This window comes from Arthrobacter livingstonensis, assembly GCF_003219815.1.
Classification (GTDB): domain Bacteria; phylum Actinomycetota; class Actinomycetes; order Actinomycetales; family Micrococcaceae; genus Specibacter; species Specibacter livingstonensis.
Genome location: NZ_QJVD01000014.1, coordinates 1 through 57,671, shown reverse-complemented (window position 1 = coordinate 57,671; position 57,671 = coordinate 1). Strand labels below are relative to the sequence as shown.

The window sequence follows — 57,671 nt, the reverse complement described above, 5'->3', positions numbered from 1 at the left end:
GCTGGCGTTCCCCGGCGTCGGCGTCGGGGTCGCGGAGTTCGGCGAGCGCCTGTCCGACGGCGAGTTCGACGTCGTCAGCCAACAGGAAGCGGCGTTGCACGAGCGATTCGGCGGCGCGTCGCAGTTCTCCGACGGTGGGTGCCTGCCGCGACGGGCGAGGGATCCGGCTGCCGAGCATGTCGTACAGGACGTCGGGCAGGCCGTCGATGTGCCGCCGCGGGTTCCAGCCTGTATAGGAAGCGATGCCAGTCTCCACCGCCGGGAGGCGGATGCCCGCCCGTTCATTACCGGTTGCGTCGACGGCCGAGACCAAGGCAAGCTGCGGTGCGCCGAACTCGATCGGCCAGGGGGCAGACCCCGGGTCGAGATCGGGCGTGTAGGGAAGGACATCCAGGTCGGGGACCGCCGCCGGGGCGAATGCCTTGAGCACTGTTTCGCGGGTGACCGCGGTCCCGTCCGAGATCCTCGGCACCGAACTCGGCTCGGGCCGGACCCCGTTGAGCGCCCACTGGACCAGCTGCTCCAGCAGGGCCCGGTGGATCGGCAGCGGGTTGAGTTCGTGTGGCGGGTTGGCCAGGGGCATCATGGCCTTGATGGCAGGCGCTGAGCCGATGTGGTCCGTGCCGCTGAGCAGGTGCACGCGGACGTCCGGGTCCTCGGGGAGGTCCGCGCCGGTCACGGGGTCCTGGTGGACCAGGGCACCGTCGCCGCGCCAGTACTCCCAGGCGCTGTTGGTGAGCATGACCTTGGGCACGGCGCCGCGTGAGCGCTGGCGTGCAAGCAAGGACGCCGAGTCGTACGGTGGGCCGTATTCGGGCATCATCGGGGCCAGGAGTCCGGGCTGGGCGTAGCGGCGGTTGAACTCCCCGCGCCGGGCACTGGCGATGTCGGCAAATACGCCATCGAACACCTTGCGGCCTTCTTCATCCACGTTGAGCCCCTGAAACAGGAATTCTCGAAGCAGGCGCCCGGACTGCGAAATGCCATGGGCCAGGACTCCCCCGTGGTCCCGCCGGAGGTGGGCGCCCATGTCACGCAGCGCAAGAAGTCCGACACCGGCCACCGGCGCATGCGTGGAGCGGTAGATGAGCTCGTACCAGTGCGAGGGCCGGAACCCGCCGCGCAGTGCCACCCTTGTGGGCGAGGTGAAGGACCACTCGGACCGTGGAACCAACTTGCCCGGGCCCATCTGTGCCACCCGGACCCTCAGGGTGGCGTTTGGGTCGTCGACGTCGGCCGCGGGGTAGCAGGCGAAGTCGACGCCGGGCATCCCCAGGCCGCCGGGGACACTGTCCCCAATCCGACGCTCGTTGACCGGCGCCTCAATCCTGAAGTCGGCGCGAAGCTGGCCCGGCGCAACGTCGAGGACCGGTGCATCGATGCCGATCAGGCCGGCGGGGACGTCCCACTGCCAGCCGGGAAGGGCCACGGTCCAGCCCCTCGCCAAGAGGTATGCGTCCCCGGCCGACGGCGGCGTTCCGGCCCCGCCGGGGATGGCGTCGACACTGAACGGCAGCTGGGTGAAGCCCCGGTTGGGCACGGACAGCAACGCCCGGCCGTTCCCGCCGGCGCGCGGGCGGAGGATGACTACGTCGCCCGTGAATCGGACCTTCCCGTCCGCGCCGGTGGGGACGAGCGAAAGGTCGGTGATGCGGGAGGTGCCGGGATCCAAAGGGTCAACGGCGTATGAGGCCGTCGCAGTGCTCCATTCATACGCACCGTCACCAAAGGTCTCCACCCGGTGCGTTTCAAGCCGCTCGATCATGGGTCCGTCTTTCGCTGTCCGGTTCCGCCGTTCAGAAGACCGGCCAGACCTTCCCTCAGTATCGCCGCAGCCTATTCCGCGAGGCAAGGGCCCGGTGCGGCCTTTCCCGGCCCGGGCGCCGTTGCACCACGGCCCAATGCCCTGACATGCTGGTGCCAATGACTAATATCGAGCACTATCTTCGAGCCTATGACGAACAACTCCGGACCGATGCGGAGACGCCCAGCGCGTTAAGCGTCACGATTTTAGGTCCGCTGCGGCTGGTGACCTTTGCCGGTGGCCGCGGTTTCATCACCTATCGGGATCTGGCTGGTGCCAATGCTTCCGAAATCGCCAGAATGGTAGTGGACGCCCTGGCCCGTTTCAGTGCGGACCAGGCCATCACCGAAATCGAATGGAAAACCCGCGGCCACGACCACGCGCCGGGCCTCCATGAGGCGTTGGTGGCGAATGGATTTGTGGCCGGTGAAACGGAATCCATCATGGTGGGCCCACTGGAGGGCCTGTGCGCGGACGTTCCCCTGCCCGACGGCGTGACGCTGCGCAAGGTGACATCCGACGCCGATGTGCGGACCATGAGCGCCATGGCGGACCAGGCTTTTGGCGAGTCTGTGAGTACGCGCACCGCGGGTGCCTTGATCGCACGTCTGTCCCGCGACGACGGCATGGAACTGTGGGTGGCGGAGTTGGACGGCCGCATGGTCAGCGCCGGCCGGCTGGAACCGGTGCCAGGCACGGACTTTGTGGGGATCTGGGGCGGCTCCACCCTGGAGGAGTTCCGCGGCCGCGGCATCTACCGGGCGCTGACGGCGGAGCGGGCGCGTTCGGCGCTGGCCATGGGCAGGAAGTATGTCCACAGCGACTCCACGGAATTCTCCCGCCCCATCCTGGAACGGTCCGGGCTCGTCAAGGTCTCCACCACCACGCCGTATGAATGGAAGCACTGACGCACGTCGTCGGCGACCGCAGCCGCCAGAACCGCCAACGGCGTGCCAAGCTGGCGGGGGCGTATGAAAATTCACACGCCGCCGCCATCATTGCACGCCGTCACCGCGTGAGACGGGGTTACAGGGCATGGGCGAGCGGGGCGAAGAACTTCCGCAACTCTGTGAACACCTGCCCAGGTGTCCCGGCCGGGCCGGGTCCGACGCCGGACAGCCCGGCATAGGCGTGTTCCTCGCCGTGGGGCGGCAGCGGCTGCGGGTTGAGGTCCGCCACCCCGTCTTCGCGGGGCCACTCGACGTCGCCGGTGGCCGTGCGGGCCGGAATGAGCCAGTAGTCGCCCGTCCGGTAGTCGCCCGGCGCTCCGCCGTCCGCGCCTTGGAAATACACCTGCACGCCATCCTCAAGGTCCAGCCACTGCGGCGCCCCGGCGGCAGATTCGACTACGGCCACCGCCCCGCCGGACGCGGGGTCGCCGTCGTGGTCCCAGCGGCGCAGGTACGGGTGCAGCCGGGGATCCAGGCCCGTTGCGGGGTCCGCGAGCCCTTCCAGCACCACGCTGAAGTCGTCGCGGTCGATCGAATGGACGCGCAGCAGTGGCGCGGCGGCATGCCGGAGCGTGGAGTTGTCATCAACAAGTTCCACCCAGCCGCCCACCACCAGGCCCAGGTCGGTGTCCCGGCCCAGTGTGGTCAGCGTGACCGCAGTGGTGTTGGAGACCGTGTCCACGGCGGGTGATCCGGCCAGCGGCATGGTCACCGAGCCGTTGTCCCGCGACCACTTGAAGGTTGCTCCCGATCCCGGGGCGCCGGCCGGGCCGGGGGCGTGGATTTCCACACGGTACAGCTGGTTTTCCAGGCCCCGGTAGCGGGCCGCCGGATCCACCGAACAGGGGTCGTTGTTCGTGGCGGGCGGCTCGGCCTGCGCGGCCAGCAACGGCACGGCACGCACAAAGTGCCCCGCCACATCCGTTCCGCCGTCGGCCAGCCCGCCGGGCAGCGCACGCACCTGCCAGGTGAGCTGGGCCCGGGTGGCGGTGTCCGGCCCGCCAAGGGCCGGTTCCAGGAGGCCGGGATCCTCCACGGCGTTGATGTGCCGCTCCCAGACGTCGAGGTAGATGGTGTAGTTGGGCAGATCGGCCAGGCTGTCCGTGGTGGTCGCGTCGTCGAACGGGTAGCCGGGCTGCTCGCTGTACAGCAGGGCGGCCGGGTTTTGGCACACGGCCCCGTTGACGTAGTAGCGTCCGGCTCCGATCAAAAAGTCCCCCGGCACCAGCTTCTTGCCCAGCGGCTTCGCGACGGCCTGGTCCGTGATGACGGCAAAGCCGGCGTTGTCCCGCGGCCCTCCCTCCGGGCCAATCACATCGCGCGCCAGGAGCCGCTGGTAGTGCACGCCGATGGCTGCCTGCTCGTTGAAGTCGGCATCGAGGTGGACACGCCCCTGTTGCAGGAGGACGCGGGTGTAATGGTTGCGCGGATCAAAGGTGTCCCGGCTGAAGTCGCCCTTCATGATGTGCCCCTATCTGGTGTAAAAGATGCCCGCGGAATAGCTGGCGACGGTATATTCATCCAGCCGTGCGCGCAGGTTCGCGGCACGCTGGGGTTGGAACAGTTCGTGGAGGACGCCCATCTCGGATTCGTCGGAGGCTCCCCGCACGATTTCCGCGGCCGTCCCCGGCGCCAGGCGCCCATGCACCGGGTTGCCGTAACGCCTGCTGGCCAGGGCGGGGCGGACCCGCAACGCCTCCCGGTCGGCGGCCAGGGTGGCCGCGGCGGGGTCATCCGGTGTCAATGCCGCGGCGGCTTCCCGGACCATGTCCGGCTGGCAGTTGTAGCGGCGCGGCGTCCGGGAGCCGTCGGAGACGTAGCAGAAGCGCAAACAGCCGAGCTGCCGGCGGGCCGCCACGAGCGCACCGAGGAAGATGCTGTCCTCGCCCAGCGTGACGGCGTGGGCCAGCACGTCGCCGATGACCGTGCAGCGTTGCACGCACAGGGCACTGAACGCCGTGCCGCCCACCTCGTCGCCGAGCGCAATGTTGCACGGATCGGTGGCGTCCCACAGGGAATCGGCGAGCGCCAGCAGCGGCGCGTTTCCGTTGTCAGGGTCGCGGCGCACCTGCACGGGGCCCAGGATGCTGCGCGTGATCCGCACGGCGGCCCGTGTCCCGTCCAGCACGATGGACGGCTCCTCGGGGCGCTGCGGTTCGCAGTCGCAGTCCAGGTTCCAGCCGGGCACCAGGGTGCAGTGGCGGATGGCGACCTCGCACAAATCACCGCCGCCGGTGGGGTCCTCGCCGTCGCCGGCGCCGCGGCGGGCGGCCGGGCCGTTGACCACCAGTCCGCGGCCCACCACCAGCAGCCCGTCCAGCACGAAGCGGCCGGCCGCCCCGCCCGTGACGCTGAGCGGGTCGGGCTGGTCCACGCGGTAGTCCAGGAGCCGGAGGACGGGCCGGGCCCCGCTGGCCGCGCGCAGCTGCAGGTATTCACCGGGAATCAAGGTGAATTCCAGGCGTTCCTCGTAGGCGCGGCTGTCCATGATCTCCAGGACGGCCGAGGTGGTGCCGGACGCCGGGTCCGCGGTGTCGCGGTCCGTGCACCACTGGGCGTAGGCGGCGGACACCGTGGCGTACTCGCCGGGCAGCCGGGCGGTCTTGCGCACCCGGTAGACGCTCGCACCGGAGGGCTGGGACGTCTGGCGCGGGTATTCCCCGCCGCCCAACTCCATGCTGAAGCCGTAGTGGTAGTCCACGGTGACGCCGCGGGGCAGCTGCCCGGCCGGGAACACGAGCCGGCCGCGTTCGGGATCCACCAGGACCTTGTTGCGCGGCGCCTTGTAGGCGTGCCAGTCGGCCAGGTTGGCCGGGATGACCTCGTTGGGCGCCAGAGCAACCTTGGCCTGCCCGCGCCAGCCCCACGCCGTCACGGAGACGCTGCGGCCAGGCCCAAAGTACGACGCCGACGCCCTCGCCTTGGGCGGGCGGCGGCTTTCGACGTGCTCGAACGCCCGGTGGCCGATGGCCTCCGGCAGGCGCAGTTCGGGGCGGAGGGAGTCGGCCGAGCCCTGTTCCACGGGCTGGGTGAACAAGGGGGTGTCGTGTCCCAGCACGCTGAAGGTGAAGCACTGGCTGCCCTCTTTTTCCACACAGCAGGCGGGGGCATCCGAAAGTCCGTAGGACCGCAGGGGTGCGGCGAAGAGACCGACCGAAGGAATGTTGTAGCGCCCGCGGGTCCGGTGGGAGCCGGGACGGCGGACATCGATTGTATGGGCCGCCCGGTCCTCGGGTCCGCCCGGCAGGGCCAGGGCCCTGCCGGCGCGCAGTGACAGGGCGCCTCCGCGGTCCAAATGCTGGTGGTTCAGGTGCTGGTTCCAGCCCAGCAGGGTGAAGAACTCCACGGCGTGGGCCTGCCACCCGGAGGTTTCCAGCGCGAGCTGTTCCAGCACGGCCAGGGTCCCCTTGCGCCGCCTGAAGTTCACGGTGTGGGCGGCCTCGCGCCGGGGTGCCAGGATCCTGTTGCGTGCGGCGCTGCCGGGACCCGTGCCGGGGAGCCCGGCGTCGTGTACGGGTTCGTAGCCCACCAGCTCGCCCAGGTAGGGGACGGCCCAGTCCTCGGCCGTTTCGATGAAGAAGTTCCCGTAGAGCGTGTCCATGTTTTGCTCGATCAGGGAGCCCTGTTCATCCATGACGGCCAGCAGCCCGCGCAGCGGGTATCCCTGTTCGGCGTCCCGGATCCGGTAGATGACGGGCAGGAGGTTGTACAGGTAGTCTGCCGGCCGGTTCATGGGCGCACCTCGTTCAGGATCAGGCTGTCCGGGACAGCGGCTTGGAACCAGGCGAGTTGGGCCGGGAGCGGCACGCCGCCCTCCACCCTGTCCGGCGCGACGGCAATGCGCCGCGGGGGCAGCCCGGACATTCCGTTTCCGGTTTGCGGTGCCAGGTTGGACGGCGGCCCCCCGGCGAGGTCGGCCACGCCGGCTGTCAGCTCTGCCGCCTCGAGCGTGCGGAAGATGTCCAGGTCAACGTAGTCGACGCCGGGGACGGCCGCCATGACGGCGATGACGGCACTGGTGGGCACGTCAGCACCCAGCGCCATGGCGTCAAAGCCGCAGGCGCCGAGGAGGGCGGCCCGCACGGCCGGTTCCACGAGGGTCCAGTCGTAGTCCGCGGACACCTTCACGTTGGCGCTGAGCACCAGAGCCAACGCCTCGCGTGCCACCAGGTTGACGCGCAGCTGGGGGTCGCCGTAGATCACCAGGGCCCTGCGGAGGTTGCGGAACAGGTCCGATCCGGCGTCGATGGGCACGTCGTCCACGCCGGCGATGGTGAGCTGGAGCAGTGCCGACCCGCCGGCGTACAGGAGCGCGGAGCTGGCCTTGCCGATCCCGGCGAAGGTGGCGGCAAAGTCCGCATAGTCCCCCACGGACACGAGCCGGTCCAGGGCCGTGACGGAGCGTGGGGCGTTGCTGCGGGTCAGTTCAGCGGATTCGGCACCGGCCCCGCCGGAGGTCCGCAAGGGGTTGGTGACGGCCGTGACACCCAGCGGGCGGGTGGCCAGCTGGCTGATTTGTCCGGCCCGGACATTGCCCGGCGCCCCGATGCCGCTGCGGTACCCGGCCCGCACGTTGTCCGTTCCCGTGGGGAGGCGCTGCCCGTGGGGCGGATTGCCGAAGGTGATGGTGGTGGTGCCCGTGGGCGTATCGCTCGTGAAGAATCCGCGCTGCGGGCCGGCCAGGTAGCCCAGGGACGGCACCTCCGGCCACTGCACCCCGTTCACGCGCACCACCAGGGTGCTCGCGGCGCCGGCGGGCGTGGGCGCCGCCAAATATGTCAGGGGTGCCTGCTTGAGGGTGAACTGCTGCAGGGCCAGCGCAGCGTTGCCGGCGCCAAGGACTTCCTGCCGCGTTTCCCCGTGCGTGGCGTGGGCCACGTTGCCGAAGACGCTGACGGTATCCCGCTGGTAGGTGTAGGCCAGCGGCTGGGCGAACGTCAGGAAGGTGTGCCGGTCCTCCCCCGCAAGTATCCCGCCGTCGCCGCTTTGGCCCGTATGGACGACGGCGGCCAGCATGAGCAGCTCGGCGCCCTGGACGCCGGCCGCGGCCAGGTCCGTGCGCACCCCCGTGACCACCACCCAGCGGCCGGCTGTGAGGCCGTCGTAGAGCCCGTCCAGTTCGAGTTCCCTGCCGGCGACGTCGGCGGTGACCGGTTCCCGGGCCAGCTCCAGGGGTTCCTGCCGGACATGGGCAGTGGATGCCCGCAAGGTGCCCATGGTGTCGGGTCCGTCGGGGAAGTCACGCCCCTGCGGCTGCCACCAGGGGTCCGAGAGGACCATCGTGGTGGCCGGTGCCGCCAGCCCGTAGGCGCGGCGGGACCCGGTGCGGACGGTCTTGATCAGTGTCAGCTCGGGCTTGAAGTCGCCAGGGTCCGTGTCGGAGCCGTGTTCCAGCACCACATATTGGCCGTTTTGGAGGAGATCCTGTGCACCGTCAAGGTAGGCCACATTCGCGTGTTCGTCGAGGGCCAGCGGCCAGTCGGAGGTGGGTGGGACGTAGATGCCGCCCTTGAAGGAGCCGGGTACCGGGGCGTTGTGGCCAAACAACGGGCAGTGTTGGCGCAGCACGGACACGGACAAGGTGGTGGAACTGCTGATGCGTTCCGCGGCCAGGGCCGGGAACAGGGTTGGTGCCAGGTTTGTGTATAGGCCGGACAGCAGCTGCGGGTACACCTCGCCGGCGCCCGAGAACGTGGCCTTGTAGGAGTGTTCGAGTTTCTGCGCGTTGGCGGGCGGCACGGAGGCCGGGCGGAGCAGGCCGTCCACCAGGATGTCCACGGGGTTCTCCTCCCTGCCGGCGGCGCGAAATGCCGGCCGCGCGGCCGTCTGCCCAGCCACCCATTCCCTGGATGTCCGTCCGGCGGCCGCCCGGGGTCCGGCCTGAACGGGGGCCGCGATGGAGGACAGGATTGCGTGGGCCGCCGCCAGGGCGGGGATCAGCCGGGCGTAGCCCCGCTCCCGTGCGGCGGCCAGTTCCCGGCGCAGTGCGGGCACGGCCTTTGCACCGGCTTGGCGGGCCAGCTCTGCCGGCACGGCACCCTCGAGCTCTTCCACGCCGTCAAGTATGATGCCCACGCGGTGGGCCGTGGCGGTCCCCGCGGCGGGCGCCATGGCCTCCCTGGCTGCGGCGATGGCCTGCCGCTGGACGGACGCCCCAAAGTTTCCGCCCTGCCAGTCCGCCAGCTCAACGCGGGTCAGCTGGGCGGCGGGGTCCTCGGTGACGGCCTTGACCCGCACGGCCTGCACGGTCCCGGTGCCCAGGTCCAACACGAGTGCGTCGTTGGGTGCCAGATTGGTGGAAGTGCCGGCCAGGTACAGGCCGTCGGCGATGACGGAGGCCGCCGTCTGGTCGCGGGCCATGCGGGGGCGCAGCTGGTTCCAGGCCGCCCGGGCGGGCAGTTCGTCGCTGCTTTCAAAGGCCTGCATGGTCTCTCCCGGCGCTGGGATGCTGTTGGCTCGGGACCCCGCGGGAATGAGCACCTCCGCTGTGTTGGGGTCCACCGTGTACGCCAGGTAGGCGGTGGCCGCGACGCCGGGCCGCGGGCGCCAACCCACCAGCGCGGCCAGTTCATGCAGGGAGCGTTGTTCGATGGCGGTGCGCAGGTAGCCTTCGTTGCAGAGCCTTTCCTGGTAGAAGGTGAGCACGTCCCCGGCTGTTGCCCAGGCGTCCAGCAGCGCCATGGACGCGTCACTGCCGTCCCGGGTGCGCAGCGCCGCAAGCGGGGCGTGGTCGGCGCTGGAGAGCCGGGCCGTCATGGCCGCCAGGAAGGCGGTCCGGGTGCCCACCCGGCAGGCCAGGGCGGAGAGTCCCGGCGGGTTGGACGTGGCTGCCGGGGTGGACGCCGCCGCGCCGGCGCCGCATGCGCCACCGCAACCGCCACAGCCGCCACCACCACCACACGCTCCGGTACACACGCCGACGCCCGCGGTTCCCGCTGCCGGATTGTTCATAGCCCGCCTCCCAAGGTCAGTGTGAGCCGGCCGTGGTCCGGAAAGTCCGGGGAGTTGTCCAACCGGACGATTTCCAGCGGCCCCACGGTCAGGACGCCGTTTTCCAGCTCCTGGTTGGGGTCCTGCCCCTGCCGCTGGAGCCGCGTCACCACGACGCTTTCGACGCCGGGCACGGCTTGCGCGGCCGCCACGAGGGCCGAGACGTACACGCCGCCGCCAAAGGTCAGCCGGTCCGGGTGGAAGAAGCCCAATGTCCCGGACCCGGCGGTGCCGCTGCCCAGCACGCGCAGCAGCCGTCCCCGGACGTCGCCGCGGACGTAGTGCGCCAACACGCAAACGGAGAGCTCCACGTCGACGGGCACGTAGTCCGCCACGGTGACGGCGAGGTCGTGTCCCATGCGCCGGTAGGGGGCCAGCCCGGTCCTGGTCGCGGCAAGCAGTTGTGCGGCGGGTTGTTCGCTCCCCCACGGATCAATGCCCACCCGGGCCTCGTACCAGCTGCCCGTCCACGCCAGTTGGGCGGCTGCCCGTTGCAGGCCCGGCTGCGTTCCGGCCAGGGTGGCGTAGTCGTCGGCCGTGATGGCCCGGAGCAGGCTGCGCCGGAACTCATCCGGTGCCAGCAGCCTGGCCTCGGCCACGGTTTCGGGGTCCAGACCTCCCGCGGCGGGCAGCGGATTCCGCGGCCTGACGTTGGCCCCGCTCCAGGCCGCGTTCCGCAACACCATGAAGGCGATGCTGTCCCGCCCCACCTTGCCCACGGTCCCGTTGCCCACCCGGTACCGCGCCGTCCCCACCAGCCCGGCGGCCGGTTGTTTACCCAGGGCGCCGTCGCCAAAGCGCAGCCGGGCGCGGCCGTCGTCGTCGATCTCCGCCACAAAAACCCGGTCCAGGGGTCCGCTGTCCAGCAGGGTCCGCCGCGGCTCCCACAGCGTGGCTACTCCCGTGGCGGGGTCCGTGAAGGAAAGTTCGACGACGGGCAGTGCCTGCCGCGGGTCGCGCACCAGGAAATCGGCGGCCGGGCAGGCGGAGGCGCCCGGCAGCACCGCTTCGGTGTGGGTGAGCGGGCCCCTGGCGAGCGTTGGCGTGAGTGCTGCGGCGGTGCGTGTTTCCTCCACGGCGGCGTCCTCGCAGGAGCATTCGCCAGCCACTGTCAGGGTCGGGACGGGGTCCCAGGGCGGGTCCGCCACACGCTGGCCGTGGTCCACCAGCAGCACGTTGCCGCGGGCCACGGAAATGCCCTCCACCGGCAAGCAGCCGGGGGCCGGGGTGCGGGTGGACAGGCACAGGGTGAAGGTGAGCGCGTCGGCACTGTCCCAGGCCACGTCCACGAGCCAGCCGCCGTCCGCCGGAGGCGTCACGGCGGTCAGCCGCACGGCCTGCCGGTGACGGGGGTCGGCGTCGGCGGAGTCACCCGTGGCGGGTCCGCGGACCTCCTCGAGGACCAGCACGTCCCCCACGGCCAGGACCAGCGGTTGAACGGGGATGTCGGTGCCCCAGCGGGCGGGAAGCTCTGATTCCGGATTGGCTTGGCGCCACAGGGCCTTGTCCACGAGGGTGGCGCGGGTGGACCCCCGGGGCAGGGCACACTCCGGTTCACCGCCCGTGTCCAGCGCAATTTCGCTGTGCGCGGCCCGGAACACCAGAACCGTGGCGGCGGGGTCCACGGGTTCAAACACCGTGTAGCCGCCGGTGGGCAGCTGGGCCAAAAGATGGTCCGTCAGCACGGTGCCGAGTGAGGCGGACAGTTCCGGGAAGCCCGTGATGAAGTAGACGTCGGCGGCGTCCACGGGAGGGGTGTCCCGGTCCGTCCACACGGTCAGCCAGGCGCGCGCGTTCAAGCCTTCGTGGAGGTAGTAGTCCACCAGGCGCACGTGCCGGCGCACGGAAATTCTCCGGCGGGCCGTGCGCAGGTATGCCTCGGTGCCGACGGCGTCCTGGTAGTAGCTCAGCTCGTCCGCGGCATAGGCCATGGCCTCCACAAGCGCGATCCCGACGTCGGCCGCGTGCCGTTCCTGCCACCCCGGCATGGTGGTGGCGAGCCGGTCCAGCAGCAGCGTGCGGAAGCTTTCGTAGTCCTTGGCAAGGTAGTCGATGGAGGGGTCCGGTGGAGCGGGGGCCGGGGCGTCGCAGGGTTGTACGCAGTCGATGCCGGTGGGGCAGGCGGCCTTGAAGCTGAAGCAGGCGGCGGAGAAGGCTGGGTCGAAGCCGGGCAGGGCGGCCCACCCGCCGTCCTGGCCGGGGACGCCCAGGCTGAGGGTGTAGCTGGAGAAGTCCCCGCGCCGGTCCACCGTGACGGCCAGCGCTGTGCCGGCCGGGTCGTCCTCGGAATCGTCGCCCGGGGCGGCGCCGTCATCCGATTCAAGTACGGCCAGGCCGGTCACCACGATGCCCGTCACGGCGTCGCCGCCGGTGACGCGCACGTTGGCGCTCCGCAGGCCATCCGGCTCAGAACCGCCCGCGACGGCGGGCACGGCACCCATGAAATACACGTACACGGTCAGCTGGTCCTCGGAGACCTCCACATAGTCGATCGCGTTGCGCTGCGCACGGTTGGCATAGGCGGCCGCCCGGGTCACGTCCGTGCCGCAACAGCCGCCGCCAGTGCACACGACGCCGCAGGGCGTCCCGGCAGTCCCGGCACTCATGGCGTACCACCTGAAGTAAACGTTTCCGTCTGGACGTCGCTGCCGCCGGCCAGCACGTAGCTGATGTCCACGCTGATGGTGGAATCGATGCTGTCCACCGTAAGCGACTGCACGCTCAGGACATCGCCGAGCCAGCGCTGCAGCCCGGCCTGGACCGTGAACTGCAGGGCGGCGGCCAGTTCAGGGCTGTTGGGGCCGAAGATGAGCTGTTGCAGTCCGCTGCCAAAATCGGGGCGGTTGACCCGTTCCCCGGGGTTGGTGAACAGGAACGCCTCAATCATGTCGCGCACGTGGTCGGCGTCGTCGGTGGAGGCCGTGCGGCCCCGCTGGTCGAAGTGCCACGGGTAGTCGATGTTCATGGCGTCCCTCAGATCCCGGTGGCCCGCAGTTGAAAGGCGACGGGCAGCAGCGGTGTGGCCGTTGGCGTGCACAACGCCTGGCTGTCCGCCAGCAGCAGGGGCTGGCCGCCGGACGTGAGCCGGGTGGCCGACGTTGTCCAGGTGGCGGTGACGCAGGGGCCGTTTCCGGCCGACGGCGGCGGCATGGGGCAGCCGGCCACGGCCCACGGCGGAGACACCGTCACGGTGGGCTGGCCGCCCACGGAGACGCGCGGGTTGGGCGTGGTAGGTTGCGCCTGGCCGCCGTGCGCGCACAGCACCGTGGCGCCCACGTGGAGCAGTGGTCCCGGCATGGTGTTCCCCTTTCGTTGCGGCCCTCAGGTGACGGCCAGCGCCCCGTTGTTGATGGTGACCGTGGGCCCGGCCAGCACAATGGTGGCCGCCCCGTTGGTGATGGTGATGCCCGTTTCGTTGACCAGGATGGAGGCCCCTCCGGCGCTCTTGATTTGGATGCCGCCGGCAGGGCCCGGCAGGTCGCTGATGGTGATGGAGTTCCCGAGCCCGCTTTGGAGCACGATGCTGGGGCTGAGCGGGTTGCCGGCGAGCGCAATCGCGGGCACCTCGGCTGCGCTGCCCCAGAATCCACCCGTCCAGATGGGGTAGTCCAGGTCCCCCTGCTCGTATTCGATCCAGACGGCCGATCCAATGGCCGGCACCACAAACACGCCGGACTGCTTGCCCGTGAACGGCGCACAGGGCATGGCCCAGGTGGCGGGGATGACGTTGGTGACGCTGGGGACGATCGCCTGGATGCGCCCCATCTGCTGCGGGTCCACGTTTTGCACCACTGTGCCGCGGAACTTGCCAAAATAGTCACCGCTCATGCCGCCACCGCCGATACCGTCGAGATGAGCCCGTTGCGGCTCAGCGTGAACTTTTGGGTGAACTCGCCGCGCTTGATCGTGTGCCGGACCTCGGCCACGTAGTACAGGCCGTCGAAGGCCAGCCCGGCCCCGCGCACGCCCACGAGCTGGCGCGGGGCGAGCAGCCTCCCGTAGCGCAGCACGTCCAGGGAGCCGATGCCCTCCACCGTGTCCGCCGTGTTCGCGGCCGTGGCGATGCCCACCATGATGGCTTCGGCCGGCGTGTATTTGGCCGTGTCCTTCAGCGGCAGGGTGTTCGACGGCGGCGGGTTCACGAGCCCCAGCGGCGGGTTGAGCGGGGTGATGGGCGGGATGGGAATGACGAGGGGGATGTGGGTTTGTATATTTTGGATGTAGACCAGCGGCAGCACGGCCTTTTGCGGCTTGTAGGTGAAGGTGATGGAGACCGCGTTCGTGAAGGAGTCCATGTCCAGGTTCAGCGCCGGTTGCGGCACCCCCACCTTGATCCGCGGGCCCCAGTACGCCGTGCTGGTGCCGGGCAGCGGCCCGGGTGCCAGGTAGAAGACGTAGCCCACCTTCCTGGCCAGCGCCGTGATGTATTTCAGGTCGGTGCCCTGCTGGGTGGGGATCTTCTCCGTGGGGATGGGCACGTCAAGCATGATGCTCGGCACGATCAGCGGCAGCACGCCCAGCGCAAGGTACTTGGCCAGCACCAGGGCCACGGCTGCTTCGGCGGGCATGGCCGGGAAGGGCAGCCCGGTCAGGTCCAGCTTGTCCATGAGCTTGGTCAGGTCCTCCCCCGTGACCTGCAGGATCGAGTGCGCCGCGTCGCTGCCGGGCAGCACCTGGACCTGGGTCACGACGCCGTCGGCCAGCACCGTCACGGACCCGTTAAGTGATGCGGTGAGCACCACCCGCACAATCGGGAACGGGGATCCGCCGGCCACCAGGAACAGGGTGGGGAGCACGGAGTTGTTGCTCATGTTGAATTGGAGCGTGAAGGCCCCGGGGCCGTTGTCGCCAGCCGTGACCTCGACGCTGGTGAGCGCCTCGATGACGTCCCCAGGGACCGGCACCGCGATGGCCGGGCCCACCATGAGCCCCAGTTGCAGTGAGCTATACATGGGGCATCCCTGGGACGCCCTCGGGCAGCGCGATGCGCAGCGTGGTGCCCGGCTCAGCGGTGAGCTCGAGCGAGAGCATGGCCCGGTTGGCGTCGGCCACCCGCCACCACAATTCCGGATCCCCCAGCTCCGCGGCGGCAATGTTGTCCAGCCGGTCCCCCGCCACCACCACGTGGCTGCCGATCCCCGCCAGGTTTTCCGGGTGCGGCAGGAAGCGGCGGGCCAGGTAGGAGATCTCCTGACCGTCCGGCGTCGTCCAGGAACGGGTGTCCGTGGTGGCGTAGCGGCTGTTGGCTCCAAAGTTGGCGGCCATGGCTAGATCCCCCTGATTCCGAGCGTGTCCAGCGTGGCTTGCGGTCCGCCGGCGGCAAATTGTTCCTTTTGCGCCAGGTAGCTCATGAACAGGCTGCCGGCGCGGTGGTCAAACCCGGCGTCGTCCACGGTGAGCACGCGCAGGCCCAGGCTGACCTTGGCCTGGATGGGGTTCAGGTTGACGTCGAACGCCTCCTCAGTGATGGAGAAGTCGGTGATGCGCACGGGGATTACGCGGTTTTTGCTCCACACAAACAGGGGAAGTGGAGCCTCCATGGGCAGAATCTCCAACTTGCCGGCCTGCTGCAGGGCATTGTTGGCAAGCAGTTGGGCACTGGTGGGGTACACCAAGATTTCCAGCGCGGCCAGTTGCGGAAAAATCCCCGAGGTGGTGGCCGGGCCGGCGCCAAGCTCCAGCTGGTCGACGGCGTCGATGTCCGCCTCGAGCTTGATGGTCTCGGTGGGCGGGCCCTTGATGCGCAGCACCTCGGAGCGGTCAGGGGTGTCCTTTCCGGCGCCGTGGATGGCCAGGGTGCGGGTCAGCGTGGCCGGGTTGTACTGGAGCGCAATGATCCGCAGGACCGCGGCCGTGTCGGGGTCCACGAGCACGATCCCGCCGCGAACCAGGCGGGGTGCGTTCGGAGGGGCGCTCATGGTGCGCCTCCCGTCCGCCCGGCAGCGACCTCGGCCACGGTCACCTTGCCCGCACCGTCGTCCGCCACCGTGACGCGGGCCAGCCGGCCGGCGTCGGACCACCAAAAATTCACGCCCCGCAGCGGTACGCCGACGATCAGGGAGGGCAGTTCGGCGCCCGGCGAGTCGGCAAGGTCTGTGGGCACCAGCACGGGAACCCTCCGGTGATCGGGGTCCAGGAGGAATACGGCCGCGGCGGCGACGGCGTCCGCGGCCGGCGGTTGAGATGCCCCGCCCCACCGTTCCAACAGCTTTCCGAAGGCCTGCCCTGGGAAGGTGTCCGGCGGGTCGTCGTCGCGCAACAGCCCGGACAAGGCGCCGGCGTCCCGGCCGGCACCCCACGTGGCGGTGAAGAGGCGGCAACCGGGCGCCGCGTCCGTGTCTTCCAGCGTGACGGAAACGTCGGTGGGGCTGATTTGCCCGCGGCCGCCCAGTTCCAGGGTGCGCCGCGCCACGGCCACCCTGATGCGTTCGCTCACTTCCTGTTCCATCGTCTTCTTCTCATCTCGAGGGGGCCAGGGGTGCCACGCTGGCCGCAAAGTAGGCTGCCGTGTCCGGGTCCTTGGCGGTGAGCTGACGGCGCTTGTCAGTACCGCCAAAGTAGAAGGAGTAGACCTCGGCAAACCATTCGCCCGGGTCACGGAACTGGTAGTCGGTCAGCAGCCGGGTGCGGGCCGCGTATTCGTAACGGTTCCACTGGGAGGCATAGGACTCCTCGTAGACGTGGGCGGCCGGCACGCCGATCCGATCGCCGCCGTTGGGCTTGAACCAAGGATGGTCCAGGCCGGTGCCGATGGCCGTGATCGCCGGGTCCGCAACCACACCGGCCCGCACCGGGGCGGCCAGCCCGGCGAACCACGGCCGGGAGGTAATCCTTGCGGTCAGGCCCACGATGGTGCGGTTGGTCATGGCTGTCGCCATCTCCGTTTCAACGTCGCCGCGTTGCGGGGCGGTCAGCGCATAGACCCCGGCCTTGGCATCGTCCACCATGTCGTGGGCGCAGATGCCCATGGTGGCGCCATACTGTATCCAGCCGCCCCGCTTGGAGTCCGTGGGCAGCGGACCGGTGCTCCACCCCATCTGTTTGTCCACCGAGTGCCCGGTTTCGTGCAGGACGGTGGCGCTCAGGCCGGTGTCGGAGACATTGATGTCGAGTTCGCGCTTGGTGTCCGAATACACGCCGCCAGTGATCTCCCCGCGCGCGTCGGGACCCTGCGAGAACGCGCCCACCCGCCGGAAGGCGGCGCTGCGGGCCACATGGGAGTCGGGCAGGCTGTCCAGGGCCAGATAGGTTTCCCGCAGTGCGTCCACGGTCCAATTGGAGGCAGGGTAGCCGGCGATGGTTCCGCGGCCCACCGGCACGTCAAAGCGAATTCCGGCGGCCAGCACCAGGGTGTCCAGGGCGCCGTCGGAGGATTCGGTGGCGATGACCCGCAGGATGGTCTGCTGGTCCGCCGTCAACCGGCCCCGCGTCAGGGTGTTGATCCAGGGCCGGATGTACAGGGCCTGGTGAGCCGCCGTGGAGTTGGAGATCAGCCGCCCCAGCTTCCCGGCGGTGTTGAGCCCCAGCAGGAATTTCTCCTGTTCGGGCGCCGGCAGGTTCACCATGGTGTTGAAGACGTTGGTGACGTCGGCGTCCGTGACGGCCCAGTCAAAGAGTCCGTAGCTGAGCTTGTCCGCCGCCTGGGGGACGGCCCGGCCGGCCCCGATGGCGGTGATGACACGAGTATAGGCTGGACCGGTTTTGGCGGCGTCGGGAAGGTTGTCGATGAGGCGGTCGATGTACTTTTGTTCAAGCCGCGCCAGGCCCGCCGTCAGGGCGGGGGCGGGCAGTGCCGCCAGCGCTGCCAGGGCCTCCATGGCGTCCGAGTCCGTCACGGCCCAGTCGAGCACGCCATAGGAGAGCTTGTCCCGCACGTCGTCGATGACGTCGAATTGGATGGCGGGGGCTGACCCATGCCGCTGCTGGAGGGTGTGGGCTGCCTCGTGGCTGATCAGCCGCAGGCCGTCGGCGGTGGCCGGGTTGAGGTGTTCGGCGCTGCCCAGGATGTCCTGCCCCACGGTGGCGGCCCTGGCTCCCAGGGATGCGGCAAAGCGGCCAGCGGCGTCGCCGGCGTGCACGCGGACAGCGCCAAGATCGGCACCGATCTCCCGTTCCAGGGTGGTGCGCGTGCCGGCGTGCAGCGGCTGCCCCGCCGATTGCATGGTGCGTGCTGCGCCACGGGCCAGCGCGGCCAGTGTGGTTTCGGCCAGCGGAGACCGGCTTTCGTGGCGTTCCGGCCCCCCGGCATGTCCGGCTGAGTTTGCGGCCACGGCGGCCGCCACTGCATCGGCCGCGCGCTCGCGGGCCAGCGTGCCCCCCCGCGCCACCACCGGCCGGTGGACGGGTGGGGCCAGGGTGGGGGCCATCTTTTCAGCCATGGTTCAGCCCCCCGGCAAGTGTGGCGCCAATCCGACGGCCCAGCAGTCCCGGCTGCATTCCCGCAGTGACGGCCACCGGCGGCAGCACCAGCCGGCCGGTGCTGCCGAATGCCGGGCCGGCCGCGTCCGGGACCGACGGTGACCCGGCACGCAGGCCGGCTCCGGTGGCGGCCAGGCTCCGGGACAGCTCGGCCTCAAGGGCGGCCGCCAGTGCGTCGGCGCCGCCCGGGCCCAGTTCCAGCCCGTCGAGGACAAGCCGTTCGATCTGCACGTCAATGTCCATGGTCCACCAGCTCCCCGTGCCAGGCGAAGTCGCCTTCGTTGACGGGCCGGCCCAGCTTGCGGAATTCATCCCGGGCAGCCGCCAGCACCAAATCCATGGTGACAGTTCCTGTGGCGCCGGCAGCCATGAAGGCGGCGTTGAGCGCCACATTGTGGATGCTGCCGCCGGTCAGGTTCAGCCGGGACAGACGGTCAAAGTCCAGCGCCCCCACGGGCGCGGTGGCCGGGAACACGGCCCGCCAGATGGCGAGGCGTTCGGGCAGGGCCGGGAACGGGAAGTCCAGCACAAAGCGCAGCCGGCGCAGGAAGGCCTGATCGAGGCTGTCCTTGCGGTTGGTGGCCAGGATGGCCAGCCCGCGGAACGACTCGATGCGCTGGAGCAGGTAGCTGACCTCGATGTTGGCATAGCGGTCGTGGCTGTCCCTGACGTCGCTGCGCTTGCCGAACAACGCGTCCGCCTCGTCAAAGAACAGGATGGCCCCACCGTTTTCCGCGGCGTCGAAGAGTTTGCGGAGGTTCTTTTCGGTTTCGCCAATGTACTTGCTCACCACCGCCGAGAGGTCGATCTTGTACAGCAGGAGCCTGAGTTCTTGGGCGAGCGCCTCCGCCGCCATGGTTTTTCCGGTCCCGCTTTCGCCGGCAAAAAGGACGCTCAGGCCGGTGCCCCGCTGAATGCCGATGCCAAAGCCGTAGCTGTTGTAGACGGTGTCCCGGTGGGCCACCTGGCCGGCGATTTGCCGCAGCAGGGAACGTTCTGCGGGGGGCAGCTTGAGCGCGTCCGGGGCCACCGTGGCCCGAACCCGTTGCGCCAGCCGGTCCAGGGCCGGGCTGGCGGTCTCCAGCGCGGCCGCCCAGAGTGCATCCGGCCCGGGCTTCCCTTCCGTTGCTGCCCGGGCGAACGTCCGCGTGATGGCCGTCAGGTCAAAGTCGAAGGTGGCGGCCAGTTTTCCGGTGCTTGCCGTGGCCGCACCGTCAGTGCCGTCAGTGCCGCCAGTGCCGCCAGTGCCGCCTGTGCCGCCTGTGCCGCCAACACCGTTTTCAACGCCCAGGCCCGCCCGCCAGGACTGTGCCTGTTCCGCCGTCGTCGGCTTCGCCACCCCCACGGCGAGCGCGCCCAGCTGCGGCCAGGGCTCGTGGACTGCCACAAAAACCAGGCCGCCGGTGTGGCCCAGCCAACGGCGCACGGCACCGGCCTGGGGGTCCGCGGCGTCGAGCTCCGCTGCATCCAGGAACAGTGCGACGCCGGACAGCACCGATTCCCGGTGCCACAGCCTGGCGAACCGCACCGCGTCCACGGCGTCGGCGGGAATGTCTCCGGCGTCGAGGGTGAACAGCCGAAGCCCCAAGGCCGCCGCGGCCTCTGCGGCCACCATCTCCTTGGCGTCGCGGTGCGGCCCCGGGAGGGTGAGCGCCAGTCCGTGGCGCATGCCCGTGGCCAGCGTGGCGAGGCGCCGCGCCACATCGTGCTGGGACGCGGAGAGCCCGCCGGGGACCGGTGGCAGGGGGGAGGCCAGGGCGCCCAGCCGCTCGTCCAGGTGGTCCAGCCCCAGGACAAAATCAACTATCCGCTGGTCCGTGTACAGCCGGGCCGCCGGCAGCGGCCGGCCGTCGGCCACGCACACCAGCGGCCAAAAGAGCAGCGGCTCATCCGGCGACAGGGCGTCCCACGCCGGGTCCGCGAAGATGGCCCGGGCCAGGGCGAAGGTGGGATACGGCAGCTCCGGGCGGTGGGCTGCGGCACCACAGAGTGCGGCCAGGTCAGGATCCAACTCGACGGCCACGCACAGGAGCACGATGTTGGCCTCAAAGTCGGACAAGTTGAAGGCCTTGGCCAGACGAAGCAGCGGAATGGTGTCCGGGTCACCGGCCGGTGCGGCGGCAGGGCCCTCCCGTCCCGCGTCCGGGCCGCCGGCCAGGGCCTGCAGCCGCCGTTGCAGCCATGCTGTCCGCCCGGCCAGGAAACTGTCATTGGCCTGGAGCCAGTCCTCCCGGGCGCTCATGTGACGTTCACCTGCTGGGCGGGGTCAAAGGCCGGGACGGGCCCCGTGAAGAGGACCGGAATGCTGTCCACGCCGTCCACCCGCAGCCTGACCGGGTGGAGGCCCACCGGAACGGCCGGCACAGAAAAGGTCACGGTGCTGGGCGTGCTGGCAAAGTCAGGATCCCCGGGGGCAGGATTGCTCACGGCAGCCTCGGCACTGGCACCGCCGCAGAGCACCACCACGTGCTGGCCGTCGCCAATCCTGGGCGAGCACGTCAGCGCGACCGTGCCACCGGCGGATACCGTGGCCGGCGCATGGGGGCTGACGGTGACGGCCGGGGCCAGGGCAAAAGCCACCGCGTTGCTGACCGCGGCCGGGCTCCCGGCGGTGCGGGTCACGGCGTCGACCGTGTAGAACCCGGGCACCCAGCGGCCCCAGGCCTCGGGATCAGCCGTGAGGTCCGGCGGCACCACCAGCAGCTGGCCCGGTTCCGCACCGGGAGTGGGGGCCACTTCCACCGGCGGCAGGGGTGTGCCCGGCGGCAGCGGCCGCCACATGCTGGTGAAGCGCAGCACGGTGTCCACGGCCGTGAGGTTGCTCCCGGTAACCGCCACGGCCAGCCCCTGTTCGGCCGCTGCCTGCGAGCGCGGCGGCAGCAGGGCCGTGAGCGAGGCAGCCGCGCCCAGGACCAGTTGCACACCTTGGTCCTGGCCGCCGCGGACCAGCACGGGCAGGGGCGCGGTGGGCGGGGTGTGGCTGTCAATCAGCACCACCGTCACCTCGTACGCGGCGGAGACGCGCAGGTTGGTCTGGAACGCTGTCCACAGCTTGGACAGCTCGTCGGTGGTGAGCGGCAGGGGCGTGATGCGCAGGCGTTCAGGCTGGCCGGCCACGTCGCTGTTGGCCAGCGCCGCCGTCAGCTCGGCGGGACTGAACACGGGGTGGTCGTGCAGCACGCTCATGGCCCCGGCCAGGGCCCGGTGGCTCACGGCGTCCTGGTCGGCGTCGTCGCGGCCGTAGGCAGTCACCAGGTAGTGCAGGTTCAGGGCCAGCGGCGGGACGGCCTGCTCCCCCGGCCTAGTCCGCGGCGGGTCCTGGTTGCGCCAGCCGGCATTGACCGCGGTGCCGTAGAGGAACACGTTAAGCGAGGAGCCACTGACGGTCTTGCGGGCCATGTCCGGCGTCCGGGTGGTGACGCTGAGGTCCGAGAGCACCGGATCCAGCGCGGGGACAGTGGTTTGGAGCAGGTTCCGCAGCGCGGCGGTCACGACGGCGATGGCCCAGGTGCTGCTCATGGCCGTCCCTCCAGGTACTCGTCCAGGCTCATCAGCCGGGTCCGTTCCGGGGCGGCGGGCCGCTGGGTGGGCGCAGCGACGGCCTTGACCTCGATCCGCCCGATATGCACGTGGATGTGCTGTTCGGGTGCCCGGACCGTTTCGCGGCGCACCAGCGGCTCCAGCCGGGGGCGCAGCATGCCGGTGGCCGGGGCCACGGGCTGCGGGGCAGGCTCCCGGCGGGCGCGCGTGGCTGCTGCGGGCACAGCTGTGGCCACCGCCTGCCCACGGACGACGCCGTCCTGCCGCCTGGGAGTTGTTGCCTGCGTTTCACCGTGGCGGAGTCCCGGGGCTTCCTGGGCGGGCCGTTCCGCGGGGCGAAGCACGGGCCGGATCACCGGAGCGGGCGGCGGAGGTCCGGCGTAACCCCGGTGTTGGGCCACGGCGGCGCGGCGTTCCGTAACCGGCCCCGGAGGGTAGCCCAGACTGCCGGGTGCCGCGGGCGCCGGCCGGAGCGCGGGGCCGCCCACGGTCCGTGTGGCGGGGCCTGGCCCGGCGGGCACGGGGCCCGTCGGGAAGGCCGGCTTTGGCGCCGCGGGCGAACGATGGGCCTGGCCCGGCCCGGTTTCCGCCCCTGATTCCGCCTCGCTTTCCAGGGTGACGTTTCCGCTGCCCCGCCACAGCGGGGCACCGGCCTCCTCGTAGCGGGAGGCGAGGCGGGGCAGCACCGCGAGGACCGGCGTCGTGCCGGCAGACCCTGAGGCGCCGGCGCCTCGGGACACGGTGGGAAGTTCCCGGGCCAGCAGGCCGGCCACAAAGCTCATGGCGTCACAAGTTCCAGGTAGGCCTGGCGGCGGCGCGGGGCAAGGGCCAGGATCTCGTGTTCACTCCAGCCATAGGTGCGGGCCAGGGCGTCGATTTCCAGCAGCATGCGCCCGGCCCAGTGGTGCAGCTCCGCCCACAGGTAGGAGGCAATGTGGAACGGCGCCAGCCATTGGTGGGAACAGTCAGGGCATTCAAGGGCCAGTTCCGTGATGGCGGCCGGGTCAGTGCGGGCCAGCTCCTCCCCTAGGGCTTCGACGAGGTCCGCCGGAAGGTCTGTGGGCTCCATGTGAACGCCGGACGCCGTGGCGGCTGCCACGCAGCGGTGCACCAGGGCGGTGTGCGCGTCGGCGGAATCCAGGCCGAGCAGGTCGTTGCTGGTGACGGCTCGCAGGGTGACCTCGTAGCCGTCCCGGCGGACCGTGACCGTCCGTGCAGCTTCCCCGGCCGCCATCGCGAGCGTGGGGAAGGACAGTTCCACCTCCAGCCCGCAGTCCGGGCATTGGGCCACGGCGTCCAGGTCCGGGCCGAAGAGTTCGGCCCGGAATGCCAGCAGTGCCGCGTCGCGCCGGCCCAGCGGCCAGCCGGCGAGCTCCCCGGGCTGCGCCTGCGGCACGGCGGCGGCCAGCAGCGTCAGCGCCCGCTGCGCCTGGTCTTGGTCAAGACCCCGTTCCCACACCTCCAGCAGTTGGGCTGCCCCCGGCCCTGGCACCGCCCATCACCCGTTCGCCGTGCTCAGGGTTGGTTCCGTGGGTTCGGTGACGGAGGGGTCCCGCTCCCAGCCCTCGTTTTCCAGCTTGATGTGCGCAATGGCCACCGCGTTGGCGTTGGCGTCCAGGTCCGGCAGGGCCTGGTATTCGGACACCCAGCAGCGGTAGATGTTGTATGCGAGAACTTTTTGGCCGGCCTCGTTGTAGACCTCCAGGATGATGTCCTTGCGGAAGTCCTTGAGCGAGACTTCGGCGCCGAGCCCGGAGCCAAAGTCCCAGACCTTCGCCGCCCACGCCTCGAAGTCGGTGTCATGGGTGACGCCGCGTTCAATCGTGACGGCGTCGTATTCGGTGCGGCCCGGGGATTTCCTGGACGACGACGGGTCCCCGCCTTCGCGGTGCTTGACCACCTCGGTGGTGCGCTTGAGGCCGCCGACCTTGCTCACTCCGGCCACGTACCGCCCGTCCCACTTGATGCGGAACTTGAAGTTCTTGTAGGGGTCGAAACGCTGGGCGTTGACGCTGAACTGGGCCATGGTGTCCTCCTACGCCTGGACCGCGCCGGCAATTTGTGCCAGCGAGATGATCACGAATTCGGCCGGCTTGAGCGGGGCAAAGCCGACCAGAATGTTCACCACGCCCAGGTCGACGTCGTTCTGGATGGTGGTCTCGGAATCGCACTTGACGAAGTACGCGTCCTTCGGCGTGGAGCCCTGGAACGCGCCCTGGCGGAACAGGTTGTGCATGAACGCGCCCACGTTGAGGCGGATCTGCGCCCAGAGCGGTTCGTCATTGGGTTCAAACACCACCCATTGTGTGCCCCGGTACAGGCTCTCCTCGATGAACAGCGCCGTCCGGCGCACCGGCAGGTATTTCCATTGCGAGGCCAGCTGGTCGTTGCCTTCCAGCGTCCGGGCACCCCAGGCCACCGTGCCCACGGCCGGGAAGCTGCGCAGGCAGTTCACGCCCAGCGGGTTCAGGTTGCCGTTTTCGGCGTCGTTCATAGTCACGGTCAGCGCCTGCGCGCCGTTCACGGTGGCATCCAGCCCGGCCGGCGCCTTCCACACACCCCGGCTGCTGTCGGTGCGGGCCATGATCCCGGCCATGGCACCGCACGGCACCAGTTCACCGGCCTGGTTCCCGCGCAACGGGTCCGGGGAGAGTATTCGCGGGAAGTACAGGGCCGCGTAGTTGCTGGTGGTGCCGATCATCCCCGTGCCGAACTGCGTGACGGCGGTGGCCGCGTCACCCCAGGCGTGCGGAGCATCGAGCAGCAGCACGGCCCGTCGCTGCTGGCAGTAGGCCAGCGCGTCCGGGACCAGCCCGGAGTAGTCGATGTCGCCGTCGTTGGGACCGTTCAAGTACGGCGGGATGCACAGCAGGTTGAACAGGTCGGCGTTGGCCAGTGCGTACAGGCCGGCCTTGGCGTCCTGCTTGCCGGGGCCGTTGAAATCGGTCGTGGCCAAGGCGCCGCCGTCGCTGGCCATGCCCGCGGGCGCCACCACCGCGTTCGTGGCCGGCAGCGCCGGGATGGCGAGGGTGGGCGGGGCGGTGGTGGTGTCGGCGGGCACCTCGGCCACGGCGTTGTCGCCCCACTTGTCGAACTGGTGCCTGGTGGGGTCGGGGTCCGGGCTCGCATCCGGGCGCGACGCCGGCAGCCCGGCGGCCGTGACCAGCTTGGATCCGCCGGCGAGCACCACGTCCACCCGGCGAACGTCAGCCGGCAGTACGGAAACGTTTAGGAACGTTTCCACCTGGCCGGTGGTTCCGTCACGGACCAGCAGGTTGAACACGTCCGGCTGGACGACGCCGTTCACGCTCACGTATTCCACCCGTGCCCGCAGGCTGTTGCCCCAGGCTCCGGGATACTTCGCGTTGAGGGTGAGCGTGGAGATGGTCAGCTGCGCCGCGTCGAGCGGGGTGGCCGTTGCGGCGGCCGCCTTTGCCGCGTCCCCGACGGTGGCCGCTGTTGCCCCGGTGGCCGCCGAGGCGGACTGGGCGGCTGCGGAAACAATGGCCGCGGCGCCCTTTTCCGGGTCGCTGGTGTAGCTGGCGGCCTTGGCTGCGGCCGCCGCGGCTGCCGCCTGGGCGCTGGAGCCGGTGGCGGCCGCCGCTGTGGCGGTTGCGGCGGCAACAGCGTTGGCCCGTGCCGTGGCATCGGTGAAGTTGTTGTGGAAGAGCCGGACCACTATGGCCCGGCTGCCGCCGTTGCGGTAAAAGTCCCGGACGGCGTAGCCCAGGGAACTCCCCAGCCACAGCCCGCCAAAGGTGCGTTCAAAGTCTGAATAGCTGTTGATGGTGACGGGCTCATCCGTGGCTCCGCGGGCCGCCCTGCCGATGAAGGCGGTGATGGACGTTGCCACACCCGTGATGGTGTGGACCCCGCTGGAGACTTCGGTGACATAGACGCCCGGATAGCTGGTTGTGACAGGCATGTGAACCCCCACCAGAACTGGAGCTGTGAAATTGGCGGTGCTAGACGGGGGGGTCTGAAAAGGACCACGGCGTAGCGGTTGAAAACTCGGATAGCGCAACGATGAATAGTCCAAATATTGCGCCGTATTAGGGCCCTGTGTCAATAACTTTTTTGCCCTGTGCTGCGGGCCTCCCGGCCGGCCGGTTTTATTGGATTTCCGGGACTTGCTCGTCTCCCGGTTCAGACGCGTGCGCAAGGCCTGGAGGAATATTGGGCAAAATTGCACAGGTGCGTCAATAGCCGAAACCGCGCCTGCCCTGCGGGTGGCGGGATGCGCGGGCACGGCTCTTCGCGCCGGGGGACTTTGCACGTGCGCAGACTTGGCCCCCAACTTTGCGGAGCTTCGCAAGTGGCGCAGCGCCAGGGGCGAAGGCTGCGCACACCCGAAGTGGAATTAACTTATGCGCACGTGACAGTCCGGACGCTGCGCATAACGGACGGGCCCACGCGGACTTAAACAGCCGTGCGCCGGAAACTGCACAAAATGCCGGGAGGGCAATCCAGTGCAGTTTCCGACGCACAGTTGTAAGGGGTTACTGCTCCTGCATCGGTATGCGGACGCCGCGCTCGGCGGCCACGTCGATGGCCCGCTCGTAGCCGGCGTCGGCATGGCGGATGACGCCCATGCCGGGGTCGTTGGTGAGCAGCCGGGCAAGCTTCTCGGCGGCCAGTGGCGTGCCGTCGGCCACGGAGACCTGGCCGGCGTGGATGGATCGGCCGATGCCGACGCCCCCGCCATGATGAATCGAGACCCAGGTGGCGCCGGAGGCCGTGTTCAGCATGGCGTTCAGCAGCGGCCAGTCGGCAATGGCGTCCGAGCCGTCCTTCATGGCCTCGGTCTCGCGGTACGGGGATGCCACGGAGCCGGAGTCCAGGTGGTCGCGGCCAATGACGATCGGCGCCTTGACCTTGCCGTCAGCCACGAGCTGGTTGAACAGCACCCCGGCCTTGGCGCGTTCGCCGTAGCCGAGCCAGCAGATGCGTGCCGGCAGGCCCTCGAACTCAACGTGCTCCGCCGCGGCGTCGAGCCACCGGTGCAGATGGGTGTTCTCGGGGAACAGCTCCTTCAGCGCCTCGTCGGTGACGCGGATGTCCTCCGGGTCCCCGGAGAGCGCAACCCAACGGAACGGCCCCATGCCCTCGCAGAACAGCGGGCGGATGTAGGCCGGGACAAACCCGGGGAAGTCAAAGGCGCGGTTGTAGCCGCCCTTGCGGGCCTCGTCGCGGATGGAGTTGCCGTAGTCAAAGACCTCGGCGCCGGCGTCCTGGAATTCCACCATGGCCTGCACGTGGCGGGCCATCGCATTCTGGGACTTCTTCGTGAAGCCGTCCGGGTCGGCCTCGGACTCGGCGGTCCACTCCTCCACGGAGTACTCGGTCGGCAGGTAGGAGAGCGGGTCGTGCGCGCTGGTCTGGTCGGTGACAATGTCCACGGTGAACTCGCCGACCTGGTGGCGGCGCAGGATCTCGGGGAAGATCTCGGCGGCGTTGCCCACCACACCCACTGACAGCGGCGTCTTCGCAGCTTTCGCCGACAGCACGCGCTCAAGGGCGGCATCCAAGGAAGGTGCCAGCTCGTCCAGGTAGCGCTTGCCCACGCGTCGCTCCAGGCGCTCAGCGGACACGTCCACGATCAGGCACACCCCGCCGTTGAGCGTGACGGCGAGCGGCTGGGCGCCGCCCATGCCGCCGCAGCCGCCGGTCAGGGTCAGCGTGCCGGCCAGGGTGCCGCCGAAGCGCTTCTCCCCAATGGCGGCGAACGTCTCAAAAGTGCCCTGCAGGATGCCCTGCGTGCCGATGTAGATCCAGGACCCGGCCGTCATCTGGCCGTACATCATCAGGCCCTCGGCCTCGAGCTTGCGGAATTCCGGCCAGGTGGCCCAGTCCCCCACCAGGTTGGAGTTGGCCAGCAGCACGCGCGGGGCCCACTTGTTGGTGCGGAACACGCCCACGGGCTTGCCGGACTGGACCAGGAGCGTCTCGTCATCCTCAAGGGTCTTGAGCGTGGCCACGATCGCGTCGTAGGCCTCCCAGGAGCGGGCGGCGCGGCCGGTGCCGCCGTAGACCACCAGGTCCTCGGGGCGCTCGGCCACCTCGGGGTCCAGGTTGTTCATGAGCATGCGCATGGGCGCCTCGGTCTGCCAGGACTTGGCGGAGAGTTCGGTGCCGCGGGCCGCGCGGATGGTGCGGGAGGGGTCATGCATCGTTGCCATGATGTTTTCCTTTTTTGTCATTTCAAAAAGTCCGGTGGGAATTCCTTTAGTTCCATCCAACCCCGGGGGGTCCCGCAATCCTAGGCCCCAGACTTCGCGTGTGTCTGTGATCCAAGACAATCTGGACTTCACTGGGAATGTCCGACGGCGGGCCCCCCTCCGCGACCGGCCGGCCAGGGCGCGGGCAGACCCGGCAAGCGCCGAGCTTTCCGTTGCTTGGATTAAATGCCATGAGCCCCTCCCAACCGGGATGGGCTCATGGCATAGGGAGCAATTTTAGTTGCTGTCCTGCTGGTAAACGTCGGGGATGCCATCTTGATCGGAATCGACCGACTCTTCGAGCTGGACTGTCTTGTAGTAACGGTTTCGAGACGTCAACACGGCTGTGGCCAGCAGCGCCGCCAGGACTGACGCGGCAAGAATGCCGATTTTGGCATGGTCGTCATGGGGGCTGCCTTGCCCGAAGCTCAACTCAGCCACCAGGAGCGAGACCGTGAAGCCGATCCCGGCCAGCAGGGATACACCAAAGAGGTCAATCCACTTTATTGAGCTGTCCAGGGATGCCTTGGTGGTTTTGTTCACCAGCCATGTGGTGCCGATGATCCCCGCGGGCTTGCCCAAAACCAACGCAATGACAATGCCAATGGCTACCGGGTCTGTGACAGCGGAGACCAGCCCGTCCCAACCACCAATGGCAACACCGGCGGAGAAGAACGCAAAGAGCGGCACCGCAACACCGGCTGAAATGGGCCGGAAACGGTGCTCGAATATTTCCGACAGGCCCGGGCCGGTGCCAGGACCGCCGCTGGCTTGGGAGCGGATCACCGGGATGGCGAATCCAAGCAGGACGCCAGCTACCGTTGCATGGATCCCGGAGGCGTGAACCAGGGCCCAGGTGGCAATGCCCAAGGGGAGCAAAATCGCCCATGCCGCCCAGGCCCGGCTTCCGAAGAATCGACGGTATTTTTGCGCCATAAAAGTGTAGAGAGCCAGTGGGATAAGGGCAAGCAAAAGGGGCCCGAGCTGGATCTCGTCGGTGTAGAAGACGGCGATGATACTAATGGCCAACAGGTCATCGACAACTGCCAAGGTCAGCAGGAAGATCCTCAGGGCACTGGGCAGATGCGATCCAATAATAGCCAAAACTGCCACGGCGAAGGCGATGTCAGTTGCCGTGGGGATGGCCCAACCACGCAGCGTCTCCGGGCTGGTCAAGTTCACCACGGCGTAAATGAGCGCCGGAATCACCACACCGCCGACAGCAGCTGAGACCGGCACAATTGATTTGCTGAACTGACGAAGGTCACCGGCTACGAACTCGCGTTTAAGTTCCAGACCGACCAGGAAGAAGAAGACGGCCAGCAGGCCATCCGCCGCCCATGTGCCCAAGCTAAGCTCAAGATGCCAGGGCTCGTAGCCGATTTTGAAATCGCGCAGGGCGAAGTAGCTCTCGGATACTGGCGAGTTGGCCCAAATAATGGCGATGACGGCCGCTGCGACCAGCAGCATGCCGCCCACGGTTTCTTTCCGCAGGATCGTTCCGATTCGCAGCGCTTCGGAATAACTGCCCCGTCCTAAGACGGTACGAGATTTTGGCGTGGAGGGTTCTTGCTTCATACAGGATTCCTTTGAGGGCTCGACAAAATTATGCCGACCAGACTTCCCGACTCACCTTCAACGACTTTACCGCCCTCCGGTCAGCCATTTCGACCAAAGTCACCTCATGTCAGTCTCGGAATGGCAGATGGACTCGTCAGGTCCACCAGTGGATCGCGGCTAGACGGTTCGCTTCTGTGGATAACGTCTCACAAGATTCATTCCGGCAACGACAGGAGGTACTCGCGCAGGCCGGGGATGGCGAAGCGGACCACGCCGTGTCCGGCCGCCGCAACAATCCCGGCGTCCATGAGCCGCGCCCGCTGGTTGCCGGCAGTGGAGGCACTTGCTTCCATGCGGAAGGCAATGTCCCGGGTCGCCGAATCGCCCTCGTCAAGGGCCATGGCCTTGAGGAAGTCCATGTCCCGTCCGGACGCCGTCGAGAGTGCTGCCTGGATGACAACGCGGCTGTTTCGCTTCTGTGCATGGTGGATGTACGACCGGTCGGAAACGGCATTTCCGAATTGCGGATTGACTACGGCCCGGGATACCGGGTTTATTATCTACAAGACGGCCCGCGGCTGGTCCCATTGCTCTGTGGAGGAAACAAATCAAACCCGAGTGATGACATCAAGGAAGCTCGCCGAATCGCCAAGGACTGGAAGAACGATGACCAACACGACTGAAAAATTCAGCCCATACGACAGTTCCGATTATCTGTCTGACTTCGGGGATGCCGCCGAGTACCTGGCGGCCACCCTGGAACACGGCGACGACCCCGCACTTGTCGCGCAGGCCCTCGGCACAATCGCTCGCGCTGGAAACCTCAGCGAGTTGGCTCGACGCGTCGGAATGAGCCGGGAGGGGCTCTACAAGGCACTTTCGGTCAACGGCAATCCGAGCTTCGCCACCATCGTCAAGGTAACAAAGGCCCTCGGTCTGAGGCTTCATTTCGATTCTGCCGCCTGAGCAGGCCCCTTACGTGAACGCGGCTATCCCGGTGATCGCCCGTCCGGCCACGAGGGTGTTGATCTCGTAGGTGCCCTCGTAGGTGTAGATGGCCTCGGCGTCGCAGAAGATCTTCGCCATCTCATAGTCCACCGAGATTCCGTTGCCGCCCAGGATGGACCGGCCCAGCGCCACGGTTTCGCGCATGCACTTGGTCACGAACGCCTTCGCCAGGGCGGAGTGTTCGTTGCGCGTGGTGCCCGCATCCTCCATCTGCGCCAGCCGCACCATCATGCCCATGGACGCCTGGGCGTTGGAAAGCATGGTGACCAGCTGTTCCTGGATGAGCTGAAAGCTGGCAATGGGCTTGCCGAACTGGTGGCGCTCCACGGCGTACCTGCGCGCCACGTCGAACGCGGCCAGCTGCAGCCCCACGGCCTGCCAGCCCACCGTTGCCCGGGTGGTCTTGAGCACCTTGTTCGTGTCGCGGAAACTGTTGGCGCCAGCCAGCTTGTTAAAGGCGGGTACGACGACGTCCTTCAGGACAATGTCCGCGTTCTGGACCGCGCGCAGCGCGATCCTGTTCTCAATCAGGGTCGCCGTGAACCCGGCCGTGGCGGTGTCCACCAGGAAGCCCTTGACCTGGCCGTCGGCAACGTCCTTCGCCCACACCAGCACGTAGTCGGAGAAGGTGGAGTTGCCAATCCAGCGCTTCTCTCCGTTGAGGACCCAGGAATCCCCGGAACGCACGGCCGTAGTCTGGGTGCCCCCGGCCACGTCCGAGCCCGCCAGCGGCTCGGTGATCGCAAACACGCCCGTTTTCCGAAGCGAGTAGATGTCCGGCAGCCACGCGGCCTTTTGCTCCTCGGAGGCCAGCAGTTCGATGGAGCCTGTGAACAGGCCGTCGTGGCCGCTGAAGAAGGTGCCGAAGGAGGCGTCCACGCGGTGGATGGCGGCGGTGACCATGCCGGCGAACAGATGAGAGCGGCCCTGCCGGCGCACCGGGCTGATCATGTCCAGCTCCGCAACGCGGGGGATCAGGTGGACGGGGAATTCGCTGCGGTTCCAAAAGTCCCGGGAGATGGGCCGCACCTCGGCCTCCATCCAGTCGCGGATTTCGTTCAGGCGGGCCAGCTCGTCGGCGGGCAGCAGGCTTTCAAAGAAGAAGAAGTCGCCGTCCACATACGGCAGGGCGGCGGTGGGGTCGCTCATGGGAAATTTCCTCCAAAGGAGTGGGAAGGGGGTGTCCCTCGAACATAGCCGCAGCCCGCACCCACAATGGGCCAGATCACAGAAATTGCCACTTTGTCTGTGATCACAGACCAGATTCGTGAACCGCGTCACGGAGGGAAGCTCCAAGCATGCTCAGATGGATAACCAAAGCAGTGCAACGCAAGATTCCATCGGAGGAACCACATGTCACGGATTCAAACAGTAAAGAAGTCAGGGCCGGTGATTGAACGCCGCTCCATCGACTTTGTGCCGCACGCCGAACGCCACGGCCGGCCATTTGGCCAGTTCACCCTGTGGTTCGGCGCCAACATGCAGATCACCGCCATCGTCACCGGCGCCCTCGCCGTGATCTTTGGCTCCGACGCCTTCTGGGGCATCATCGGGCTGTTCATCGGCAACCTCCTCGGCGGCACGGTCATGGCCCTGCACGCAGCCCAGGGGCCCAAGCTCGGCATGCCGCAGATGATCTCCAGCCGCGCGCAGTTCGGCGTGTTTGGCGCCGTCATCCCGCTGGTCCTGGTGATTGTCATGTACCTGGGCTTCGCGGCCACCGGCGCCGTGCTGGCCGGCCAGGCCGTGGAGCAGATCGTCCCCACGGGCCACCCGGCCCTGGGCGTGATCATCTTCGGCATTCTGACCGTTTTGGTGGCCACCCTGGGCTACAAGTACATCCACCTGCTGGGCCGCATCTCCACCATTGTGGGCATCCTCGGCTTCAGCTACCTGGCCATCCAGCTGTTCCTCAAGCACGACGTCGGCGCCGTCCTCGGGGTGGGCGGCTTCGCCTTCCCGACGTTCCTCCTGGCCATCTCGCTCAGCGCCGGCTGGCAGCTGACGTACGGCCCGTACGTGGCGGACTACTCCCGCTACCTGCCCGCCAACACCCCGGCCCGCAGAACGTTCATTTCCTGCTTCTCGGGCTCCGTGCTGGGCTCGCAGTGGTCCATGACGCTCGGTGCGCTGTTTGCCGCCATCGCCATGCCCAAGGGCCACGAGTTCCTGGACGGGCAGGTCGCCTTTGTGGGCGAACTGGCCGGCGGCGGCGCCATCGCCGTGCTGATGTACATCGTGATTGTGGTGGGCAAGCTGACCGTGAACACCCTCAACGCCTACGGCGGCTACATGACCATCCTGACCTCCGTGAGCGCCTTTACCCGCCAGCTGCGGTTCGCCCCGTGGGTCCGCTTTGCCTACGTCATCGGCTTCATCACCGTCTCGGTCATCATCGCCATCTTCGCCTCGGACGACTTTGTCTCCAACTTCAAGAACTTTGTGCTCCTGCTGCTGATGGTCTTCATCCCGTGGAGCTCCATCAACCTGGTGGACTTCTACCTGACCTCAAAGGAAAAGGTGGACGTCCCGGCGCTGTACGACCCCAAGGGCCGCTACGGCGCGTGGAACGTCCCGGCGCTGCTCACCTATGCGCTGGGCATCGTGGTGCAGATCCCGTTCCTGGCCCAGACCATGTACACCGGTCCCATGACCGAGGTGCTCGGCGGGGCGGACATCTCCTGGCTGGTCGGCCTGGTGGTCACCGCTGTGGTCTACTACCCCGTGGCCAAGCGCTTCAGCCACCCGCCGGCGGAGATGGTCTACCCGGAGGACCTGGACGCCGCACCGGTGGCCAGCGCCGTCTCCCCCACCGTCTGACGGCCCGCCCCGCCTGCCCCAGGAGTTCCCCGTGACCATGCACGACGCCGGCACCCTCGCCCCGGCACGCCCCTCACCTGCCACCCGGCCCGCGCCCCGTGAGCTGGTGGCGTCGCTGCCGGTGTACTCCAAGGCCGGCGGGACGGTCCCGCCCAGGTGGCGGGCGTCGTCGAACGAGTCCTTCCTGCCGCCATCGGCGGCGGTGCTGGCGGCCATCGACGCGGCGGCCCGGCGCTGCCAGCAATACCCCACGCTGCAGGGCGATCCGCTCGTCGCGGCGCTCAGCCGCGGCCTGGGGGTGGACGAGGGGCAGATCGTGGCCGGGGCCGGCTCCCTGGCCGTGCTCCAGCAGCTCCTGACGGCGTTCACGGGTCCGGGCACCGAGGTGGTCTTTGCCTGGCGCAGCTACGAGGCGTACCCCATCCTGGTGCGCCTGGCCGGGGCCCGCGACGTCCAGGTGCCGCTGGCGCCCGGACACCGCCACGACCTCGCAGCCATGGCCGGCGCCGTCACGGACGCCACGGCCGCCGTGATCCTGTGCAGCCCCAACAACCCCACGGGCACCGTCCTCACGGAGGCCGAGGTGGAGGGCATCCTGGCCCGCATCCCCGCCCACGTGCTCGTGGTCCTGGACCAGGCCTACCTCGAATTCACGGACGGCGCCGGTTCCTCCTCCGCGCACAGCCTCGCGCTCCTGGAGGCACACTCCAACCTGGTCATCCTGCGCACCTTTTCAAAGGCCTATGGCCTGGCCGGACTGCGGGCCGGCTACCTGGTGGCCCACCCGGAGATTGCCGCCGCCGTCCGCGCAGCGTCCCCGCCGTTCGGCCTGAATGCCATTGCCGAGGCGGCCGCCGTCGCCGCTCTGGCGGACACCGGCGCGCTGGGGAGGAATCTCGCCACGGTGGTTGAGGGGCGCACTTCCTTTCACGCCGCGCTCGCTTCCCGCGGGCTGGAGCTGCCCGCCAGCGGCGCCAACTTCCTGTGGCTGCCGGTGGGCCAAGGCGCCGCGTCCCTCGAGGCGGCCTGCCTGGCAGAGGGCGTCAGTGTGCGCAGCTTTGCCGGCGAGGGCGTGCGCGTCACCGTCGGCTCCCGGGATGCCGAGGCCGCCGTGCTCCGCGGCGTGGACGCGTGGCTGGCAGGCGGCGGCAAGATCTGACGGTGTGGGAGGCTTCCGGTTAGCTTGGACGTTTGCGATAGTGCCCGCGCACTGTCTTGCCTCCGCGCGAGTGTTCAGGGATCCAGATCTCACCTCGGGAAGGGCGCGCCGGATGTGCCGGGCCAGTACCGCCAGCCAGGTCAATAACAAGCGGCGCCGAAGGCAATGACTTGGCGCGTTGTGCGTTGTGGCCTTCAAAGCCACGCCCCATGTATGCCAGCAGGTCAGGCCCAAGACCCAAGCTGAGCGCTTCTTCACGCCAGTGCGAAACAGCCTCGGCAACGTGCCCCAGTCTCCCGATCGCCTGATCCCTTGTCAGTCTGAAGACTTCGATGTACGCGAGCAGGTCGAGGACGTCCCTGTCGTACAGGCTGCCGCCAGGCACCAAGGGCGTTTCCGACGCACCGGACGGCACGGGATTCGCATCGAACGACGGCGACAGCCTCCACCCGTTGCCGTGGCGCAGCAGTCCGTGGTTGCGAATGTGGTCATCGTTGTTGTTGGCCATCGCGATGGAGGCGGCACGGCTGAACATTTCGTTGGCGTCCTGGACTGCCCCGAACAGCGTCCGGCCCAGGGTGGGGTGTTGGGGGCCGCGTATGAGCGGCAACTCCGGGGAGAGCTCGAACGGCCCGGTATCAGACAGCCAAATATCGGTATACGAAAAGGACACATGTTCGATCGGCGCGAGCTCATCGGTCTCGATCGCCGGATGGCCCGTGAGATGTTGGCCCTTTCGGCAACAAGCCGACCAGAGACTTTAGCTTCCATTCAGAATTCGGCACCCTGGCGGTCCCCGGCAATCAGGCGGCGAGCACCAATGCTGTCCAGACGGGCTAGGCCGTCTCGCCCACCACGCGGCCATTTTCGTAATTAGCGATCGGCAGGAACGGCGTGGACGCACGGCTATTGTCGTCGAAAGCAGCGCGGGTACCGAGGCCGAGTTTTTCACACACCTGGACCAGGTTACCGTCTTTGCGAAATGGGATCAGCAGCGCACCTCGATGCCCAAAGGCGCGCAGGTGTCAGAGAGCCAGTCCAGGTCCGGTCCAAGATCGAAGATTCTTCCAAAACCGGGATCTTGTGCAAGGTCGTGGCCGGAGACGCGATCTCCGAACAGGACGACGGCGTGGTCCGTGTTGCAGCGGGGGCTCATCCAAACAATGCCATCACAGCCGACGTCATGGGCCGCCTTGGCCCAGTGCACCGTCGCGGCGTAGTGGGCCGGGCTGGTGGAAGTGATTTCACCGTGGGTGGCCCTGATTTGCCGCAGACCCATGCCCATGAAAGACGCCAGCGTCAGATCGCGCCTCGGGGTGATCCGGGCCATAACCTTGTCGCGGTATTGGGACGGAACCAATGTACCGCCGGTCGCTGGAATGTCGTGGAGAATGCTTTCGGAAAGTGCTGCCTCCTCGGTTGCCGCCGCATAGAGGACTGGAACGGTCGTGCCCTCCGCGTCGGGAAAGAATGCGAAGCGCGTCCTGGGGCCAATACCCGGGTTGAACTCAGTTGCGGTCCGTCCGGAGCGCCCGCTGAACACGCGAAAAAGGGCCGTCCCGGCAGTCATCACGAAGATTGCGGGGTCAAAGTCGCCCTTGGGCCCGGCAACACTCACCAGTCGACCGCGAACCCGGCGTCAAATGCATCAAGCAGCAATTCCCGGTCACCCAAGCGGTCCACCGGCCGAAGACCGTCAAGGGCGGCGCTTGGGCTGCAAAACCACTGTGCCAAGGATTCGTCGTCGACGTTTAGATGACGCGCTGCAGCAAGGACGTCGATTACTGTCGGGTGGACCTTGCCGAGACCGTCGAACTGAAACCCGGGGTAGACGATTGCGTTTCGCCGGCGAATGCCAAGGAGCTTTCCCTGACGCCGACGCTCACGGGCTAGGCTGGTGCCCGACAGCGAGCCCTCTCTCTCCGCAAATTGGTGACCCGTTTCAAAGCCGAACTCGGCTTCCATTGACCGCCAAGCATTCTCGGTCGCCTGGACCCCACGGGCCAACTGGGGGCTTGCGGGGGTTTTCACCGAAGCGACTGCGACCCCAAGGGCGGTAATGGACTCATGCAGAGTTTTTTGGAGGACCTCCAACTCGTGAACGGTTGCACCTGAGTGTGACGTAATTGACATCGAATTGACTACCCTCCTACGTTATCTACAGAATCATTCTAGCTGTCTAAACCGTCGATAGATAGGGGGCGACGCCGCCGGGCCCTAGACGATCTCAATGTAGGGTCACTAACACATTCACGTCGCGGCCGCATGGGTGGCTTTGCTGCGCTAAAACCGTCCCGGGCTGCCGACCCTATGCGATGACGTTGATTTCGTAGCCAATCAATTTTGCGGCGGCCGATATGCGCGCAACCAGCCCCGGATGATTGAGCGGCAGCGAGGATTCGGGGGCGACGGGAAATGCTCCGTCGGTCCAAAGTGAGACTACATCGCGTCCCCCAATGACGGCCGATCTGGCGACAAGGCCGTCCAACTCCGGCCAGGCCTCGTGAATCGGCGCCGCCCAGGCACTGGTCCTGTCCTTGCTGCCGGACACAATCCGCGCGCTGGCGCCGGTGCGAAGCAGCCATGGCGTCTCAAGGTCGGCCAGCAGCAGGTCGCGGGGCAATGAAATGGCCGTGGCATAGGGGACGTTCCGGCTGGTGTCGATAAAACGGGTGTCCTGAAAAACCTCGGCCAGACAGGTAGGGACATCGAACCCCAGATAGGCAACGCCCAGCGGAGCATGGTCCGAAAGCGGCAGCGGGTGTGGTTCCCAGCGGACACCGGGAACGGGACCCCACGTCCTGAGCGAGTTCCACGGCGTTGGATGCGGGGCCCGGGTGAGATGAACCCGCCAGAGGACGGTTCCGGAGGGAATTGTGCGTGTGTCGCATTGGCCGCCCGAGCGGAGAACAGCTATGGAAGGTGGATTTTGGTTCCCCAACTAATAACCAGCCCCAACATATTCCGCAAGCCGGACAACGGCCGCGGCACTTCCACCGGTCATGAGCCATTCCCGGGGCGAAGTCGGCTGTCCATTCCGGCTCAGATCCGGCGTGGGGGTCTTGAAGAAGCCTTCCACCGCCCTGGGGTGCAGGTCAGCCGGCATGACCGCGAGCACTGCGGCCAGGGACGGCAGCGCTGCAGCCAGGCCGTCGGTGAACTGCCAAGTGGGGAAAAAGACGTTCCGCCCTCTTTTATGGGAGTAGAGCGAACCGTCGGTTCGATAATGCCGGACAGTCGCTGCTGCCACTTCCAGGTTGGCGGCCACATCAGCAGCCGTTAGGGATGCGGCGGCGCTCGAAACCACGTCAACAACATTGACGAGGCTGCCTTTGCTGCCCACGCGGCCACCCGCAGGGATTCCAGCGTGCTCATCCCAGAAAGCTTGGTCCGCGTGGCTGAGAGCAGCCGTTTCCTGCGGTCGCCGTGCCTCCTGCAAGGCGTCAACGAGGTCGGTTTCCGTGAGCGGCGAGCCAACGGATTTCAGCCAGGCACCAACACTGGCGATTGGTGCCGCGTGGATCTGGGCAGTCACGGAAATCATCTCCTTTCCCACATTCTATCGTGTTGACAATGAATGTGGGAAGGGAGGGCCGCCAGGCGAGGCTACCCCGCCAGCACCTTGCCCGGGTTCAGGATGCCGCGGGGGTCCAGGGCATGCTTGATGGCCGCCATGGCCGGCAGGGCGGAGGCATGTTCCTTTGCCAGGGACGCCGTCTTGCCCAGGCCGATCCCGTGTTCGCCGGTTGACGTCCCGCCCATGGACAGCGCCCGGTCCACGAGCCGGCCGTTGATGGCGGCGGCCGCGGCCAGGGCGCCCTCATCCCCCGGCGGCAGGACAAAGGCCAGGTGAAAGTTGCCGTCCCCCACATGGCCCACGATCGGTGCCAGCACGCCGTGGGCGTCGGTGTCCGCCTTCGTCAGCGTGATGCATTCCGCCAGCCGGGAGATCGGCACACAGACGTCCGTTGACCAGGTACTGGAGCCGGGCACCAGCGCCGCGTAGGACGGCAGGGCGTCGTGCCGGGCCCGCCAGATGCGGCCAATCCGCTCCGGATCGTCCGCGTAGTCCCAGCCGGTCCCGCCGTGCCGCGCCGCGAGGCCGCGGACAGTGCCGCTTTGCTCCGCAACGGCGGACGGGGATCCCTCAAATTCAAAGATCAGCGTGGGCAGAACGGGCAGCCCCAGCCCGCTGTAGCGGTTGACCGCATCCACGGTGACGTCGTCGAGCAGTTCCACCCGTGAGATCGGGACGCCGGAGGTCAGCGTGGCCAGCACCACGGCGGTGCAGGCCTCCAGGGTGGGGAAGGAACAGATGGCCACGCCCGTCGCTTCGGGGATGCCGTAAACGCGCAGCGTCACTTCGGTCAGCACGCCCAGGGTTCCCTCGGCCCCGACAAAAAGGTGCGTCAGGTCGTAGCCCGCCGCCGACTTGCGAGCACGGCCGCCGGTTTTGATGACGGTGCCGTCGGCCAGCACCACCGTCAGACCCAGCACGTTCTCCTTCATGGTGCCGTAGCGGACGGCGGTTGTCCCGCTGGCCCCGGTGGAGGCCATGCCGCCGACGCTGGCGTCCACGCCGGGTCCCACCGGGAAGGTGAGCCCGTGGCCCGCCAGCGCGGCGTTGAGTGCGCTTTTCATGACGCCGGCCTGGACGGTGGCGTCGAGGTCGTCAGCGCCGATGCGCAGGATGTTGTCCAGGCCGGACAGGTCCAGGCAAATGGCGTCGGCGGTGCTGTTGGCGCCGCCTTCCAGGCCGGTGCCCGCCGCGATCGGCACGGCGGGAACGCCGTGGCGGTGGCAGATTGCCAGTGCGGTGGAGACGTCCCCGGTGCTGGTGCACCGCACCACGGCCGACGGCGGTTCCCACGGCAGGTGCGAACGGTCGTGCCCGCGTGACGCCCGGACGGCGGGGTCCGTGCTGACCTTGGCACCCAGGGCGGCCGCGAGATCCTCAAGGGCGGTGGCGGTGGCACTGGTCGGAAGGGCTGTCATGTCTCGGGGCGTCCTTGATCTCTTGGGGCGGCACGCTTGCCGCCGGCTGCTTTACGGCCACGCTACACACGGCGCGGGGCCGCGTGGGGCCAATCGCTGCGCAGTGGCTGGAATCTCAGTCCCCAGACGCTTTGTCTCGCCATTGGACCTCGGGACTTACCCACTCGGCCGCAGGCGCCGGGAGATTTCCGCCGCGCAGCGCCTGACCTCCGGCAGCCACTGCGTGGCGAGGTCCTCCAAATGCACGGTGCGTTCCGGCGCAATCCCCTCGTTGGCATTCCGTGCGGCGGCCGCCGGCGAAAGGGCCGGCCTGTTGGCTACCGTCAGCGTCACGCTCGCCACGGCGTAGCCGCTGCGGTCCAGCACGGGCACGGCCAGGCTGGAAAACCCGTCCGTCACCTCGTCCTGCTCCCAGGAAAAGCCCCGATCCCGGATCCGCCCCAGCAGCTCGTTCAGCGCCTCCACCGAGTGGACACCGGACTCATAGCGGGTGGGGAACGCCTCCGGCCCCGGGTACAGCGCCGCCAGCTGCACGGCGGACATGGAGGCCAGCATGGCCCGGCCGCTGGCCGTCAGGTGGGCCGGCAGCCGGACGCCGGCGTCGGTGACCAGGCTGCTTTGCCGCTTGGCCTGCTCCTCGATCACGTAGATGACCTCGCGCCCGTGCATAACAGCCAGGTGGGCGGTCCGCCTGGTACGGGCCACCAGCTGGGCCAGCGGAAAGCGGGCAATGCGCTGAAGCGGCGCCTGGCGTGAATAGCCGGTACCCAGTTCATGGGCCGTGACGCCGAGCGCGTACTTGCGCTCCTCGGGCAGGTGCACCACAAACCCGTCATCCACCAGGGCTGCCAGCAGGTGGTAGGTGGTGGAGCGGGGCAGGTCCACGTCCCGGGCAATGGCGGCCGCCCCCACGGGCCCGCCCTGCGAGGCCACATAGCGCAGCACCGAGAGCACATTCTTCGCCGCCGGGACCTGGGCCGGCACATTCGGGGAGTTCATCCTCCCATGGTATCCGCACCGCCGTCTGTGATCACAGACGCATTGCCGCCTCCAGATGGGCACCGGACGCCTTTCAATGGTCAGATGGTGGGAACGCCCCCGGCCCACCGGGCCACCCGCCACTTTGAAGGACCACAGCCGCCATGCCCCCAGTTTCGAGCCCCGAGACCACCTCCCCCGCCGCCGGACTGGGACGCCCCGGTTCCCTGGAGGGCCTGCGCGTCCTGGACCTTTCGCGTGTGCTGGCCGGGCCGTTCTGCGCCATGCTCCTGGCGGACCTGGGCGCCGAGGTCATCAAGGTGGAAAGCCCCGACGGCGACGATTCCCGCCACTTCGGCCCCTGGTACAACGGCGAATCCGCCTACTACCGGCTGTTCAACCGCAGCAAGTACGGCGTCACCATGGACCTCAAGCTCGACGGCGAACGCACCCGCCTGCTGGAGCTGGTTCGCCGCTCCGACGTGGTCATCGAGAACTTCCGCCCCGGGGTCATGGACCGGCTGGGGCTCTCCCCCGAGCTACTCATGAAGGAAAATCCGCGGCTGGTCATCGTCAGCATCTCCGGGTTCGGCCAGGACGGGCCGCTGCAAAATGCCCCGGCGTACGATCTCATCGCCCAGGCCATGAGCGGGCTGATGTCCATCACCGGCTGGCCCGGCGGGCAGCCCACCCGCGTGGGGATCAGCATTGGCGACGTCGTCCCGGGCCTGTATGGCGCCATCGCCGCGCTGGCCGCCATCAACGAACGGCACAACACCGGCCGCGGCCAGCACATCGACGTGGCCATGCTGGACAGCCTGGTCTCGGTGCTGGAGTCCGTGGGCATGCGCGCCCTGCACGGCGAGGAGCCGGTGGCGTGCGGCAACGACCACGCCATGTCCACACCGTTCAGCACCTACCAGACGGGCGACGGCGCCATCGCGATCGCCATTGCCGGTGACCGCCTGTTCCCCCGCCTGACGGTGGCACTGAACCGCTCCGAGTGGCTGGCGGATGAAAGGTTCATGGAGCAGACCCGCCGCAACGAATTCCCGGTGGAATTCCGGGCAGCCCTGGAGGAGGCATTGAGCCCCTTCACCGCGGACGAGGCGATCGAGCTGCTGGCGGCCCACCACGTCCCGGTGTCCAAGGTGTACAGCGTGAACCAGGCACTGAACAGCGAGCACGCCGCGCACCGCGGCGCCGTGGCCACGGAGGCCGACGGCTTCAGGACGCTCGCGTCACCGCTGCGGCTGACCGGTTCAGTGGCTCCCTCCCCAGCGCCAACACTGGGCCAGCACAACGCGCTGATTGAGGAATGGGTGTCCGGACCGGAGCGGACGGGGCACTAAGGACGCCCCGTTAGAATGGGGCAATGCCTGCCCTCGGAATGCCACGCAAAAGAACCGTTATCATCGCAGTTTCGGTCCTCGTGGCACTCTTTTTGGCCTGGCTCCTGACGGCGTACCAGCTGTTCTACAACGTCCATACGACGCCCCCGAAACAAGCTGACGCCGTGGTCATGCTGGGCGGCGCCAGCAAGGAACGGCTGCTGGATGCCATGATGCTGCGGGCCGAGCTCAACGCCCCGTACTTGGTGATCTCGCACACGGAGACCGCGGGCAATGCCTCTGCCGACGACTACTGCAGCACCCACAGCAACCACGCCATTTATCCCGACGTGGTGTGCTTCACCCCCGGCACCATGGACACCCGCGGGGAGGCAACGGAGATTGGCAAGCTGGCCGCGCAATACCAGTGGAAAAACATGGCGGTGGTAACCTCCAAATACCACATCCAGCGGGCCGGCCTCCTGATGCGGCAGTGCGTCAACGCGAACGTCACCATGGTGGCCACCACCCCGGAGTTCACCCCGTGGCAGTGGCTGCGCCGCTTCGTCATTGAGACCGGCGGCCTCCTCGATGTCCACCTCCGTCCGCAGTGTGGGGCACTGACGGCAGGTTAGGATTGTCAAGTTAGTCCTCGGACTACGTGGACTAACGAAGGGAAATTTATGTCCAGCGCCGTCTCGCGCAGAAAGTCCAAGGACCAAACAGGTACGTCCAATGGCCTGGCCGCAGCCGGCCGGCACATGACGCAACCATTGCGGTCGACTGTTTCGGCGAGCCGTGACTCCGCCTTTGTCCCCGGCGTGGACCTCGTCGAAGAGTGGATGACCGAGTCCCAAACCGACCCGAACGTGCCACTCGAAATTGACTCGGTGGCCTCAGAAACGACGCTGCAGTCAAACGAAACTCCGTTTGCCGACGAAGACGCCATTGCCAAAAAAATGCGGTCGATCGATGAGCGTCAACGTCACCATCGGAGGAAAAAGCGCGTCGCACTTGTACTAGTGGTGGCCGTGATCGCGGCTATTCCCGCATTAGTGATTGCTTTGCTGTTCGTCGTTTGACGTAGACTTAGAAGAGGTCTGCCCATCAAAGTGAGGAATTGTCCGTGCCCAGTATTATGCCCATTTTCGGTACCCGTCCCGAGGCCATCAAGATGGCCCCAATAGTTTCTGCACTTCAGGCTGACGACCGGTTTGAGTGCATTGTCACAGTTACGGGGCAACACCGCGAAATGCTGGACCAGGTTAATGAACTGTTCGGAATCACGCCCGAACACGATCTGGACATCCTGCAGCCGGGCCAGTCCCTTTCGGACATCCTCACTCGCACCATCAACGGGCTCGACAAACTATTCACCGTTTCCAAGCCGGACGCCGTGGTAGTTCAAGGAGATACCACTACTTCAACGGCGGGCGCCATTGCCGCCTTCTACCACGGTATCCCCGTGATCCACGCCGAGGCGGGTCTCCGGAGCCACAACCTCTACTCTCCGTTCCCCGAAGAGGCGAACCGTAAAATTACCTCCCAGATTGCCAGTCTTCACCTCGCGCCGACGAGCACGAGTAAGGCCAACCTGATTGCTGAAGGCGTCAAGGAAGCAGACATTGTCGTCACGGGCAACACGGTCATTGATGCGCTCCTGACCACCGTAAATAAGAAGATCCCCTTTACGGATCCAATCCTGGAGGAACTTGCTTCCAGTGGCAAGAAGATCCTGCTCGTTACGACTCACCGCCGTGAAAACCAGGGCGATGCAATGCGCGGAGTTGGTAGGGCATTGGCCCGCATTGCGACGGAAGAACCGGATCTTGTCATCGTTTTGCCGGCACACAAAAACCCGCTAGTCCGGGAAGCCGTCTTGCCAGCAATCGAGAGACTTTCAAACGTGATTGTCACAGAACCGTTGGCCTACGGCGAATTCACGCGTATGCTTTCTCTGGCTCGTGTTGTCCTGACGGATTCCGGCGGAGTTCAGGAAGAAGCACCGAGCCTGGGCAAGCCTGTTTTGGTCATGCGCGAAAACACCGAACGCCCCGAAGCAGTAGTGGCCGGCACGGTGAAACTTATCGGCACTAACGAAGAGCGAATCGTCGAAGAAACTGTTCGATTGCTTCGCGACTCCGAATACTTCGACTCAATGGCCAACGCGGTGAACCCCTACGGCGATGGCCAGGCAGCCGAACGAACAGTTGCTGCGGCTGCGCAATTGCTTGATGTAGGCAAGAGAATCTCCGAGTTCACCTCATAAACCAACCGGTTCGGGAAATCTTGCACCATTCGGTTGACTTTTGGACGAATGTGGCCCGCACAGTTTCCACATAGGAAGTAGGAGAAGTTCACTTTGGCGCGCGTATTCATCTATGGAAGTTGTGTTTCGCGAGATACTCTTGAGTTCTCAAACGACCACGAAATCCTAGCTTATGTCGCCAGACAGTCTCTAATAAGCTCAGCGAGCCCAGGCACGGTACTCATGAACGGGGCCAAACTTGGCTCAGGATTTCAGAATAGGTCCCTGGAAGGCGACCTAAACTCGACGCTCTTTCCTACCATCGCCAAACTAGCGCCTCGAACTGACCTTTTCATAATGGATCTAACCGACGAACGACTCGGGGCATTTGCACTCCCCGACGGAACGTACATAACGCATAGCGTCGAACTCCAGAAAAGCGGCAGGCTTAGTCTGCTTCCGAAAATCCCAACCCGCCTCAATGTAGGCGGCGACCGCCACTTCGCCCTCTGGACACGAGCCGCAATTGCGCTGAAGTCCGTTCTTTTGACCCAAGGCCTCTTTGAGACAACCCTTGTTTTACGAATGCCTTGGGCGACTCACACCTTTGACGGTGAAGTCGTTGAACCCTTCCGGCACATACCTACGTCCGAAATGAATCAAATGTTTAAGCGCTACTTTGCAAAACTGGAACATCTCGGATTTTACGTCGTATCTCCGCCGCCGTCCCTAGCTCTTTCAGACGCCAACCACAAATGGGGGCCGGCGCCGTTTCACTACATCGACGCAGCCTATACATCCCTTCTTGGCGCAATCGATGGTCAGCTCAATTCGAAATCGACCCAAGCCTGACATTCGCTATTGAGACGGGAGACTCGCTGGACTCAAACCGGACACTGTTAAATCGGGGGAAAAGGAAATGCAGCGCCAACTAAATCGGGGGAAAAGGAAATGCAGCGCCAACAAAATTCAATATTCCGATTCAGAAACATCATAGGGACGATCGCTGTTGTCGCAATTTTGATAATTCTTGCCCTAACCATCAAAATCAATCCTCCACAAACGAACCGAGCGCCGACCGCCACTTCCACGATGGCCCCAAATTCGGACACAATGAAACTTCTGGATAGCATCGAGCAGATCTTTGTGTCTCCCGCATTCTATCCAGGAGGAAGCCAAGGCCTTAGAGAAGGGCTGGCGTCCCTATGTCAGGCAACGATAAAGAATACCGGATCAGGTAAAATGCCTGGCTTGATACTCCAATCAATTACCCAATCTATCCCGGACCTAAAAAAAGCCCAGGAACTTGCCGCATCACCGCAAGCACTTAATAATGTCATGCTTTTCGACTCACTTTCAACGCTTGAACCGTATTTCCCAAACACAAAGTCCAAGTGCCACTTTTCGACGATTTCAGTTGGCACAGTACTGCCATATCGCGATGCCGGACGAGACCTGAATGAAGCAGCCAGTCTGCTCAATAGGATAAGCAAGTCCGCAGCCGTATCATTTAAACAGTGGCTTACAAAGTCCGGCAATTCAGATTTGGAATTTAATTGGTATGGTTCTTACGAGATGAATCTTGCCACCCTCAACGTCGAGGACAACCTTAATTATTGGAATGCTTATTATGTCCAACAAATCGAAACGCTCCAAAACATATCTCGCGGAAAGAAATTTCTCATTGCACCCTTCACAACCAAGAAGGTCCGTGATCTTGATCATATCGAAAAAGCCCTCTTGACGGCAAACAGCGGCAAACTCTTCGCCAACCTACTTGCGACAATTACTAGCCAAGGTGGGCAGTCGATTCAAATAATGGTCAGTGACAGAGTCGGCGCGTCCACTTGCAATGCCAACCCGCACACCCCGGCGGATGCCGTCGACTGGGTCAAGCAGATAGGTTTTAATTCCAAGAAAATTTTTATTGGCGTTAATATGGAATTATTCAAAAGGGATACCGCTAGCAAAGATTGTAAAACGTCAATAGCTGCTTCACGTGATTCAATCCTTAGTTCAATGAAGTACTATGCAGATCATCGCGTTGGAGTTGGTTCAGCATATGATCTTCGCTATCTTGTACAACAACTTGGAGCTTCAGCGTGATTAATTTTGGCTCTCCTGACGTATGTGTGGGTCAGGATTTGTGTGTTATGGGGCATGGGTAACCCGGTAGATTTGGTAGTTCTCACACAGCCAAATTCTGGAGTTACCCATTCTGGAGTTAGCATGCGTGCTACTACTCTACTAAACCGCGTCCTGAACCTGACAGGGGTCCGCTTCATCGATGTTGAGCCGGGCACCGTTGGAGCCGCCGATCCGTTGGTGTTGCGGGTGGCGTCGAATGCCCGTAAGCGCTTGGAATGCCCTCACTGCGACTTCTCGACCATGGCCGGCTACGACACCCGTTGGACGGAATCTTCCTGGCGGCACCTGAACGTCGCAGGCAAGGTGACCGTGCTGACGATGCTGCGCCGCCGGCTGCGCTGTCTGACACACGGTGTCGTGGTCCAGCGCGTGCCGTTCGTCCGGCCCGACGCCAGGTTCACCATGGACTTTGAGGCCATGATCACCTGGCTGGTCACCCGGGCGGACAAGGGGTGCTGGGCATGTCGTGGAATGCTTTCTCATGTTCCCTACAAGAGCAGCAGATCAGGCTCACATCGCCTCCATGCCGGACACTGCCTGGCCAATCAGCGGGCACCCGCCAGACGAACGAGGTCGTGGCTTTTAAGAAGTGGAAACTCCTGTTAATCCAGGTGGTGTCTAATCGTCTGTATTGTCAGGAGTTCTCGCATGCCATCATCCCATTTTGCAGTGTTCGTTGACGAATTCGCCTCGGCTGGGCAGATGGAGATTGATCCGGGCAAGGTCCTGGCAGCGTTGTGCGGGCTGCCAGATCCAAGGAAACGGCGCGGGGTGCGGCACCGCTTCGCACACTTACTGGTGATCATGGTGTGCTCGGTATTGTCTGGGGCGACATCGTTGGTCGAGATGGCTGAATGAGCGGCCGACACGGCCCGTGACCAGCTCGCCACCCCCGGCATTGGCGCTCCGCACGCCACAACTTTGGCCAAGGTTCTTCATCTTTTGGACGCTGATGCCCTAGGTGGCTGGTGTTTTTCATTTGGTGGCGTGGCGGTCACCGGACACGGTTGAAGTCTTGGGAAAATTGGTTAGGTGGTTCCCGGGATTCAGGAGTAGTTGATGACGTTAGGTCTGGCCCCGACGCAGGGTGACTTGCTGCGCAGCACGGTCAACTATTGCCATGGCCGCGTACCGGAAGACTTTATCTATGCGGTGCTGCATCGGGAGTGCTTCAATCTTTTCCCGGATGCGATGTTTGCTGATTTGTTTACTGATGTGGGCCGGCGGTCGGTGCCGCCGATGATCGTGGCGGTCGTGATGGTGCTCCAGCGCATCGAGGGCTGCTCGGACCGTGAAGCGGTGGACCGGTTCGCTTTCGACGCACGCTGGAAGTACGCGGCCGGTGGCCTGGATTTTGATTACCCGGGGTTCGTGCACACGGTGTTGGTGGATATGCGGGCCCGGTTGGCGTCCTCGGAGGCTCCCGACCGGATTTTTCAGGTGACGTTGGAGGCGGCGAGGGCTGCCGGGTTGGTGGGGCGCAAGCGGGTGTTGGATTCAACGCCGTTGTATGACGCGGTGGCGACGATGGATACGGTGACGCTGCTGCGTTCCGGTATCCGGGGCCTGCTGAAGGTCGCTGACGCCGACCTGGAATCCTTGTTGCGTGCGGTTCTTGACCGTGATGATGACTATGCCACGGCCGGGAAACCGGTGTGTGCCTGGGATGATGCTGCCGCCCGGAAACAGGTTGTGGATGCCCTGGCCAAGGATGGGCACGCGGCCTTGGCCGTGCTGGAAGGCATGGAGCTGGGGAAGGCGGTGGCTCAGGCCGGGGAGTTGCTGGCGACCCTGCTCGGGCAGGACTTGGATTGTGTGGACGGGGTGTTCCACATCGCCCGGCGGGTCGCGAAGGATCGTGTGATTTCCACGGTTGATCCCGAGGCACGGCATGGGCATAAAACCTCCGCGCGTGGCTTCGATGGTTACAAGGGCCATGTGGCCATTGACCCGGATTCGGAGATCATCACCGCGACCGCGGCCACGGCCGGGAACACCGGCGATGCCGCACCCGCGGCCGGGCTGCTCGCTAATGAACTGAATACCCCGACGTCCCCGGAGCCGGCGGAGGAATCAACGGGCGAGGTCGTGGAAGCCGGCGGCGCACAGGCCCATGAGTCGTTGGCTGTGTATGGGGATGCCGCGAACGGGGCCGGGGCGTTGTTGGTGGAGTTGGAGGCGGCCGGTGCGACGGTGATGGTGAAGGTTCAGCCACCGGTCGCCCCGGGTGGGCGCTACCCGAAGGACCGCTTCATCATCGATACCAAGGCTGGGACGGTGAGCTGCCCGGCGAAGGTGTCCGTGCCGATCCGCCCGGTCAAGGCCGGCGGTGGCAGGGCCGCTTTCGGTGCTATCTGTGCTGCTTGTCCGCTCGCCAGTCAATGCACGACTTCGAAGGCCGGACGCACGATCAGCATCAGCGCGTATGAGGACGAACTCGTGCGGGCCCGGCAAACACAACAGGACCCGGCGTGGCGGGAGGAGTACCGGGCCACGCGCCCGAAGGTCGAACGCAAGCTCGGGCACATGATGCGGCGCAAACACGGTGGTCGTCGGGCAAGGGTGAGGGGCCTGGCCAAGGTAAAAGCCGATTTCTCCCTCCTGGCCGCCGCGGTGAACATCGCCCGGCTTGGCGTGCTCAAAATCAGCCAGATAGTCCCCTCCGCGCCGGCAGCGGTCCCGGCATGAGGGGCGGGAAGAGGGCGCCCGGCCCCAGACCGGGCCGGATGCCGCCCTGCCGGCCCTCACGAGTCACCTGCCGGCCAGGAAACGGGCGCCGACCGCAAAATCCGGCCGAAGTGATGCGCTGCAAACCGACCCCATGCCGCCGAAAAATCGGCCCCAACCGGCAACGGCACCGCTCAAACGGCCGTTCGAAACCAACGACCTAGACCAGCTGGACGGAGCATGGTCGCAGTCCTTGGCACAGGTGTCGGCCATCGCCATTGACGGCAAGAAAGTCCGTGGCGCCAAGAACGGCGGCGGCCCCAGGATCCACCTGCTCGCCGGCATCGACTACACCCCGGGGCCGTCCTCGTGCAGCAAAACGTGTCCGAAAAGCATAACGAGATCACGTACTTCAAGCCGCTGCTGGAGGGAATCAAGGACCTTGAGGGCGTGGTCGTCTCTGTGGATGCGTTGCATCCCCAGCGGGAGCATACCGAATACCTGCACTCCCGGGAAGCCCACTAGGTACTCACCGTTATGCCGAATTCGGCATAACGATGAAGACACCAGCCAGGTCCGGCGGGGCAGCGCGCCGCATGTCATGGCGTCCTTACGGTTACATCTCCATCACGATCCTGCGGCTTGAAGGTAAAACAAACCTTGCCAAAGCTACCCGTGGCACACGCAACTACCTGCACCGCGCCCTCAAACTCGCCGGCCTAACTACCAGCTAAGCGACTTTGCAGAAGCCCTGCTCTATTGACCCTGGTATTCGTCCCCGCCCCTAATTGAAGTAATACGAATCGTGTCCTGGATCATCCCCAAGATGAGGTGCTAACTTCGCCACAAGGAAGATTCAACCACACTCACCAGTCGTCAACCGACCGGCCAAAATTGGACGGCCAGTTGACCCGAAGTAGGCGAAAGTGCAGCGGATCGGACAAGTAAGTCACGGTCGAATAGCTAAAATTGGAAACGGCTGGCGCATCTGTTAGTCTGACCGGGGCCATTTGCGCATTTTAGATGAACAGCTCCAAGAAACCTCATGAGTATTTTAGACAGCTTGAAAGGTCATAATTGGCACGCTATCTTGACGTTTGCCTCAACCGTATTGACTTTGCCGATCCCAGCAATTTCGACCAGTTGGACGCACTTTTTCCTGCCATGCAGAGTAGTCCTCGATATCAGGCTGCCTCACTCGAAGAAGATCGGGGCTCCTTGGCATGGGGTGCGGCCATTGCTGCTCGCGCCTACCTCCAGATGTACAGGCACTCAGGCAACGAAAGGTATCTGCGGCGGTTTATTGGTAATGCAGAACAGTTCCTCCTAGGCCGCGATACTGAAGTCGATTCCACTGACTACCGGGGTATCACCGCACCCGCATGGCGATCCGGGCAGCCGTATACTACCAATATATGCGCAATAGAAATAGACGACTGTCCTGCCCGACTGGAAATCCGTTCTAAAAATGCAGTTTCAGTCGAGATACGCCAACACGACGACAGCTTTGATCTCATTTTCCTAGACCAAAGCAAATCAATCATGGCAGAATTCTCTGATCTCGTACTTGAGGAGAATGCTGAACGGTTCGTAGGCAGAGTTTTGGCCGAACGAGGGTGGCGACAGCCTCTGCCTGCTGCACGCATGACTGGAATGGTTCATAACGGTGCGCTCCCGCCAGAGGGTACATTCATCCTTCAAGAGCAATTCTATGTATCAGCAGTAGAAACGGGACAGATCTGTACCGCTCTTCTTGAGTTCTGCGTGCTGGTTCATGACCAGGTCGAACTCTTCAAGTTCCAAAAATACGCGACTCGCTTCCAAGCCGCAGCAGCGGACGCCTTGAGGTTTCATGAACCAGACATTCGGCCGAGCCGTAATGGTGCCTGCTTTATCATTGCTGCAAACGCGCCCTACGACTTTGAATCAACAGATGCCCCATTGAACCATGGCCTGTCGATTGCTCGTTGTTATATCCAACTTGCCAAGTTGACAAACAACACCATATACAGAAATATCGCCGAATCCCTTTTGCGACATTTTTATGCTGATTTAGAAATTGTTACCACCGACGGAGGAGAGGCTTATGTCTGGCCCTATTTTACAAGGGCAGGCATAAACTATGCGGGATACGGCGTCGACGACCATGTTTCCGAATGGCGCAAATTTAGAAAGTCCAACAAACGTTGTGAAGACGCCTCGCATGCAGTTGTTGCTATCGAAGCAGCCGTGGAAGGATTCAAAGCCGGTCTTGTGTTTGACGACATAGATATGAAACGATTTAGTGAAACATTTAATTCACTAATGTGCACCTCAGATGAGGTTGGAGCTACCCTGACCAATTTCATCGATGGTAGTGCAGGCACAGGAAAATATGCTTCGGTAGCAGGCCGGTGGGCCGTACTGGCTCCCTGGTCGCATGAACTATTGGAGCGAGCCAGTGATATTATGAATGCAAACCAACCAGCACCCGAGCATGCCACGGTTCTCCTATCAATGGCGACTCTCGCCACCGCACGCTCATTGTGAGTTGTTGGAACCGCTACTGAGATGTTTTGGAATTACAATATTGACCAAGAGTACCGGTTATAGAAAGGGCACTGATGACTGATCTAGTAGTAATAGGCCAAGGATATGTGGGACTACCGCTTTCTCGCGCTGCCACACGGGCAGGGCTAAGCGTTGTAGGTCTTGAAAGAAACAGTGAGACGGTCCGCAATTTGAACGCCGGACTTTCTCACGTTGGTGACGTAAGTCAAGACGATTTGTCTGAAATGCTGACGGCCGGCTATTCGGCGAGCAACGATCCAGGAGTGTTGGCCGACAGCCGATACATAGTCATTTGCGTGCCTACGCCGCTTGCAGACGGAGGGCGCCCTGACTTGTCCGCCGTCGAGGGAGCCGTTAGAGATGTAGCAAAGAACATGACTCATGGATCGACCGTAATCCTAGAGTCAACGACTTACCCAGGCACGACCGAGGAACTTGTCCTTCCTATTCTGGAAACGTCCAATCTTGTGTTGGATAAAAATTTCTGGCTCGCATTTTCGCCGGAACGAATTGATCCAGGCAACCCAACCTACGGTCTTGAGAATACGCCCAAAGTTGTTGGCGGAGTTACATTTGATTCAACGACGAAAGCTTCAGAGCTTTATGTGTCCTTCGTCGATACCGTTGTTCAGGTAAAGAGTAGCCGTGAAGCAGAGACTGCAAAGCTCTTGGAGAATACCTACCGGCACATCAACATCGCTCTGGTAAATGAAATGGCTCGTTTTTGCCACGAATTGGAAATTGATCTTTGGGAAGTCATTAACGCGGCGAAAACTAAACCTTTCGGGTTCCAAGCATTCTATCCCGGGCCAGGTGTAGGCGGTCACTGCATCCCCATTGACCCCAGCTATCTGAGCTATCAGGTCGAGAAAACCCTTGGGTATCCCTTCCGATTCGTCGAATTGGCGGAAGAAATAAACAATTCCATGCCACGTTACATTGTCGAGAGGATCCAGGACCTTCTCAACGAAGAAGGCAAGGCCCTAAAGGGCTCCAGGGTGTTGTTGTTGGGTGTAACATACAAGGCTGACATCGCGGATCAGCGAGAATCGCCCGCATTGCCAATTGCAGCCATTCTTCGAGAAAAGGGATCTAATCTGGAATTCCACGATCCTCGAGTCGAAGTTTGGGCCAATGGGGACGAAAAAACCCTGCGTGTTCTCGATCTCGAGACTGCGTTAAGTAACGCTGACATTGTAGTTCTTCTACAGCAACATCGTGACTACGACTTCGACGCCATGGCTGAAACTTCCAAAATTTTCTTTGACACGCGAGGCGTAACCTCAACTTCTTCATCGGCAAGAAGGCTCTAGTCAAACTCTCATGACAATCCACAGAAAACGACTTTGTGCCCTCGCCGCAATCGCAGTCATAGGTGTAGCGATTTTGGCTTTTTCTCCCTCCTGGCTTCATATAATGGAACTTTTGCTCATTCTTTGCGCGCTGTCGCTTGTCTTAATCGTTTCTATCGAAGCAAACGCTCGACTACAACGCCGGTCGATCAAAGGCCATCGGGCCATTGAAGGCCAATTGGCACAACTTCTGCAGGTTGTCAACGGGTTGCAAGCCTCCGGGACGGCAAACGAACTGAGACTTCGTCAGATCGGGCAAATATCAATGCGTGTTCAGGTCGGACTTGATCAGGTAAAGGCCGACCAACACAAAAATGAACTGAGACTTCGCCAAATCGGACAAATTTCAGTAAGTATCAACGAATCGATTGACGACCTCCACTTGGAACCTACTTCCCTAGCAGTCGATGAAGTGGCAGCACTGAGTGCAGCGGTCTTGAAAGATATGGTTTTGGCTGATCTTTCAGCAATTAAGGTGGCACTTCGCTGTGTCTCTGACGAGGTTTTGCTGCCATCACGTTCAAGTGGGGCCGATGCGTCCACCGGAAGGAATCACAAAGATGACTGATCTTATCGGTCGCAATAATCTCAGGGAGGTTGACGTTCTCCTTGTTACCGCCTTGGATACGCCCGAGAGTATTGGCATTGACATTGTATCCGATATGAAGAATTTCCTGTCTCAGGAACTCTCCGTTGGAATTATGTCACTTATGCAAAGCGGCGACCCTAAAAGATATCGAAATAGTCGACTGATTGAATCGGCGTTTAACAATTGTGTCCAAATATTAGGCGTCAGGGATTCGTGTAAAGCGCAGACAACAATCGTCTACCATTCTGAAGTCTTCAGCCAGCGTTCTTTGCGCGGAATCATTGCGACAGAAAATTTGGCTTTTGTCGTGGATGAACCAGAAAAATTCCTAACTGACGGATTGCTTGAACTTGTCAATGAGCAATCTGACAAATATTCCGATTCCTTACCTATTCTCCTCGGCTGCACCCGAGCTGACGTTGAATACTTACAAGATGCCAGAGTCAAGAATTCCGTATTGGAATGGCAGTACCACAACGAATCAAGTACCCTCACTGAGAGCCCCTTGAAGCCCAATCGCAATGAGCTGTGGATTGGTGCTGCCTACGCTCAGGGAAACAAAAAGTTGAATGGGGAATTGAAACGAATTTCTGAGGGCTTTGCAGAGGAAGGGGGTCTTCGTCTTTGCCTTCGGGACACTGTGCCAGGGGTCCTGCAGACAGGGCGTGATGATCCTGACATAGTTCTTGGATTTCCGTTTGTGCCAGACACAAGAGTGCCATTTATCGCTGCGCTAGACGCTTTCATCGTCCCCGAGAATGCTTTCCAAGGCAACGAGTGGCGCAAAGATATATATTCGTGTTTGGAACAGTCGATACCAGTCCTCCTTCCGAAACGGCTGAAACGATATTTTGAAGACGCAGCAATGTACTACGAAAAAACTCCAGACGAAGTCTCAATCAACGATTTGGTGAAAAATCGCGGTTTCCTAGATGCTGCTCTATTTGCAGAATCTAGGACTTTCGCTGCTGGCCGAAACAAATGGCCGATGTTGGGAATCCGCAGCAACCTGCCTTTTGGCGACCTTTCAAGTGGTAGGGCGCGCCCTGACTCCTCTGGGCAGGATACGCGGCACAACGCAACCGGTGGGAGAGTGTGCTTTGTGACAAGCAACGGTGCCGGCATGGGCCACCTTACGCGTCTCCTAGCTGTTGCACGTCGCTTGGACCCGGATGTCATCGCAAGTTTCATCTCGCTTTCGCAAGCCTGTGGCGTAGTTGCTGAATACGGTTATGATTTTGAATATATTGCATCCAAGGGTGACCTTGGAGCGAACGGCCCGGAATGGAATAAATTCTTCAACAAGAAATTCATGGAAGCTTTGGACCGAGCAAATCCAGACGTCGTTGTATTTGACGGGACTTGGCCCTATCAGGGAATAACGAATGCGATCAATTCATACGATGCCACCTTCGTTTGGATGCGGCGCGGCATGTGGCGAGAACAAACGCAGACGACATCGCTACTCCGAAATACGAATTTCCACTCAGTGATTGCTCCTGGGGATATAGCCGAAGAATATGATCGTGGTCCAACCCGCCGAGCCCTTGATGGTTTGCCGGTGAATCCCATCGTGGTAATGGACAAGTCAGAGATTCTAGACCGTAAACAAGCTCGCGAGGCTCTTGGAATTGATGAGAAAGCCAACGTCATGCTCATTACGCTTGGGGCCGGCAATATAAATAAGATCGATGGCGATGTTGAAGCAGTTATAGGTGCGGCTAATATGCTCGAGGAAAAATGGGAGATATTTATTACTAATCCTCTTATTGCTGACAATGTTCCTATTGCCGAAAGTGTTCGAACTATATCTGTATATCCGTTGGCAAAATATGCACTTGCATTCGATTTTGTAATTTCTGCAACGGGATACAATTCATACCACGAATGGATTGCATATGGTGTTCCGGCACTTTGGATTGCAAATGGCAATACGATTACAGACGATCAGATAGGACGGGCCATGTATGCTCACGATCACGGACTCGGTTTCGCTTCAGGTCCTGGGGCAAGCATGAGCATCTCTGACGCTATTGGCAGCTTGGCAGATCACGATACCCGAAGGGGTATCCGGAACGCCTTGGCAGCTCGGTCTTTCGAAAACGGTGCATATGCTGCGGCACGTCACCTTTCCGACCTCGCAAAGGAGCCAGTCAATTGATTGCTCATTTGCCTAATGGCCGCGTTGGAACGCGCCACGAATCATCAAGAGGCATTCTTCCTCGCAATTTTGGACTCCCCCGTTTAACAGATGCGAAGAGCCCCGGTGCCATGAATTTCGATGGCGGACTTGGTCTTTCGGTGGGGAGAAGGGGATCTCTTCCTGTCGTACTCTTTCCCGCTTTTCGAGAGTATGGAACGGCACTGCAGCCAGCAGCGGACGCGATTTATCAACTTCAGCAAGCGTCATTAGAATTTAGAGTAGTTGCCGCAACCGATATGGCCGTATTTAAATCGCTGCGTCCATTTGGCTGGGCTATTGCACATATTCGTGAAGAAGACTCGTGGGTCACTCCTCGGCAAAGCTGGACCCAATATGTCCATGCCGAATTGGCGGAGGTCAAAACAGATTTTGGAGTTTCACTCATTGTTGATCTCTCAGAGCAAGGCGTATCTGAGGCTTCTTGGCTAGAACTTGTCTCGGTATCCAGGATCGCAACGTCAATTCCAAACCCCACCTCAATCAGTGGACTCAGTAGTTACCACCATTCTTGGCGCGGTTGGCTGGGATCCATTGCCGATGGAAAGTCTTCACATACGGTGAACACCGCGGCAGGTGAATGGCATTTCGATATTGAGAAGTCACCGAATAGTTCGATGGTGTTCATAGGCTCTTCTACGATTGAGGATCAAGAACTGGCAAAGGCTGCGACGAATCGAGGTTGGAATGTCGCGACGTTCTCCCCACCGAGTGGGACGCTCCAGCCTCGGGGTATCAGACAAGCTGTTACGGCTCTGTTGGACGGTCTCAGCCTCGACGGAGGTGGCATGGTTGTCTCGCGGACATACCCAAAGCCAGAAGCACTTGCTAGTTGTTCCGCCACGGTATTTAGTTGTAGTCCCTCGATTGGTGATCTGGAGACGGCGGAGCGCCGCGCTCTGGCGTTTTGGTCTAGTCGCGGTTCTGGGGACAAGAATTAGTCATTCGGCGATCCACATACAGGCAGGTCATCCACGAATATTCCAGCGTGACCTGTAAAGCGGACTTTGGTAGCTCTTCGTAATTTGGCATTCTTGGCTATAACCACCTACCCGGATGTAACCACTCGCTTCTTTGTTTACACTCGTGCTCACCACATCGTTTACAGTCACGCTCACGACTTCCTTTACACACGATGTCAACACATCGCTGACAGTAAAACTCAGGTCTTCGTTGACACCGTGCGCGCGGAGGTGGAAGTTCCGGTCAACCCACGGAATCGGTCAGGTAATGGTCCTTTTCGTACTCGATCCCCTTCTGCACCCATGCCGGGTTTGGATTACGGATCCTGGCGCCATGGACCTGCCACAACGGCACCAGCCGCTTGCTCGAGGCGACACGCACAGGCAGTGGGAAGTAAAGGCTTTCCTCCCCATCATGGCTGCCGAATAAGGTATATCCAGTGGCCGTGGCCACCAACTGGTAGGTGCCCACCAGATAGGTGGGAACCTTGAAGATCCGGCCGCGGTAATAGATCTGCGGGTTGGTCCGCCGAATCTCCACAACATCCTCGGGCTGGTCCCGCAGCATGACGCTGAGGGCGGGAAGGACGTCCTGGGAAGGCTGCAAGGCCAAGTCTTCACCGCCAGCTGGTCCAGCCGGCGATTCAGCGGCGTTCTGGGCCAGTTTCCGGTCCCCGTAAGCGGTCGCGGCGGCTTGCAACTCGGCGATATCGATCGGGGTTCCGTCCGAGCCGCGGTGTTCCCCGGCCTCCCACGCCTGACCGGGAGTGAGGTAGGTGTTGTCGACTTTCAACGCCTGATGGCGGCGCCGGTAATTGTAGTGCTCCCTGTACTGAACTAAGAGCTTGGAGAGCTGTTCCAGATTCCGCGGGGCATGGGCATCAAGGAACCTGACGAGAGTTTGATGGCTGCGCTCGTTCTTCCCCTGAGTTTGCGGATGCCTCACCCGCCCGGTGATCCCGTGGCATCCCTGCTCCGCCAGGAAGGTGTCGGTCGCGCCAATGACACCGCGACGGGCCTGGTTAAAAGCCACCCCGTTGTCGCTTTTCTGTGCCCGGTCTGATTATGTGGCCCGACCTGCTGGTGAAGCCGTGTTTGCGCTGATTTCTGGGTTTCGGTCGGTGTTCCATGGCACATAACGGTTGTCTGGGGTGATGGTGGTTGCTTCATTTCTTTGATGAGAA

Annotated in this window: 51 protein-coding genes and 1 pseudogene (1 of these 52 running past the window's edge); 20 read left to right on the top strand and 32 right to left on the bottom strand. The window is 64.4% G+C overall.

What is annotated here, in order from left to right:
- Nucleotides 1–1,765: the 5' portion of an alpha/beta hydrolase domain-containing protein gene (locus CVV68_RS13480; protein WP_110501532.1), read on the bottom strand. It extends 20 nt beyond the left edge of the window; the window shows 1,765 of its 1,785 coding nt (coding positions 1–1,765); its start codon is at nt 1,763–1,765; its stop codon lies off the left edge, out of view.
- A 158-nt stretch (nt 1,766–1,923) separates the two neighbouring features.
- Between CVV68_RS13480 and CVV68_RS13475 the strand changes: the two genes are divergently transcribed.
- On the top strand, nt 1,924–2,712 hold the full coding sequence (locus tag CVV68_RS13475) for a GNAT family N-acetyltransferase (RefSeq protein ID WP_110501584.1): 789 nt from the start codon (nt 1,924–1,926) through the stop codon (nt 2,710–2,712).
- 118 nt (nt 2,713–2,830) lie between these two features.
- Here CVV68_RS13475 and CVV68_RS13470 read toward each other — a convergent pair whose 3' ends face one another.
- The 22 genes from CVV68_RS13470 to CVV68_RS13365 form a co-directional block, all read right to left on the bottom strand.
- Nucleotides 2,831–4,216, bottom strand: a complete 1,386-nt coding sequence (locus CVV68_RS13470; protein WP_110501531.1) for a DUF6519 domain-containing protein — start codon at nt 4,214–4,216, stop codon at nt 2,831–2,833.
- Nucleotides 4,217–4,225: 9 nt separating this feature from the next.
- Complete coding sequence (locus tag CVV68_RS13465; RefSeq protein WP_110501530.1) at nt 4,226–6,487, bottom strand: hypothetical protein; 2,262 nt, start codon at nt 6,485–6,487, stop codon at nt 4,226–4,228.
- Nucleotides 6,484–9,705, bottom strand: a complete 3,222-nt coding sequence (locus CVV68_RS13460) for a putative baseplate assembly protein (protein WP_110501529.1) — start codon at nt 9,703–9,705, stop codon at nt 6,484–6,486. Before CVV68_RS13460 ends, CVV68_RS13465 begins: the two co-directional genes overlap by 4 nt.
- Nucleotides 9,702–12,350, bottom strand: coding sequence for a putative baseplate assembly protein (locus tag CVV68_RS13455; protein WP_110501528.1), 2,649 nt, complete (start codon nt 12,348–12,350; stop codon nt 9,702–9,704). Before CVV68_RS13455 ends, CVV68_RS13460 begins: the two co-directional genes overlap by 4 nt.
- Nucleotides 12,347–12,709 carry a GPW/gp25 family protein gene (locus CVV68_RS13450; protein WP_110501527.1) on the bottom strand — a complete coding sequence of 121 codons (363 nt, stop codon included), beginning with the start codon at nt 12,707–12,709 and terminating at the stop codon, nt 12,347–12,349. The genes CVV68_RS13455 and CVV68_RS13450 overlap by 4 nt, the downstream gene beginning before the upstream one ends.
- 8 nt (nt 12,710–12,717) lie before the next feature.
- Nucleotides 12,718–13,041: a hypothetical protein gene (locus tag CVV68_RS13445; protein WP_110501526.1), complete on the bottom strand. Its 324-nt coding sequence runs from the start codon at nt 13,039–13,041 to the stop codon at nt 12,718–12,720.
- A gap of 24 nt (nt 13,042–13,065) precedes the next feature.
- Nucleotides 13,066–13,572, bottom strand: a complete 507-nt coding sequence (locus tag CVV68_RS13440) for a phage baseplate assembly protein V (protein WP_110501525.1) — start codon at nt 13,570–13,572, stop codon at nt 13,066–13,068.
- The gene (locus tag CVV68_RS13435; RefSeq protein ID WP_110501524.1) at nt 13,569–14,696 is read right to left on the bottom strand and encodes a hypothetical protein; all 1,128 of its coding nucleotides are present in this window, start codon (nt 14,694–14,696) and stop codon (nt 13,569–13,571) included. The genes CVV68_RS13440 and CVV68_RS13435 overlap by 4 nt, the downstream gene beginning before the upstream one ends.
- Complete coding sequence (locus CVV68_RS13430) at nt 14,689–15,009, bottom strand: LysM peptidoglycan-binding domain-containing protein (RefSeq protein ID WP_110501523.1); 321 nt, start codon at nt 15,007–15,009, stop codon at nt 14,689–14,691. Before CVV68_RS13430 ends, CVV68_RS13435 begins: the two co-directional genes overlap by 8 nt.
- Nucleotides 15,010–15,011: 2 nt before the next feature.
- A complete protein-coding gene (locus CVV68_RS13425; RefSeq protein ID WP_110501522.1) occupies nt 15,012–15,662 on the bottom strand; it encodes a hypothetical protein in 651 nt (216 codons plus the stop codon).
- Nucleotides 15,659–16,192 (bottom strand): hypothetical protein, encoded by a 534-nt coding sequence (locus CVV68_RS13420; RefSeq protein WP_110501521.1) that lies wholly within the window; start codon nt 16,190–16,192, stop codon nt 15,659–15,661. The genes CVV68_RS13425 and CVV68_RS13420 overlap by 4 nt, the downstream gene beginning before the upstream one ends.
- 10 nt (nt 16,193–16,202) lie before the next feature.
- Nucleotides 16,203–18,122 carry an eCIS core domain-containing protein gene (locus tag CVV68_RS13415; protein ID WP_110501520.1) on the bottom strand — a complete coding sequence of 640 codons (1,920 nt, stop codon included), beginning with the start codon at nt 18,120–18,122 and terminating at the stop codon, nt 16,203–16,205.
- Complete coding sequence (locus CVV68_RS13410) at nt 18,115–18,405, bottom strand: hypothetical protein (RefSeq protein ID WP_110501519.1); 291 nt, start codon at nt 18,403–18,405, stop codon at nt 18,115–18,117. Before CVV68_RS13410 ends, CVV68_RS13415 begins: the two co-directional genes overlap by 8 nt.
- Nucleotides 18,395–20,404, bottom strand: a complete 2,010-nt coding sequence (locus tag CVV68_RS13405; RefSeq protein WP_110501518.1) for an ATP-binding protein — start codon at nt 20,402–20,404, stop codon at nt 18,395–18,397. The genes CVV68_RS13410 and CVV68_RS13405 overlap by 11 nt, the downstream gene beginning before the upstream one ends.
- Entirely contained in the window at nt 20,401–21,681 is a 1,281-nt protein-coding gene (locus CVV68_RS13400) for a Pvc16 family protein (protein ID WP_110501517.1), read from the bottom strand. Before CVV68_RS13400 ends, CVV68_RS13405 begins: the two co-directional genes overlap by 4 nt.
- Nucleotides 21,678–22,484, bottom strand: coding sequence for a hypothetical protein (locus CVV68_RS13395; protein WP_110501516.1), 807 nt, complete (start codon nt 22,482–22,484; stop codon nt 21,678–21,680). Before CVV68_RS13395 ends, CVV68_RS13400 begins: the two co-directional genes overlap by 4 nt.
- Nucleotides 22,481–23,194, bottom strand: a complete 714-nt coding sequence (locus tag CVV68_RS13390) for a T4 family baseplate hub assembly chaperone (RefSeq protein WP_110501515.1) — start codon at nt 23,192–23,194, stop codon at nt 22,481–22,483. Before CVV68_RS13390 ends, CVV68_RS13395 begins: the two co-directional genes overlap by 4 nt.
- 6 nt (nt 23,195–23,200) lie before the next feature.
- A complete protein-coding gene (locus CVV68_RS13385) occupies nt 23,201–23,728 on the bottom strand; it encodes a phage tail protein (protein ID WP_054011698.1) in 528 nt (175 codons plus the stop codon).
- A gap of 9 nt (nt 23,729–23,737) precedes the next feature.
- Nucleotides 23,738–25,627: a phage tail sheath family protein gene (locus CVV68_RS13380; RefSeq protein ID WP_110501514.1), complete on the bottom strand. Its 1,890-nt coding sequence runs from the start codon at nt 25,625–25,627 to the stop codon at nt 23,738–23,740.
- A gap of 574 nt (nt 25,628–26,201) precedes the next feature.
- Nucleotides 26,202–27,881: a urocanate hydratase gene (gene hutU, locus CVV68_RS13375; RefSeq protein ID WP_110501583.1), complete on the bottom strand. Its 1,680-nt coding sequence runs from the start codon at nt 27,879–27,881 to the stop codon at nt 26,202–26,204.
- Nucleotides 27,882–28,157: 276 nt separating this feature from the next.
- Nucleotides 28,158–29,498: a Na+/H+ antiporter NhaA gene (gene nhaA / locus CVV68_RS13370; RefSeq protein WP_110501513.1), complete on the bottom strand. Its 1,341-nt coding sequence runs from the start codon at nt 29,496–29,498 to the stop codon at nt 28,158–28,160.
- A 197-nt stretch (nt 29,499–29,695) separates the two neighbouring features.
- On the bottom strand, nt 29,696–29,899 hold the full coding sequence (locus tag CVV68_RS13365; RefSeq protein WP_110501512.1) for a DUF8462 domain-containing protein: 204 nt from the start codon (nt 29,897–29,899) through the stop codon (nt 29,696–29,698).
- 63 nt (nt 29,900–29,962) lie between these two features.
- On the opposite strand from CVV68_RS13365, the gene CVV68_RS13360 reads away from it, so the two are divergent.
- The gene (locus CVV68_RS13360) at nt 29,963–30,163 is read left to right on the top strand and encodes a type II toxin-antitoxin system RelE/ParE family toxin (RefSeq protein WP_110501511.1); all 201 of its coding nucleotides are present in this window, start codon (nt 29,963–29,965) and stop codon (nt 30,161–30,163) included.
- Complete coding sequence (locus CVV68_RS13355; protein ID WP_306415695.1) at nt 30,102–30,446, top strand: addiction module antidote protein; 345 nt, start codon at nt 30,102–30,104, stop codon at nt 30,444–30,446. The genes CVV68_RS13360 and CVV68_RS13355 overlap by 62 nt, the downstream gene beginning before the upstream one ends.
- 9 nt (nt 30,447–30,455) lie before the next feature.
- Here the strand turns inward: CVV68_RS13355 and CVV68_RS13350 are convergent, their stop codons facing one another.
- Nucleotides 30,456–31,637 carry an acyl-CoA dehydrogenase family protein gene (locus CVV68_RS13350; protein ID WP_110501509.1) on the bottom strand — a complete coding sequence of 394 codons (1,182 nt, stop codon included), beginning with the start codon at nt 31,635–31,637 and terminating at the stop codon, nt 30,456–30,458.
- A 204-nt stretch (nt 31,638–31,841) separates the two neighbouring features.
- Here CVV68_RS13350 and CVV68_RS13345 point away from each other — a divergent pair, with 204 nt between their 5' ends.
- Nucleotides 31,842–33,308, top strand: coding sequence for a purine-cytosine permease family protein (locus CVV68_RS13345; protein ID WP_110501508.1), 1,467 nt, complete (start codon nt 31,842–31,844; stop codon nt 33,306–33,308).
- 37 nt (nt 33,309–33,345) lie between these two features.
- A complete protein-coding gene (locus tag CVV68_RS13340; RefSeq protein ID WP_110501582.1) occupies nt 33,346–34,467 on the top strand; it encodes a histidinol-phosphate transaminase in 1,122 nt (373 codons plus the stop codon).
- Between the two features lie 19 nt (nt 34,468–34,486).
- On the opposite strand, the gene CVV68_RS13335 is transcribed toward CVV68_RS13340, so the two are convergent.
- From CVV68_RS13335 to CVV68_RS13305, 7 genes are all read right to left on the bottom strand, one after another.
- Nucleotides 34,487–35,140 (bottom strand): HipA domain-containing protein, encoded by a 654-nt coding sequence (locus CVV68_RS13335; RefSeq protein WP_110501507.1) that lies wholly within the window; start codon nt 35,138–35,140, stop codon nt 34,487–34,489.
- 315 nt (nt 35,141–35,455) lie between these two features.
- Entirely contained in the window at nt 35,456–36,085 is a 630-nt protein-coding gene (locus tag CVV68_RS13330) for an RES family NAD+ phosphorylase (protein WP_110501506.1), read from the bottom strand.
- Nucleotides 36,082–36,432 (bottom strand): antitoxin Xre/MbcA/ParS toxin-binding domain-containing protein, encoded by a 351-nt coding sequence (locus CVV68_RS13325; RefSeq protein ID WP_170133170.1) that lies wholly within the window; start codon nt 36,430–36,432, stop codon nt 36,082–36,084. The genes CVV68_RS13330 and CVV68_RS13325 overlap by 4 nt, the downstream gene beginning before the upstream one ends.
- A 343-nt stretch (nt 36,433–36,775) precedes the next feature.
- A complete protein-coding gene (locus CVV68_RS13320) occupies nt 36,776–37,408 on the bottom strand; it encodes an RES family NAD+ phosphorylase (RefSeq protein ID WP_110501504.1) in 633 nt (210 codons plus the stop codon).
- Nucleotides 37,409–38,002: a hypothetical protein gene (locus tag CVV68_RS13315; protein ID WP_146238896.1), complete on the bottom strand. Its 594-nt coding sequence runs from the start codon at nt 38,000–38,002 to the stop codon at nt 37,409–37,411.
- 71 nt (nt 38,003–38,073) lie between these two features.
- On the bottom strand, nt 38,074–39,462 hold the full coding sequence (locus tag CVV68_RS13310) for an FAD-binding oxidoreductase (protein WP_110501502.1): 1,389 nt from the start codon (nt 39,460–39,462) through the stop codon (nt 38,074–38,076).
- 156 nt (nt 39,463–39,618) lie between these two features.
- Complete coding sequence (locus CVV68_RS13305; protein ID WP_110501501.1) at nt 39,619–40,461, bottom strand: IclR family transcriptional regulator; 843 nt, start codon at nt 40,459–40,461, stop codon at nt 39,619–39,621.
- Between the two features lie 143 nt (nt 40,462–40,604).
- On the opposite strand from CVV68_RS13305, the gene CVV68_RS13300 reads away from it, so the two are divergent.
- The 15 genes from CVV68_RS13300 (at nt 40,605) to CVV68_RS23170 (ending at nt 56,466) form a co-directional block, all read left to right on the top strand.
- Nucleotides 40,605–41,792: a CaiB/BaiF CoA transferase family protein gene (locus CVV68_RS13300; protein ID WP_110501500.1), complete on the top strand. Its 1,188-nt coding sequence runs from the start codon at nt 40,605–40,607 to the stop codon at nt 41,790–41,792.
- Between the two features lie 23 nt (nt 41,793–41,815).
- Nucleotides 41,816–42,406 (top strand): YdcF family protein, encoded by a 591-nt coding sequence (locus CVV68_RS13295; protein WP_110501499.1) that lies wholly within the window; start codon nt 41,816–41,818, stop codon nt 42,404–42,406.
- A 48-nt stretch (nt 42,407–42,454) separates the two neighbouring features.
- Nucleotides 42,455–42,853: a hypothetical protein gene (locus CVV68_RS13290; protein ID WP_110501498.1), complete on the top strand. Its 399-nt coding sequence runs from the start codon at nt 42,455–42,457 to the stop codon at nt 42,851–42,853.
- 44 nt (nt 42,854–42,897) lie between these two features.
- Nucleotides 42,898–44,040 (top strand): non-hydrolyzing UDP-N-acetylglucosamine 2-epimerase, encoded by a 1,143-nt coding sequence (gene wecB / locus CVV68_RS13285; RefSeq protein WP_110501497.1) that lies wholly within the window; start codon nt 42,898–42,900, stop codon nt 44,038–44,040.
- 93 nt (nt 44,041–44,133) lie between these two features.
- Nucleotides 44,134–44,871 (top strand): DUF6270 domain-containing protein, encoded by a 738-nt coding sequence (locus CVV68_RS23195; RefSeq protein WP_245933527.1) that lies wholly within the window; start codon nt 44,134–44,136, stop codon nt 44,869–44,871.
- Between the two features lie 99 nt (nt 44,872–44,970).
- Entirely contained in the window at nt 44,971–46,125 is a 1,155-nt protein-coding gene (locus CVV68_RS23190) for a hypothetical protein (protein ID WP_146238894.1), read from the top strand.
- 123 nt (nt 46,126–46,248) lie between these two features.
- Nucleotides 46,249–46,773: a transposase family protein gene (locus CVV68_RS13275; RefSeq protein WP_170133168.1), complete on the top strand. Its 525-nt coding sequence runs from the start codon at nt 46,249–46,251 to the stop codon at nt 46,771–46,773.
- A gap of 42 nt (nt 46,774–46,815) precedes the next feature.
- On the top strand, nt 46,816–47,025 hold the full coding sequence (locus CVV68_RS13270; RefSeq protein WP_110501494.1) for a transposase family protein: 210 nt from the start codon (nt 46,816–46,818) through the stop codon (nt 47,023–47,025).
- 201 nt (nt 47,026–47,226) lie between these two features.
- On the top strand, nt 47,227–48,855 hold the full coding sequence (locus tag CVV68_RS13265) for an IS1182 family transposase (protein ID WP_110501493.1): 1,629 nt from the start codon (nt 47,227–47,229) through the stop codon (nt 48,853–48,855).
- A gap of 360 nt (nt 48,856–49,215) precedes the next feature.
- Nucleotides 49,216–49,359, top strand: coding sequence for a hypothetical protein (locus CVV68_RS23495; RefSeq protein WP_170133167.1), 144 nt, complete (start codon nt 49,216–49,218; stop codon nt 49,357–49,359).
- Nucleotides 49,360–49,911: 552 nt separating this feature from the next.
- The gene (locus CVV68_RS23185) at nt 49,912–51,363 is read left to right on the top strand and encodes a hypothetical protein (RefSeq protein WP_146238892.1); all 1,452 of its coding nucleotides are present in this window, start codon (nt 49,912–49,914) and stop codon (nt 51,361–51,363) included.
- Nucleotides 51,364–51,437: 74 nt separating this feature from the next.
- Nucleotides 51,438–52,697, top strand: coding sequence for a nucleotide sugar dehydrogenase (locus CVV68_RS13260; RefSeq protein ID WP_110501492.1), 1,260 nt, complete (start codon nt 51,438–51,440; stop codon nt 52,695–52,697).
- A gap of 10 nt (nt 52,698–52,707) precedes the next feature.
- Nucleotides 52,708–53,304 carry a hypothetical protein gene (locus CVV68_RS23180; protein ID WP_211320838.1) on the top strand — a complete coding sequence of 199 codons (597 nt, stop codon included), beginning with the start codon at nt 52,708–52,710 and terminating at the stop codon, nt 53,302–53,304.
- Nucleotides 53,297–55,486 carry a glycosyltransferase family protein gene (locus tag CVV68_RS23175; RefSeq protein ID WP_146238890.1) on the top strand — a complete coding sequence of 730 codons (2,190 nt, stop codon included), beginning with the start codon at nt 53,297–53,299 and terminating at the stop codon, nt 55,484–55,486. Before CVV68_RS23180 ends, CVV68_RS23175 begins: the two co-directional genes overlap by 8 nt.
- Complete coding sequence (locus CVV68_RS23170) at nt 55,483–56,466, top strand: hypothetical protein (RefSeq protein WP_146238889.1); 984 nt, start codon at nt 55,483–55,485, stop codon at nt 56,464–56,466. The genes CVV68_RS23175 and CVV68_RS23170 overlap by 4 nt, the downstream gene beginning before the upstream one ends.
- 265 nt (nt 56,467–56,731) lie before the next feature.
- On the opposite strand, the pseudogene CVV68_RS13255 reads toward CVV68_RS23170, so the two are convergent.
- A pseudogene (locus CVV68_RS13255) lies at nt 56,732–57,532 on the bottom strand (integrase core domain-containing protein); the annotation flags it as partial.
- Nucleotides 57,533–57,671 lie beyond the last annotated feature (139 nt).

Coding starts and splice junctions, on each gene's coding strand:
- CVV68_RS13355 (WP_306415695.1), top strand. CDS start 30,102: ATGACATCAAGGAAGCTCGCCGAATCGCCAAGGACTGGAAGAACGATG.
- CVV68_RS13405 (WP_110501518.1), bottom strand. CDS start 20,404: ATGAGCGCCCGGGAGGACTGGCTCCAGGCCAATGACAGTTTCCTGGCC.
- CVV68_RS13415 (WP_110501520.1), bottom strand. CDS start 18,122: ATGGCTGAAAAGATGGCCCCCACCCTGGCCCCACCCGTCCACCGGCCG.
- CVV68_RS13350 (WP_110501509.1), bottom strand. CDS start 31,637: ATGAGCGACCCCACCGCCGCCCTGCCGTATGTGGACGGCGACTTCTTC.
- CVV68_RS13435 (WP_110501524.1), bottom strand. CDS start 14,696: ATGTATAGCTCACTGCAACTGGGGCTCATGGTGGGCCCGGCCATCGCG.
- CVV68_RS13305 (WP_110501501.1), bottom strand. CDS start 40,461: ATGAACTCCCCGAATGTGCCGGCCCAGGTCCCGGCGGCGAAGAATGTG.
- CVV68_RS13275 (WP_170133168.1), top strand. CDS start 46,249: ATGCGTGCTACTACTCTACTAAACCGCGTCCTGAACCTGACAGGGGTC.
- CVV68_RS13465 (WP_110501530.1), bottom strand. CDS start 6,487: ATGAACCGGCCGGCAGACTACCTGTACAACCTCCTGCCCGTCATCTAC.
- nhaA (WP_110501513.1), bottom strand. CDS start 29,498: ATGAAGCAAGAACCCTCCACGCCAAAATCTCGTACCGTCTTAGGACGG.
- CVV68_RS13470 (WP_110501531.1), bottom strand. CDS start 4,216: ATGAAGGGCGACTTCAGCCGGGACACCTTTGATCCGCGCAACCATTAC.
- CVV68_RS13430 (WP_110501523.1), bottom strand. CDS start 15,009: ATGGCCGCCAACTTTGGAGCCAACAGCCGCTACGCCACCACGGACACC.
- CVV68_RS13450 (WP_110501527.1), bottom strand. CDS start 12,709: ATGAACATCGACTACCCGTGGCACTTCGACCAGCGGGGCCGCACGGCC.
- CVV68_RS13410 (WP_110501519.1), bottom strand. CDS start 18,405: ATGGACATTGACGTGCAGATCGAACGGCTTGTCCTCGACGGGCTGGAA.
- CVV68_RS13385 (WP_054011698.1), bottom strand. CDS start 23,728: ATGGCCCAGTTCAGCGTCAACGCCCAGCGTTTCGACCCCTACAAGAAC.
- CVV68_RS13475 (WP_110501584.1), top strand. CDS start 1,924: ATGACTAATATCGAGCACTATCTTCGAGCCTATGACGAACAACTCCGG.
- CVV68_RS13365 (WP_110501512.1), bottom strand. CDS start 29,899: ATGGACTTCCTCAAGGCCATGGCCCTTGACGAGGGCGATTCGGCGACC.
- CVV68_RS13325 (WP_170133170.1), bottom strand. CDS start 36,432: ATGGAAGCCGAGTTCGGCTTTGAAACGGGTCACCAATTTGCGGAGAGA.
- CVV68_RS23190 (WP_146238894.1), top strand. CDS start 44,971: ATGCAGCGCCAACAAAATTCAATATTCCGATTCAGAAACATCATAGGG.
- CVV68_RS13360 (WP_110501511.1), top strand. CDS start 29,963: ATGGTGGATGTACGACCGGTCGGAAACGGCATTTCCGAATTGCGGATT.
- CVV68_RS13420 (WP_110501521.1), bottom strand. CDS start 16,192: ATGGAACAGGAAGTGAGCGAACGCATCAGGGTGGCCGTGGCGCGGCGC.
- CVV68_RS13295 (WP_110501499.1), top strand. CDS start 41,816: ATGCCTGCCCTCGGAATGCCACGCAAAAGAACCGTTATCATCGCAGTT.
- CVV68_RS23175 (WP_146238890.1), top strand. CDS start 53,297: ATGACTGATCTTATCGGTCGCAATAATCTCAGGGAGGTTGACGTTCTC.
- CVV68_RS13395 (WP_110501516.1), bottom strand. CDS start 22,484: ATGAGCTTTGTGGCCGGCCTGCTGGCCCGGGAACTTCCCACCGTGTCC.
- CVV68_RS23180 (WP_211320838.1), top strand. CDS start 52,708: ATGACAATCCACAGAAAACGACTTTGTGCCCTCGCCGCAATCGCAGTC.
- hutU (WP_110501583.1), bottom strand. CDS start 27,881: ATGGCAACGATGCATGACCCCTCCCGCACCATCCGCGCGGCCCGCGGC.
- CVV68_RS13400 (WP_110501517.1), bottom strand. CDS start 21,681: ATGAGCAGCACCTGGGCCATCGCCGTCGTGACCGCCGCGCTGCGGAAC.
- CVV68_RS13300 (WP_110501500.1), top strand. CDS start 40,605: ATGCCCCCAGTTTCGAGCCCCGAGACCACCTCCCCCGCCGCCGGACTG.
- CVV68_RS13440 (WP_110501525.1), bottom strand. CDS start 13,572: ATGAGCGGTGACTATTTTGGCAAGTTCCGCGGCACAGTGGTGCAAAAC.
- CVV68_RS13260 (WP_110501492.1), top strand. CDS start 51,438: ATGACTGATCTAGTAGTAATAGGCCAAGGATATGTGGGACTACCGCTT.
- CVV68_RS13265 (WP_110501493.1), top strand. CDS start 47,227: ATGACGTTAGGTCTGGCCCCGACGCAGGGTGACTTGCTGCGCAGCACG.
- CVV68_RS13460 (WP_110501529.1), bottom strand. CDS start 9,705: ATGAACAATCCGGCAGCGGGAACCGCGGGCGTCGGCGTGTGTACCGGA.
- CVV68_RS13340 (WP_110501582.1), top strand. CDS start 33,346: ATGCACGACGCCGGCACCCTCGCCCCGGCACGCCCCTCACCTGCCACC.
- CVV68_RS13380 (WP_110501514.1), bottom strand. CDS start 25,627: ATGCCTGTCACAACCAGCTATCCGGGCGTCTATGTCACCGAAGTCTCC.
- CVV68_RS13345 (WP_110501508.1), top strand. CDS start 31,842: ATGTCACGGATTCAAACAGTAAAGAAGTCAGGGCCGGTGATTGAACGC.
- CVV68_RS13445 (WP_110501526.1), bottom strand. CDS start 13,041: ATGCCGGGACCACTGCTCCACGTGGGCGCCACGGTGCTGTGCGCGCAC.
- CVV68_RS13270 (WP_110501494.1), top strand. CDS start 46,816: ATGCCATCATCCCATTTTGCAGTGTTCGTTGACGAATTCGCCTCGGCT.
- CVV68_RS13310 (WP_110501502.1), bottom strand. CDS start 39,462: ATGACAGCCCTTCCGACCAGTGCCACCGCCACCGCCCTTGAGGATCTC.
- CVV68_RS13425 (WP_110501522.1), bottom strand. CDS start 15,662: ATGAGCGCCCCTCCGAACGCACCCCGCCTGGTTCGCGGCGGGATCGTG.
- CVV68_RS13290 (WP_110501498.1), top strand. CDS start 42,455: ATGTCCAGCGCCGTCTCGCGCAGAAAGTCCAAGGACCAAACAGGTACG.
- CVV68_RS13455 (WP_110501528.1), bottom strand. CDS start 12,350: ATGAGTGCCGGGACTGCCGGGACGCCCTGCGGCGTCGTGTGCACTGGC.